The organism is Vagococcus allomyrinae, from assembly GCF_017829975.1.
GTDB classification, from domain to species: domain Bacteria; phylum Bacillota; class Bacilli; order Lactobacillales; family Vagococcaceae; genus Vagococcus_D; species Vagococcus_D allomyrinae.
On sequence record NZ_JAEEGA010000007.1, the window covers coordinates 198,256 to 255,926 of the forward strand.

General features: G+C 38.8%; 56 protein-coding genes, 3 riboswitches and 1 other annotated feature (1 of these 60 running past the window's edge). Of the genes, 12 read left to right on the plus strand and 44 right to left on the minus strand.

Annotation, left to right across the window (positions count from 1 at the left end; all coding sequences use genetic code 11):
* Nucleotides 1-60: 60 nt before the first annotated feature.
* Nucleotides 61-507, minus strand: a complete 447-nt coding sequence (locus I6N95_RS12350) for a universal stress protein (protein ID WP_209528331.1) — start codon at nucleotides 505-507, stop codon at nucleotides 61-63.
* A 131-nt stretch (nucleotides 508-638) separates the two neighbouring features.
* Here I6N95_RS12350 and I6N95_RS12355 point away from each other — a divergent pair, with 131 nt between their 5' ends.
* Nucleotides 639-1,088, plus strand: a complete 450-nt coding sequence (locus tag I6N95_RS12355; RefSeq protein ID WP_209528506.1) for a MarR family winged helix-turn-helix transcriptional regulator — start codon at nucleotides 639-641, stop codon at nucleotides 1,086-1,088.
* 23 nt (nucleotides 1,089-1,111) lie between these two features.
* Nucleotides 1,112-1,630 (plus strand): GNAT family N-acetyltransferase, encoded by a 519-nt coding sequence (locus I6N95_RS12360; RefSeq protein ID WP_209528333.1) that lies wholly within the window; start codon nucleotides 1,112-1,114, stop codon nucleotides 1,628-1,630.
* A gap of 118 nt (nucleotides 1,631-1,748) precedes the next feature.
* On the opposite strand, the gene I6N95_RS12365 is transcribed toward I6N95_RS12360, so the two are convergent.
* Nucleotides 1,749-2,087, minus strand: a complete 339-nt coding sequence (locus I6N95_RS12365) for a hypothetical protein (protein ID WP_209528336.1) — start codon at nucleotides 2,085-2,087, stop codon at nucleotides 1,749-1,751.
* Nucleotides 2,088-2,323: 236 nt separating this feature from the next.
* Between I6N95_RS12365 and I6N95_RS12370 the strand changes: the two genes are divergently transcribed.
* Nucleotides 2,324-2,596, plus strand: coding sequence for a hypothetical protein (locus tag I6N95_RS12370; protein ID WP_209528339.1), 273 nt, complete (start codon nucleotides 2,324-2,326; stop codon nucleotides 2,594-2,596).
* 10 nt (nucleotides 2,597-2,606) lie between these two features.
* Nucleotides 2,607-2,948, plus strand: a complete 342-nt coding sequence (locus I6N95_RS12375; protein ID WP_209528342.1) for a hypothetical protein — start codon at nucleotides 2,607-2,609, stop codon at nucleotides 2,946-2,948.
* A gap of 321 nt (nucleotides 2,949-3,269) precedes the next feature.
* Here I6N95_RS12375 and I6N95_RS12380 read toward each other — a convergent pair whose 3' ends face one another.
* The 19 genes from I6N95_RS12380 to I6N95_RS12470 all read right to left on the minus strand — a co-directional run bounded on the left by I6N95_RS12380 (nucleotide 3,270) and on the right by I6N95_RS12470 (nucleotide 22,634).
* Complete coding sequence (locus I6N95_RS12380; RefSeq protein WP_209528345.1) at nucleotides 3,270-3,488, minus strand: hypothetical protein; 219 nt, start codon at nucleotides 3,486-3,488, stop codon at nucleotides 3,270-3,272.
* 358 nt (nucleotides 3,489-3,846) lie between these two features.
* Complete coding sequence (locus tag I6N95_RS12385; protein ID WP_209528348.1) at nucleotides 3,847-4,539, minus strand: fructose-6-phosphate aldolase; 693 nt, start codon at nucleotides 4,537-4,539, stop codon at nucleotides 3,847-3,849.
* A 310-nt stretch (nucleotides 4,540-4,849) separates the two neighbouring features.
* A complete protein-coding gene (locus I6N95_RS12390; protein WP_209528351.1) occupies nucleotides 4,850-5,410 on the minus strand; it encodes a YdeI/OmpD-associated family protein in 561 nt (186 codons plus the stop codon).
* A 26-nt stretch (nucleotides 5,411-5,436) separates the two neighbouring features.
* Entirely contained in the window at nucleotides 5,437-6,420 is a 984-nt protein-coding gene (locus tag I6N95_RS12395) for a sugar-binding transcriptional regulator (protein WP_209528354.1), read from the minus strand.
* A gap of 171 nt (nucleotides 6,421-6,591) precedes the next feature.
* Nucleotides 6,592-7,332, minus strand: coding sequence for a class I SAM-dependent methyltransferase (locus I6N95_RS12400; RefSeq protein WP_209528358.1), 741 nt, complete (start codon nucleotides 7,330-7,332; stop codon nucleotides 6,592-6,594).
* A gap of 131 nt (nucleotides 7,333-7,463) precedes the next feature.
* On the minus strand, nucleotides 7,464-9,251 hold the full coding sequence (locus tag I6N95_RS12405) for an aminopeptidase P family protein (RefSeq protein WP_209528361.1): 1,788 nt from the start codon (nucleotides 9,249-9,251) through the stop codon (nucleotides 7,464-7,466).
* 34 nt (nucleotides 9,252-9,285) lie between these two features.
* Entirely contained in the window at nucleotides 9,286-10,653 is a 1,368-nt protein-coding gene (locus I6N95_RS12410; protein ID WP_209528366.1) for a peptide MFS transporter, read from the minus strand.
* 27 nt (nucleotides 10,654-10,680) lie between these two features.
* Nucleotides 10,681-11,562 (minus strand): proline iminopeptidase, encoded by an 882-nt coding sequence (pepI, locus tag I6N95_RS12415; protein WP_209528370.1) that lies wholly within the window; start codon nucleotides 11,560-11,562, stop codon nucleotides 10,681-10,683.
* A 223-nt stretch (nucleotides 11,563-11,785) separates the two neighbouring features.
* The gene (locus I6N95_RS12420) at nucleotides 11,786-13,534 is read right to left on the minus strand and encodes an ABC transporter ATP-binding protein (protein WP_209528373.1); all 1,749 of its coding nucleotides are present in this window, start codon (nucleotides 13,532-13,534) and stop codon (nucleotides 11,786-11,788) included.
* A gap of 182 nt (nucleotides 13,535-13,716) precedes the next feature.
* Nucleotides 13,717-15,666 (minus strand): Na+/H+ antiporter, encoded by a 1,950-nt coding sequence (locus I6N95_RS12425; protein WP_209528376.1) that lies wholly within the window; start codon nucleotides 15,664-15,666, stop codon nucleotides 13,717-13,719.
* 222 nt (nucleotides 15,667-15,888) lie between these two features.
* A complete protein-coding gene (locus tag I6N95_RS12430) occupies nucleotides 15,889-16,833 on the minus strand; it encodes a sugar kinase (protein ID WP_209528381.1) in 945 nt (314 codons plus the stop codon).
* Nucleotides 16,834-16,918: 85 nt separating this feature from the next.
* The gene (locus I6N95_RS12435) at nucleotides 16,919-17,938 is read right to left on the minus strand and encodes a LacI family DNA-binding transcriptional regulator (RefSeq protein WP_209528383.1); all 1,020 of its coding nucleotides are present in this window, start codon (nucleotides 17,936-17,938) and stop codon (nucleotides 16,919-16,921) included.
* A 101-nt stretch (nucleotides 17,939-18,039) separates the two neighbouring features.
* Nucleotides 18,040-18,684 carry a bifunctional 2-keto-4-hydroxyglutarate aldolase/2-keto-3-deoxy-6-phosphogluconate aldolase gene (locus I6N95_RS12440; RefSeq protein ID WP_245249463.1) on the minus strand — a complete coding sequence of 215 codons (645 nt, stop codon included), beginning with the start codon at nucleotides 18,682-18,684 and terminating at the stop codon, nucleotides 18,040-18,042.
* 35 nt (nucleotides 18,685-18,719) lie between these two features.
* Nucleotides 18,720-19,580, minus strand: coding sequence for an aminoglycoside 6-adenylyltransferase (locus I6N95_RS12445; RefSeq protein WP_209528385.1), 861 nt, complete (start codon nucleotides 19,578-19,580; stop codon nucleotides 18,720-18,722).
* 18 nt (nucleotides 19,581-19,598) lie between these two features.
* Nucleotides 19,599-19,979 carry a cytidine deaminase family protein gene (locus I6N95_RS12450; RefSeq protein ID WP_209528387.1) on the minus strand — a complete coding sequence of 127 codons (381 nt, stop codon included), beginning with the start codon at nucleotides 19,977-19,979 and terminating at the stop codon, nucleotides 19,599-19,601.
* Between the two features lie 135 nt (nucleotides 19,980-20,114).
* A complete protein-coding gene (locus I6N95_RS12455; protein WP_209528389.1) occupies nucleotides 20,115-20,531 on the minus strand; it encodes an Hsp20/alpha crystallin family protein in 417 nt (138 codons plus the stop codon).
* A gap of 252 nt (nucleotides 20,532-20,783) precedes the next feature.
* The gene (locus I6N95_RS12460; protein WP_209528390.1) at nucleotides 20,784-21,671 is read right to left on the minus strand and encodes a hypothetical protein; all 888 of its coding nucleotides are present in this window, start codon (nucleotides 21,669-21,671) and stop codon (nucleotides 20,784-20,786) included.
* A 349-nt stretch (nucleotides 21,672-22,020) separates the two neighbouring features.
* A complete protein-coding gene (locus I6N95_RS12465) occupies nucleotides 22,021-22,371 on the minus strand; it encodes a type II toxin-antitoxin system PemK/MazF family toxin (protein WP_209528393.1) in 351 nt (116 codons plus the stop codon).
* Complete coding sequence (locus I6N95_RS12470; protein ID WP_209528396.1) at nucleotides 22,368-22,634, minus strand: AbrB/MazE/SpoVT family DNA-binding domain-containing protein; 267 nt, start codon at nucleotides 22,632-22,634, stop codon at nucleotides 22,368-22,370. The genes I6N95_RS12465 and I6N95_RS12470 overlap by 4 nt, the downstream gene beginning before the upstream one ends.
* Nucleotides 22,635-22,805: 171 nt before the next feature.
* Here I6N95_RS12470 and I6N95_RS12475 point away from each other — a divergent pair, with 171 nt between their 5' ends.
* Nucleotides 22,806-23,273, plus strand: coding sequence for a glutathione peroxidase (locus I6N95_RS12475; protein ID WP_209528398.1), 468 nt, complete (start codon nucleotides 22,806-22,808; stop codon nucleotides 23,271-23,273).
* Nucleotides 23,274-23,339: 66 nt separating this feature from the next.
* On the opposite strand, the gene I6N95_RS12480 is transcribed toward I6N95_RS12475, so the two are convergent.
* From I6N95_RS12480 to gcvT, 10 genes are all read right to left on the minus strand, one after another.
* On the minus strand, nucleotides 23,340-24,539 hold the full coding sequence (locus tag I6N95_RS12480; RefSeq protein ID WP_209528401.1) for an ABC transporter permease: 1,200 nt from the start codon (nucleotides 24,537-24,539) through the stop codon (nucleotides 23,340-23,342).
* Entirely contained in the window at nucleotides 24,536-25,219 is a 684-nt protein-coding gene (locus I6N95_RS12485; RefSeq protein WP_209528407.1) for an ABC transporter ATP-binding protein, read from the minus strand. Before I6N95_RS12485 ends, I6N95_RS12480 begins: the two co-directional genes overlap by 4 nt.
* On the minus strand, nucleotides 25,216-26,409 hold the full coding sequence (locus tag I6N95_RS12490; protein WP_209528411.1) for an efflux RND transporter periplasmic adaptor subunit: 1,194 nt from the start codon (nucleotides 26,407-26,409) through the stop codon (nucleotides 25,216-25,218). Before I6N95_RS12490 ends, I6N95_RS12485 begins: the two co-directional genes overlap by 4 nt.
* Before the next feature lie 21 nt (nucleotides 26,410-26,430).
* Nucleotides 26,431-26,913: a hypothetical protein gene (locus tag I6N95_RS12495; protein ID WP_209528414.1), complete on the minus strand. Its 483-nt coding sequence runs from the start codon at nucleotides 26,911-26,913 to the stop codon at nucleotides 26,431-26,433.
* Between the two features lie 258 nt (nucleotides 26,914-27,171).
* Nucleotides 27,172-27,534 (minus strand): hypothetical protein, encoded by a 363-nt coding sequence (locus I6N95_RS12500; RefSeq protein WP_209528416.1) that lies wholly within the window; start codon nucleotides 27,532-27,534, stop codon nucleotides 27,172-27,174.
* 270 nt (nucleotides 27,535-27,804) lie between these two features.
* Nucleotides 27,805-29,481, minus strand: a complete 1,677-nt coding sequence (locus I6N95_RS12505) for a formate--tetrahydrofolate ligase (RefSeq protein WP_209528418.1) — start codon at nucleotides 29,479-29,481, stop codon at nucleotides 27,805-27,807.
* 134 nt (nucleotides 29,482-29,615) lie between these two features.
* Nucleotides 29,616-31,052, minus strand: coding sequence for an aminomethyl-transferring glycine dehydrogenase subunit GcvPB (gcvPB, locus tag I6N95_RS12510; RefSeq protein WP_209528420.1), 1,437 nt, complete (start codon nucleotides 31,050-31,052; stop codon nucleotides 29,616-29,618).
* Entirely contained in the window at nucleotides 31,049-32,371 is a 1,323-nt protein-coding gene (gene gcvPA / locus I6N95_RS12515; protein ID WP_209528422.1) for an aminomethyl-transferring glycine dehydrogenase subunit GcvPA, read from the minus strand. Before gcvPA ends, gcvPB begins: the two co-directional genes overlap by 4 nt.
* A 3-nt stretch (nucleotides 32,372-32,374) precedes the next feature.
* Nucleotides 32,375-32,761 (minus strand): glycine cleavage system protein GcvH, encoded by a 387-nt coding sequence (gcvH, locus tag I6N95_RS12520; RefSeq protein ID WP_209528423.1) that lies wholly within the window; start codon nucleotides 32,759-32,761, stop codon nucleotides 32,375-32,377.
* A gap of 59 nt (nucleotides 32,762-32,820) precedes the next feature.
* Nucleotides 32,821-33,918, minus strand: a complete 1,098-nt coding sequence (gene gcvT / locus I6N95_RS12525) for a glycine cleavage system aminomethyltransferase GcvT (RefSeq protein ID WP_209528425.1) — start codon at nucleotides 33,916-33,918, stop codon at nucleotides 32,821-32,823.
* A gap of 228 nt (nucleotides 33,919-34,146) precedes the next feature.
* Nucleotides 34,147-34,221, minus strand: a riboswitch (glycine riboswitch).
* 3 nt (nucleotides 34,222-34,224) lie between these two features.
* Nucleotides 34,225-34,329: riboswitch (glycine riboswitch) on the minus strand.
* 509 nt (nucleotides 34,330-34,838) lie between these two features.
* Between gcvT and I6N95_RS12530 the strand changes: the two genes are divergently transcribed.
* The gene (locus I6N95_RS12530; RefSeq protein WP_209528427.1) at nucleotides 34,839-35,042 is read left to right on the plus strand and encodes a hypothetical protein; all 204 of its coding nucleotides are present in this window, start codon (nucleotides 34,839-34,841) and stop codon (nucleotides 35,040-35,042) included.
* A 79-nt stretch (nucleotides 35,043-35,121) separates the two neighbouring features.
* Here I6N95_RS12530 and I6N95_RS12535 read toward each other — a convergent pair whose 3' ends face one another.
* The 10 genes from I6N95_RS12535 to I6N95_RS12580 all read right to left on the minus strand — a co-directional run bounded on the left by I6N95_RS12535 (nucleotide 35,122) and on the right by I6N95_RS12580 (nucleotide 48,386).
* Nucleotides 35,122-35,664 (minus strand): HAAS signaling domain-containing protein, encoded by a 543-nt coding sequence (locus I6N95_RS12535; protein ID WP_209528430.1) that lies wholly within the window; start codon nucleotides 35,662-35,664, stop codon nucleotides 35,122-35,124.
* Nucleotides 35,664-36,005: a PadR family transcriptional regulator gene (locus I6N95_RS12540; RefSeq protein ID WP_209528432.1), complete on the minus strand. Its 342-nt coding sequence runs from the start codon at nucleotides 36,003-36,005 to the stop codon at nucleotides 35,664-35,666. Before I6N95_RS12540 ends, I6N95_RS12535 begins: the two co-directional genes overlap by 1 nt.
* A gap of 126 nt (nucleotides 36,006-36,131) precedes the next feature.
* Nucleotides 36,132-39,002 carry a MucBP domain-containing protein gene (locus tag I6N95_RS12545; protein WP_209528434.1) on the minus strand — a complete coding sequence of 957 codons (2,871 nt, stop codon included), beginning with the start codon at nucleotides 39,000-39,002 and terminating at the stop codon, nucleotides 36,132-36,134.
* Nucleotides 39,003-39,981: 979 nt separating this feature from the next.
* Nucleotides 39,982-40,536 carry a DUF2179 domain-containing protein gene (locus tag I6N95_RS12550; RefSeq protein WP_209528436.1) on the minus strand — a complete coding sequence of 185 codons (555 nt, stop codon included), beginning with the start codon at nucleotides 40,534-40,536 and terminating at the stop codon, nucleotides 39,982-39,984.
* Nucleotides 40,537-40,908: 372 nt separating this feature from the next.
* Nucleotides 40,909-42,228, minus strand: a complete 1,320-nt coding sequence (locus I6N95_RS12555; protein WP_209528438.1) for an APC family permease — start codon at nucleotides 42,226-42,228, stop codon at nucleotides 40,909-40,911.
* A gap of 321 nt (nucleotides 42,229-42,549) precedes the next feature.
* The gene (pheT, locus tag I6N95_RS12560; RefSeq protein WP_209528440.1) at nucleotides 42,550-44,964 is read right to left on the minus strand and encodes a phenylalanine--tRNA ligase subunit beta; all 2,415 of its coding nucleotides are present in this window, start codon (nucleotides 44,962-44,964) and stop codon (nucleotides 42,550-42,552) included.
* Between the two features lie 4 nt (nucleotides 44,965-44,968).
* On the minus strand, nucleotides 44,969-46,015 hold the full coding sequence (gene pheS, locus I6N95_RS12565; protein ID WP_209528442.1) for a phenylalanine--tRNA ligase subunit alpha: 1,047 nt from the start codon (nucleotides 46,013-46,015) through the stop codon (nucleotides 44,969-44,971).
* A gap of 225 nt (nucleotides 46,016-46,240) precedes the next feature.
* Nucleotides 46,241-46,447, minus strand: a binding site (T-box leader).
* Between the two features lie 39 nt (nucleotides 46,448-46,486).
* The gene (locus I6N95_RS12570) at nucleotides 46,487-46,849 is read right to left on the minus strand and encodes a winged helix-turn-helix transcriptional regulator (RefSeq protein ID WP_209528443.1); all 363 of its coding nucleotides are present in this window, start codon (nucleotides 46,847-46,849) and stop codon (nucleotides 46,487-46,489) included.
* A 127-nt stretch (nucleotides 46,850-46,976) separates the two neighbouring features.
* Nucleotides 46,977-47,441 (minus strand): HD domain-containing protein, encoded by a 465-nt coding sequence (locus I6N95_RS12575; protein ID WP_430727538.1) that lies wholly within the window; start codon nucleotides 47,439-47,441, stop codon nucleotides 46,977-46,979.
* Between the two features lie 177 nt (nucleotides 47,442-47,618).
* On the minus strand, nucleotides 47,619-48,386 hold the full coding sequence (locus I6N95_RS12580; RefSeq protein ID WP_209528446.1) for a TrmH family RNA methyltransferase: 768 nt from the start codon (nucleotides 48,384-48,386) through the stop codon (nucleotides 47,619-47,621).
* 192 nt (nucleotides 48,387-48,578) lie between these two features.
* Between I6N95_RS12580 and I6N95_RS12585 the strand changes: the two genes are divergently transcribed.
* The 6 genes from I6N95_RS12585 (at nucleotide 48,579) to I6N95_RS12610 (ending at nucleotide 54,683) form a co-directional block, all read left to right on the plus strand.
* A complete protein-coding gene (locus I6N95_RS12585) occupies nucleotides 48,579-48,854 on the plus strand; it encodes an acylphosphatase (protein WP_209528448.1) in 276 nt (91 codons plus the stop codon).
* A gap of 108 nt (nucleotides 48,855-48,962) precedes the next feature.
* On the plus strand, nucleotides 48,963-49,922 hold the full coding sequence (gene yidC / locus I6N95_RS12590) for a membrane protein insertase YidC (protein WP_209528450.1): 960 nt from the start codon (nucleotides 48,963-48,965) through the stop codon (nucleotides 49,920-49,922).
* 223 nt (nucleotides 49,923-50,145) lie between these two features.
* Nucleotides 50,146-51,486: an MATE family efflux transporter gene (locus I6N95_RS12595; RefSeq protein WP_209528451.1), complete on the plus strand. Its 1,341-nt coding sequence runs from the start codon at nucleotides 50,146-50,148 to the stop codon at nucleotides 51,484-51,486.
* A 221-nt stretch (nucleotides 51,487-51,707) separates the two neighbouring features.
* Nucleotides 51,708-52,328: a DUF47 domain-containing protein gene (locus tag I6N95_RS12600; RefSeq protein WP_209528454.1), complete on the plus strand. Its 621-nt coding sequence runs from the start codon at nucleotides 51,708-51,710 to the stop codon at nucleotides 52,326-52,328.
* A gap of 13 nt (nucleotides 52,329-52,341) precedes the next feature.
* Entirely contained in the window at nucleotides 52,342-53,340 is a 999-nt protein-coding gene (locus I6N95_RS12605; protein ID WP_209528457.1) for an inorganic phosphate transporter, read from the plus strand.
* 238 nt (nucleotides 53,341-53,578) lie between these two features.
* Nucleotides 53,579-53,752: riboswitch (M-box (ykoK) riboswitch) on the plus strand.
* 409 nt (nucleotides 53,753-54,161) lie between these two features.
* Nucleotides 54,162-54,683 (plus strand): GNAT family N-acetyltransferase, encoded by a 522-nt coding sequence (locus I6N95_RS12610; RefSeq protein WP_209528459.1) that lies wholly within the window; start codon nucleotides 54,162-54,164, stop codon nucleotides 54,681-54,683.
* Between the two features lie 33 nt (nucleotides 54,684-54,716).
* Here I6N95_RS12610 and I6N95_RS12615 read toward each other — a convergent pair whose 3' ends face one another.
* The 3 genes from I6N95_RS12615 to gndA form a co-directional block, all read right to left on the minus strand.
* On the minus strand, nucleotides 54,717-56,228 hold the full coding sequence (locus I6N95_RS12615; protein WP_209528461.1) for a sensor histidine kinase: 1,512 nt from the start codon (nucleotides 56,226-56,228) through the stop codon (nucleotides 54,717-54,719).
* Nucleotides 56,228-56,914: a response regulator transcription factor gene (locus I6N95_RS12620; protein ID WP_209528463.1), complete on the minus strand. Its 687-nt coding sequence runs from the start codon at nucleotides 56,912-56,914 to the stop codon at nucleotides 56,228-56,230. Before I6N95_RS12620 ends, I6N95_RS12615 begins: the two co-directional genes overlap by 1 nt.
* Nucleotides 56,915-57,181: 267 nt before the next feature.
* Nucleotides 57,182-57,671: the 3' end of an NADP-dependent phosphogluconate dehydrogenase gene (gene gndA, locus I6N95_RS12625; RefSeq protein WP_209528464.1), read on the minus strand. Its footprint extends 929 nt past the window's final position; only the last 490 of its 1,419 coding nucleotides appear in the window; the start codon falls outside the window, past its right edge; its stop codon occupies nucleotides 57,182-57,184.

Sequence of the window (57,671 nt, forward strand, 5' to 3'; positions counted from 1 at the left end):
CCATTGAACTTGTCAAATAAAAACCCAAAAAGCTTGCTGTACACGCCAGCAAGCTAAAAACTATTTCACCACTACTACGGTGCAAGGCGCATGATTTACGACGTAAGCCGCAGTTGAGCCAACTAAAACTCGAGTCAGTGCCCCTTTTCCGGTAGCTCCAACGATTATCAAGTCAATTTTCCGTTCCTCAGGAATCGTTTTTGTTAAATACTCCTTAACACTTCCCAATTCAACAATCGGAGTAATGTCATCTATACCGAATTCTCGGGCATCGTAGATCTTCTTCAGAATTTCTTTCTCAACTTCTTCTTTTTGTTTTTCAATGATTTCATGATAACTATACGGAAAGTCATAAACACTGTAAGCTATTTCTACATCATTAATGATACACGCAACAAAGAGGTGAGCCTGATGCTCTTTTGACATATTTAAGGCTTCAACAAATGCTTTTTCAGATTGATCTGATCCATCAACTGCAACAAGAATATTCTTGTATCTCTTTTCCATTGTAACCGCCTCCTTTTTATTTATTATAACACGAAGACCAGATACCTAACAAATAAGACGATATTGCAAAAGGGTTTTATTGCAAATGCAATAAAAATATCGTAATATTGAAGAAAAGGTGGTGACACAACATCAAAATTTTAAGAGAAATAGGCACTATTGCCAGGGCATTAGATTCCATTAGTAATATTGAATTCAAAGAATATGACTTAACTAAAGGACAGTATCTCTATCTAGTTAGAATTTGTGAGAATCCAGGTATTATTCAAGACAAACTAGCTGATTATTTGAAAGTCGATTCTTCAACTGCGGCTCGTGCCATAAAAAAACTGGAAGATAATGGCTTCATAAACAGAGTTCTGCCTATCGACAATAAAAAAAATAAAGAACTCTTCTCTACAAGCAAAGGCCACTTAATCTATCAACAAATTATCAAAGAACATCTGTATTCTGAATCTATCGCCTTAACTGGTTTTTCAACAGCTGAAGTAGCCCAACTTTTAAACCTGTTGCAAAGAGTTCAAAATAACATTGAATCTGATTGGCACTCAGTAAAAAAGGGCAATAAAAGAGACTATTAAAACAGAATGATAGGAGTAGTTACATGACCATCACAATAAAGCGTTGTATTTTAGAAGATTTAATCCCCCTCCAGCAAATAAGCATTGAAACTTATAAAGAAACATTTGAGGCCTATAATACGGTGGAAAATATGCATCTCTATCTTAACGACGCTTACAATTCGGAAAAATTGACAGCAGAATTGATAAACACTGATTCTGAATTTTATTTCATCTACGATCATCATCAGTTAGCCGGCTACCTTAAAATCAATACTGGCAAGGCTCAAACGGAAACCATATCTAAAAGCTCGCTTGAAATTGAACGAATTTATGTACGCTCGGCTTTTAAACGCCATGGTTTAGGTCACCATTTAATCGCGAAAGCAATCCAACTGGCTAAAGAAAAAAGAAAAGCAACTATTTGGCTAGGTGTTTGGGAGCACAATGAATCCGCCAAACTTTTTTATTACAAAATGGGATTTACTCAAACAGGTAGCCACTCTTTCTTTATGGGAAAAGACGAACAAACTGACTACATTTTGACAAAAAAAATAACCTAATATGGTCAGAAAATCAAAGCATTGGCAGATTGCTTTAAGTTAGCTGCTTTTCACTCACTATTTTTTTAATGCTACACAGGATTTTCCACTTGAAAAATCCTGTGTAGCATTAAATTAATTAGCGGCTAATTACCATTTTGCGCCATTTGAATTCAAATATTAGCGAGATAACTACCAGATAACTGAGATACCCCATCATTAAACTAACCGAAGACACAACAAAAGGAGATATTAATGACACAACCAGCATTACAATTGACACACACGCCAGGAAAAATAAACGTTTTCCTAAAAAACGATTCAACTGATAATTGTAAGTTTTATCTTTTAAATGCAACAGAGTTAACGGGTTATTCCAAATAACGTTAGGGAATTTGTACATGAGACTGCCAACCAAACTAACAATAGTAAAACCCAAGAATGGCCACCAAATCGTTATCACTTTCTTTCTTTTCATAATTCACATTCATCATACATTGCTTTCTATACTCTGTCAACTTAGTCGAAATGACTTAAAATAGCTTGGATTTTTTCACTAGTTCATTCTATTGACAAAAAGAACATACGTTCGTAGAATTAGGACAGATTCAATATTTATCTATATGTTTAGTAAACTAGCCACCTATGGCTCGACCAGTCATTTCACTTAATGTGGCAAGCGACAATAAATCATAAAAAATGAGGAAGTGACAAATGAAAACAAATCAAATTGGGATTGTCCATAGAATTAATCTCGTCAAAACCTTTCCCAACATGAAGGTAACATTTAATCTCGTTACCACAAAAGAAGTGATTCACTGTGTGGTCTCAAACAATGAGTTAGCACAACAATTCCTATTTCTCGATAATGGTACAACTGAAATTGCTTGTTTTGGTTTTGTTAACCATCACAACCAATTAGACATTCAAAAAATGACCATTCGCAATCCCACTTCTTATATTCTGACATTTGCAATGAAAGTCTAGGTGAATCAGCATGAAGTTTATCAAAAAAATCTATTTAGATGCCCACTTTTTTGCTCCGCGATATTTATCTCTACACACATCAAAATTTCGTCGATTATCTGCTGACGCCAAAATTATTGATAACATCACTTATCATTCTTGGCAATTCAAAAGTCCTCAAATTTCTATTGGCTGTGCTATGATCCCACCAACGAACGCTAGCCATCTACTACTTTTCAGTCTGGAAAAAACTGAAAATATTCAGTCTGTTGCCTACCAAGTAAGCAATTATTTGAGAATTAATCAAAAGACTATTGAACAGTTAATACCTGGTCAATCCCTTTACGTTCGGCTTGATGATTGGGGAAAATAAATTGCGATCTCAGCAAAACTATCTGAAGCGAAGGACCTTTATCCCAACCTCTAAGCGTTCTCCCTTTTGCATCGCAGGAAAAACATTTCAGAGATCCTTTACGGAACGAAGAACTATTTTTCGACAGGCCCAATAAGTTGTTAAAAAATAGATAAAATATCTCGATAGCTTTTTCACGTTTTTAATGGCAAGTAAGATCATAAGGCAAAAACTGTGACTCCTCCATCAATTGCCCTTACATTTCCGCTAACAAACTAACAATTTTTTAACTCTATCAAAAAAAAAGCCCATTACGTTAATCGTAATGAGCCGCACGCTATGTTAAAAGGGAGCTGAAACATCTGGCTCTTCCCCTTCGTCTATCTCAAAGACTAGATCCATTTTAAGGGAATTGTGACCACCAACATTTTCTGTCGGAATAGCTGTGACAAAGCGATAACCTAATGAAGCATAATGAAAGATTGCCTCTCGATGATCGATCATCACCGCTTTAGTCATTTTATAATCTGGCGTAACAGGAACTATCATGTACTTTTTCAACTACTCACCTACTTTCTTATTCCATTATAACGCTGACTTAAGAAATTAAACAAGACAGTTATCAAGTAAAGAGCCATCCTAACGCTTAACACTGATTACATCATTACTTCATATTCCCTTTACATTGCCCTGCTATAATAACGCTAGACAAAAGATAATTGATAGGAGGGTTCAATATGGTTTTAACCTTACTTAAATTATTATCCACCTTAATTTTCTGTGGCTATTTAATTCAAATAATTGATCGATTTTTCACACCCTTTAACAACCAGTCGTCGCGCCAGCTAAAAGAGTCCCTTCATAACAAAAAAAGTCAGCTTGACCGTTAGCCTGACTTTTTTTAACTTGCGCTATTACCTTAATTAATACTCTCGAGTAAGGTTGCAATTGTTGTATCTCCATTAACTGCTTGCCAATCTGTTGAAAAATCAGTCACGGCTTTTTGAATAGATGGATTTGCAAATGCCTGATTAATAATATCAACCCCCATCGTCGCCGCATGAGCGCCACATTCAAGCGCCGAGTTAACTTGCTTTACATTTTTAAAACTAGCTGCAAGTATTTTGGTCTGACTATTGGTTCGCTCAATTTCTCGACTCATTTCAGTAATGGCTTCACACGCATCACTGTTTAGATTTTCCATGCGATTAAAATAAGGTGCAATATAATCCGCCTTTGCCGCAATTGCCAAGTAGGCTTGAAACTTCGTATAAATGGCCGTCGCCGTCACATTAACGCCTTGCTTTTTTAACTCCTTTATCGCACGCAAGCCTACTTGACTGACTGGTACTTTAATATAAACCTGATCGTCAATTTGAGATAAAATCATTTTAGCGTCAGCTAACATTCCCCCATAAGTTTCAGCAACTACTTGAACATGAAGAGAACTTTCAAAACCAATTATTTGACGAATTGATTTCATGTGTTCAAAAAAATTGATTTCACCTTCTTTTTTAATTATTGATGGGTTTGACGTTACCCCAGCAACTGGTACAATTTTAACAAAAGTGCTAATCTCTTCTAAATTGGCTGTATCTAGCATAAATTCCATGTTTATCCCCTTTTCTCGAAAGTCCTCAACTCTCTTTTTAAATGATGTAATACATACTCCTATTCTAACAAGCTTATTGACAAAAGTGGTCACTAGAAACGTAAAATTTTAACAACGTCACCAATCATAGGGAAAGCTATGATATCTTTTTCAATTTCGCACAATTGTGCATATCATATAAAAAAACGACAAGATACACATCCTGTCGTTATTACACATCAATTAAGTTGATTTCTTACTCTTACTTGCCGATGACCAATCTGGATAATCACTAAAACCAAGCACATCGACAAATAGAGGGAACAACAACTTACATCGGTTTTAAGTTTCTTTCTAAACGGTCAATCATCCAAGCCAAACGCCTCGTCTGTCCGGCAGTCGTTTTAGCCTCAAGGTATGCTCTCGCATAAGTTTTTTTTACAGAAGGAGACATCTTTTGGAAATTATCATAGGCTCCTTGATTAACAGTCAGCAACTTTGCGACAGCCCCAATCTCCTCTGCTGTAATAGCAGGTGGTTTACTAGCCTTGTCCCACTGACCATTTGCTTTAGCCTCGGCAATTTTGTCCTTACCATACTCAGTCAACTGACCTTGTTTCTCAAGACGTTGAACAAGAGCCTTGTTTTTCTCAGACCATTTACTATTTTTCCGACGAAGAGAAAAATATTTGAGATAATGCTCCTCATCAATCCGTTTCATAACTCCATCAATCCAACCAAAACAAAGAGCTTCTTCCAGCGCCTCATCGGCTTGAATAGTTCTTCCTTTGATTTTGGAAAACTGCAACCACACACCTTTACTTGAGACACAATTGGTTACTAACCATGTTCTAAAAGCTGATCGTGTCTTGAAACACAATGGTTCACTCATAAAATGCCCTCCTAAGATAATAACGGCTATTTCCGATTTAAATACTCCTGATAAAAAGGGTCTTTAGCTAACCTCAAAACTTCCAAAGCTGTTTCTTCATCTGTGATTAACGTATTAATAAACTGTTTTTTTATCATCGCCAAAATCCCTCGAGCTTTTGTTTTGGAGCGAGCAATCCCCACAGCAATTGGCACTTCACTTAGCTGTTCTAATTCCACTCCAATAGTTCTTCCATCTAAACTCCCCTTAAGAACTTTCCCTTCACCATCAAAAAATCGACAGCAACAATCACCAACAGCTTCTCGAAGTGTTAGCTCCTCATAATCAGCCGATGATAATAAGTCTCGCCACTGACTTTCCTTAGCGTGTAATGGTCCACCAATTCCCACAACCGCCACATCTAGCTGCCGCCAATAATGACGCAATTCAGAAAAGTAGTTAGAGCCAAGAATGCCTTCCTTAAGCTCTCGACTTTCTTGAACAACTGTCGCATTGACAAACAGACTCTTACCCTCAAATTTTCGGGACATTTCGTACACAAGTGTGTTAACATGATAGCGAGAATTTATGTGACTTGGCCCCCCTACAATGGGCACAAAGGTCGCCTGAACATTTTTGCGATTCTCTAACTTAGCTATCGTTTCCCCAATCGTTGCCCCCCAAGCTAGACCAACGATATTCTTCGATTCGATTTTGGATTTTAGAAAAGCAGCTGCCTCTACTGCTAGTAACTCATCTCTGGTTGCTTCTGTATCCTCTATCCGGCTGGCAACAATACTAATATATTTCAACCCATAAATTTCTTTAAGATGACGTTCTAACGAATAAAGGGCTTGATCAAAGTGGTGGATTTTAATCTCCACAATCCCTTCGTTTCGCGCTTGTTTAACCATGCGACTGATGGTGGTACGATAAATTCCCAATTCTTTCGCTATATCACTTTGACTTTTCCCTTCAACAAAATGCATATAAGCCACTTGAGCAAGTAACTTTACTTTTTCTTCTTTCATTCAAGGCCTCCTTCACTGATACGTTCACCATTTCACTATTAGTCTACCACAGAACTAAGGAGAGCGTCATTAGTTTGGGCCAAATTGATGACATCACAAAATCACTACATCACCATGATTCGTTGCTCACTGCCAACACGTCGAGGATAAAAAGGCTGATCATTCAATTTATTAAAATAGCCCAACTTCACATTTCTTCTCAATGATTAAATGACGGTAAAAAGCCATCTCAGCAAAGGGTGATTTCTGAGCGATAACAGCCTCTAAGCGTAACATCCCTTGATACCAGTCATTTGTTTGTTTAGCCTCTTCATTCTGGCTAAGTCCGTACATACTTCGAATGCCAAAACGCTCCACAATTTCAGCCTTAAATGGCTGACACCAGCTTACTAATTGACTTTCCTCATAAAATTGAATGGCGCCAAAATAGCTGCTCTTCACTCCTTGCTTCTCTAATAAAGCCATAGCGTCTTGAGGCGCATCCATTAAGACAGCTTGTTGAATAATGGCACCAGGTAAATGATGCTTAATTAAAGAAAGCCGTCCACCTGGTTTCAGTAAATTAAGCAAAGAAGTCAACACCGCTTCCTGATTATCAACATATTCCAACACGTTATGGCAGATAATCCAATCAAATGTCGCTCTCGGCAATTGTCCTAACAGCTCTTCACCCCCTACCAGCTGCTGAAAATTAGCACACTTTCCCCACTTGATCATTTCCAAGCTAGGTTCAATCGCCACTAACTCATTTTCACCTCCATAATGCGCCGCTGTAAAACCAAAACCACTGCCAAAGTCCAACACTTTAAGGTTTGGGCCTATTTTTAATTGCTGAAATACAACATCATAAAATAATTTCCCCCAAGGGGTTTCGGTTGCTTGCTGATAATAATTCTGAATTTGTTTTTTCATTACGTTCCTCTCTTCGCTTTTTTAAGCTATATCTCAAAAATGACAATTATTCACTAGTTTTCATTATAGCAGGAATCAAATAATTAAAAGACGTTTTGGAGGAAAATTCCCCAAAACGTCTTTTTGACCGATTAAATTTCCTTCGTGTATTCCTTCAACCATTCTTTTTCTTCTTGAGTAAGTCCTGGAGCAATCAAGTCGTAAACTTGCTGATGATAGGCATTTAACCATGTCTTTTCATCCGCTGTTAACATTTCAGATACAATGCCATCCAGATCAAAAGGAACAAAGGTGATGACTTCAAAATACATAAACTGGCCATACTCATTTTCAACCCCATTGCGAACCAAAAGCTCATTTTCCAGGCGAACCCCATGAGAACCAGCAATGTATACACCTGGTTCATTGGTAATAACCATCCCATCTTCGAAAGGATAGGAATCACTCGGACGATACTGCCAACGAATGCCAGTCGGTGCCTCATGAATATTCAAAAGGTATCCAACACCATGACCAGTGCCGTGATTATAATTTAAATGGTGATTCCAAAAAGGGGCTCTAGCTAAGATGTCCAAGTTAACTCCATTAGCGCCATATAAAAATTTTGCCTGACTCAATTGGATATTACTCTTTAAAGTTAAGGTAAAATGCTCTTTCATAAAAGCGGGGATCTCACCTAGGGCGATCGTCCGTGTGATATCTGTGGACCCTTCAAGAAAACCAGCACCAGTATCACTTAAAAATAGATTTCCTTCAGCTAACTCAAGGTTAGTTTCAGACGTTGCACTGTAATGAACAATCGCGCCATGTTCCCCAAAAGCCGTAATCGGTGCAAAACTTTGACGAATAAAATCGCCTTGAGCAATTCTTAGTTCTTCTAATTTAGCAGCAGCACTCATTTCAGTAATTCGCTCTTTACCAACTTGTGATTTTAGCCAAAACATGTATTTAGTATGGGCAATTCCATCTTTAATTTGCGCTTGTTTAATATTTTCTATTTCGATTGAATTTTTCATGGCTTTAAATACCACAGAAGGATTCATTTTTTCAATGACAGCAACATCTGCTGGGATGCTTTGTAATAACGCATAATTAACTCGATCTGGATCAACTAATACCGTATCAGTCGCTGGCAACTCCGTCACCACCTCATAAACGTCATTGTAGTTACGCAAGTTAACCCCAGCTTGTTTTAAGGAGGCCTGAACATTTTCTGTTAACTTGGCTTGATTAATAAACAAGTCTACTTGATCCAGTGTAATAATGCAGTAACATAAAACCAAAGGAAAAAATTCAATATCATTCCCACGAATATTTAACAACCAGCAGCAATCATCTAACGACGTGATAATATGCTTAGTAGTCCCAACTTCCAACATTTTTTCTCTGATTCGTTGTAATTTCGATGCAACAGTTTCCCCAGCATATTTAATGTCTAACATAAACGCTGGCTCTTCTGAAAGTGGTGGTCGCTCTTTCCAAATACTATCGATCAAATCTTGCTGATAAGCAATCCGTCCTCTCTTTCGACTGACAACTCGCTCATAAAGTTGACCTTCGCCCATTGATACTGAACGACCATCAAACCCTAAAGAGCCTCCCTCTGGTAGAGAAGTTTCGATAAACTGCTCAATCGTCGGTACACCTGATTCACCCATTTTAAACAAATCAACCGTGCTACCTACTAACTGCTTTTCAGCCGCTAAAAAATAGCGACCGTCAGTCCAAAGACCTGCCTGCTCTTGTGTCACAACGGCGGTTCCGGCTGAGCCTGTAAATCCTGTTAACCACTGCCTTGCTTTAAAATGCTCACCAACATATTCACTTTGATGAAAATCAGCCGTTGGTACGACATAAACATCAATATTCCCTTCTTTCATTAATTGACGTAAAGCGTTAATTCTTTCTGGAACTATCATCAATATTTCCTCCTCTATGCAAAATAATGACCTTTTAAAATTTCTCTTCATCTTCTATAATAAGTGTTTTTAAATTTTTATCAAACATAAATAACAAAACTGCGGCAATAAACGTAATAATAGGAATAACCGTATAAACAATCATCATGTCGAACTGAAGGACAATCGCGTATAAACGACCATAACTAAAACCAGCAATGAATGTCGCAAATGTCCACACGCCCATTAGAATGCTAAGAATCTTACGCGGCGCATATTTACTAACAAATGAATTGCCTAAAGGTGAGAAAAACATCTCCCCGAGGCTTAACAATAAACCAAAGAGAATAATCCAAATCAAACTAGCCTTGTGATCACTGCTAGCCCCCACTCCCCGAGATAATTCAGCGCCAACTAACATCAGAAAAGAAGCCCCTAATAGCGCCAAACCGATCCCAGTTTTCTTAAATAGACTCATATCACCTTGTGGCCGCCTGGCTAATTTGAGCCAAACCGCCGCAAGCACAGGTCCTAAAATAATGCAGGTTAAAGCGTTCAGAGAATCAAACCACGACGTTGGTACGACAATTTTCCCAATATCGAGTTTAACAAACTCTGTCATGTAATCATACACAGATAAGTAAGACATGTACCAAAATAACCAAAAAATGATTGAAAAGAATGACACCAATATAATAGCAAAAACCCGCTTCTTTTCAATAGTTGTTAAAGGTTGTTTGTCGACACTCGCTTTCGCATCGGAAGCCTTGTCGCTCCCCTTGGCAAAAGGTTGCTTTCCAGCCTCACCTAGGAAACGCCAAGCAAAGATAAACCAAAGCCCACCTACCACACACAAAACAGCCGCTAGAAAGAAACATTGAGAAAAACCTTGAATACCATTTTTCATAAAAGTCGTCGCAACTAATACGCCAACTGCCGTCGTCCCAATAAAGGACCCAATATTAACAAAAGAATATTGAACCGAATAAGCAGAATCCAGTTCCTTTTGATTGGTAAAAAGTTCACCAGTTATGGCTGATACATTGCCTTTAAAAAGACCTGTTCCAATTGAAACCAAAATAACCATTGCCCAAATCAATGATTTTGACGTCGCAATGGAAGCGAGATAATAACCTCCCCCCATTAAAAACATGCCAACTGGAATCAAGTATCTGGCACCTATCCAGCGATCAGCTATCACTCCGAAAAGAACAGGTGCTGCGTAAGTAAATGCCACCAAGTAGGACTGCATTATAGCTGCTTCTCCTTTACTGATCTCTAAGCCACCAGCCACGATAGTCGTCGTCAAAAATGCGTAAATCAGCCATTTTGAAGCATAATAAGCCGCCCGTTCAAATGTAAACGTAATCGAACAAAAATAAAACCCTATCGGAAATTTTGTTTTTTCAACTGTTTCGTTCATCTGTGATTCCTCCGTTCTAATAAATTATTAATCATGTTGATTTAACCAATCTATCAAGATCTGTTTATAGACTTCTTTCTCATCAAGAAATGGCATGTGCCTACTTTTCGCAAATAATTCCCAACTAACATTTGGCAAGCGATCAAACATCGTTTTATTAATTAAAGGAGTGGATAAGTCGTCTGTACCACTTGTCAATAGAACTGGAATCTCAATTTCACTTAAACGTTCCACATAATCAAACTCCCTAAGGGTCCCAGTGGGAGAATATTCATTTGGTCCCCAAGCTGTTAAATAAGCTTCTGCGCCAGATCCTTTTGGTCGGCGCAATGGTTCTGGTGAGTGCTCACTCACTTCATCAGCGGCATGTAACCTCATATATGTGGCATTTACAGCTAAATATTCCGGATTATCGTAATCTTCCTTTTCCTCAGTCACTTGAATAATTTTTTGTTCTTGCTCAGACATTAACTTGATCATTCGTCGTTGTTCCTGCTTCCACAATTGGGCAGAAGGTAATGTACTTGAAAAAATGGCACTAAGAATCCCGTTGGGCTGATCGTCACATAGATAGGCAATCAATAACATTCCCCCCCAAGATTGTCCTAATAAGTGCACTTGATCCAATCCCAAATGCGTTCTTAATGCCATTAACTCTTCAATCCATGTTCGGGCATGCCATAAATCAGTTCGATTTGTCACCAGTGAATTGCCACATCCTATTTGATCATACATCACAATCATTCGACCATCTTCAGCATAGTCATCCAGCAATTCAAAATAATTATGAGCGGAACCTGGTCCACCATGAATCAAGACCAATGGCTTTTTCCCCTCCTTAGACTCTCCAACCGTTCGATAGTATGTCTTATGCCCGAGATAACTCATATAGCCTTCGGATATTTTCATACGGTATCACCCTTTCTGTATATTAACCACTTGTTTATTATATCACAATAGCAAGTAAGCGCTGTCTTTTATGAGAAAATGGCAAGAATTACCTAATAAAACGCAAAAAAAGAACGCTTCCTTACAGATTTTGCGTTCTTCTTCCTTTCGAACCATAAGATAAATGATAAACGTCTTTTGTTTATTCTAAACATTGACCAATCCTCTTTATCTAAAAATACTATTAAGATGTTAATTGATGGGATGCGAAGGTGCGATACAATGAATGGTGTTCAAGTAACTCCTGATGAGTCCCTTGTCCAGTAATTCTACCATCTTCAACAAAAATAATTTTATCAGCATTTACCACTGTCGACAAACGGTGAGCAATTACCAAGGTTGTCCGTCCCTCCATTAAGTTACGTAATGCTTCCTGAACAACTTCCTCTGATTGACTGTCAAGACTAGCGGTTGCTTCATCCAATAAGAGAATTTTAGGATCTCGTAAAAAAGCTCGAGCAATGGCTACTCGTTGACGTTCGCCACCTGATAACATCGCCCCTCGTTCCCCCACCTCTGATTGATAACCTAAAGGTAATTTCTGCATAATTTCCGTTCCGCAAGCTAAAGCCATAACATGATCCAGCTCCCCATCCGTCACCTCACGATTTAAACCATAGGTCAGATTGTCGCGAATACTTCCTGACAACAACATGCTTTCTTGTTGGACATACCCAATTTGCCGACGCCACGAACTTAAAGAATAGTCGGCGATAGGGTGATCGCCAATTAAAATTTGGCCTTGCTCTGGCTGATAAAATTCTTCAATTAAAGTGAATAATGTGCTCTTGCCACTGCCGCTAGGTCCTACAAATGCAGTGGTTTGATTGGCCATTGCGGTAAAGTTTATATCTTCTAACGCAACCTTATCCTCATTGTAGCGAAAGGATACCTGACGAAATTCTAAAGACTCACCATTAACTGTAATGGTTTCGCCTTGAAATAAGTCTTCAATTGGCTCTCGAAGTAATACCGTAATACGTTCAGTTGCCCCTTTTACTTTTTGCATATCTGTAAAAAACGTTCCAAACGAAACAATCGGTCCCATCACTTGAAACAGATACATAATAAAGGCGATTAAAGTGCCTGCTGATAAGGTCCCATTAGCAACCCGGTAACCGCCATAAGCGATAATTCCCATGACCAACCCCATAATCACTAAAGAAACAATTGGTTGAATAACGGCCTGAATCTTTGCTTCTCGTTTTCCATAAGAAAACAGGCGGTTAACGCCGTCATTGATTTCCTGAACAGCATTAGCCTCAGCATTAGAGGCCTTCACTAAAGCAGAAGACGCTAACACTTGACCAAACTCTGCCGAAAAATCAGCCGTCTCATCTTGCGTTTTTTTGGACAGTTCAAAGATCTTTTTACCAACTGGGATAATCACCACTGCGCCAATCGGAACAGCCAGGAAAATCAGCAAGGTCATTTTCCAATCCATATACAATAAAATCGCAATTGCGACAACTAACGTCACCACACCTGAAACAAAAGACGGTAAACTGTCACTGACGAAAGACTTAACTAGCAACGTATCATTTAAAGTACGACTAACTAATTCTCCTGGCCGTTCAATTTGGAAATAATTTAAGGGAAAATGAATGCTTTGAGTCGTCAATTTCTCGCGAATAATTTTCACCATATGATGCCCAATATAGGATAGTAAATAAATCGTTAGAGCACTAAATAGAGCTTGCAAAATAAATAACCCGATGACTAAGACTCCTTGACCTAAGCTGATACCTGAAAAACTTCTGTCAATTAAATTTTGAGTAAACAAAGGCACCCCAAGACCTGCTAAAGAAGATAAAATACTCGCTCCAAAAGCAATCACCAGCCAACTCTTTTTCGGCTGTGTTAGCCTAAAAAGCTCCTTTAGCCCTTTGGTTTCCGCCGATCTTGGTTCTTTCTCATTTTTAATAGCTGACATCCAACTCACCTGAACTTTCCTCTCTAATACATTGTTGCTATTTAACCGATTGTACTTGACTTAATGTGAACAACTGCTCTTTACCTCTTCCATCATACGTGATAATGATTAGCAATTCAATCATTCTTAAGGCTTAAAAAAACCTGAAAGTCCTATAAAGGTGAGCTTTCAGGTTTTTATAACTAATCGATAAACTGAACAGTATTTTCGATAGCTAATAAGTTTTCACGATAGGTTTTTAATTCTGAGCGATTAATGTCTCCCATTTCAAATGCTTGTTGGATACCATCTCGTTCCAACTGAATGGCATACTCCAACCACTCATCAACGGTCCCAGTGGAGACAGCACCTTTAATTTTTCGTCGCTGTAAATAACGAGTTAAATAAAACTCAACTAACTCTTGTGGAAATGCTCCTGGCTCCAAATCTTGCAAGTGAGCAACGACGTACTCTCGATTGCTTTCAGCCAAAAGATTTCGTTGAGCTTGCCGCTGATCAAAACTCATTGGACGAAATTGGACGTAACGCAATTTTTGGCGTAGCACTTTGGCGTAAAACATATTATTTCGATAAGTCTGTTCTTTAGTCAAACGGAATAAACGTCGGTTAATGCGACGAAGATGCATAAACGCGGTCTGTAAACTAACGTTCCGATTGCTAACTTGTTCTAACGTATCTTTAAATTGCCACTTCAATACCAGCTCCATCAACTTAGACTGACTGTCATCCAACTCATCAGAATTAATCAATGTCATAATTCGCTCGTTGTACATCTTAATAACCTTGGCAACCGCTCGTTGATTTTCAGGTACTTCTTGATCTTTTAGTTGCAAAGTCACATTTCGTAAAATAGCAATCTCCTGCTCATGATTAACCACTTCTACATTCATTTCACGTGTTTCAGCAAACAGTGGCATGGCGAAGTTCGCTAATAGCAACGTAGTTAAAATAACCCCTCCGGCAATACTAATCATCAACTCACGTTCAAGAAAAATGGTGCCGTCTGCCAAAATCACAGGAAGACTTAAAGCACTGACCAAGGTAATAGTTCCCCGAACACCAGAGATCGTATATAAAAGGGCCTGCTCCATTCGTTCTTTACTAGTTAGCTCACGTGATTTTTCAAAGTTTTTAAATAAAATGAAACAAACCAAACGAATCCCTAATAAAATCGCAGTCGTTCCTAAAACATAAATAATCAAGGTTAGATTGTTAATATTATTGTTTTTCCAAACCACTTGAATCACTCGAGGCAATTGGGAACCTAAGAGCACAAACACTAGCCCATTTAAACTAAAGGTGAAAATTGACCAAGTATTCTTAGATAACAGATTTAGCTGGGCGACTTCCGGGTTGACCTTTTGATAGCTAAGTGAATAAACCAAACCGCCACTAACGACAGCTAAGATCCCATTAACTTCCAACTTTTCAGCTAACAAAAAAATGCCGAAAGGCAACAATAACTCTAACAACATAAAAGAAACTGTATTTTCAATACCTAAGCTCCTTAGCCAACGAACAAAACGCATGGTTAACAAACTGACAATAATCCCTACCGTCACACCACCGAGGGAAATCAGGACAAAACTAAGGCTCGCATTAGCAAAAGAAAAAGCGCCTGTTAACAGAGCGGCAACAGCAAACTGGAAAGAAACTAACCCAGAAGCATCGTTAATCAATGACTCCCCTTCCAAAGTATGTAACATCTTATGGGGAATCTTAACCTTCTCGGCTAAAGCTGAAACAGCTACTGCATCAGTAGGTGCTAAAGCGGCTGCCAGGGCAAAACTTCCCGCCCAAGGCATACTTGGAATCAGCCAGTGAAGAAAGCTACCTAAGATTGCAACCGTGACAAATACCAAACCAATTGATAAAGTCAAGACCGCCTTCCGCTCTTGCCACAACGCTCGCTTATCCACATTAGCACCATCATTAAACAACAAAGGAGCTAAAAATAGCAACATAAACAATTCCGAGCTCAATTCAAATGAATGGAGAGAAGAAGGAATAGCCAACAACATCCCTAATGCCACTTGGATCAAAGGAATCGCGATGTTTGGTAAAAATCGATTCAAAATATTTGATGCCAAGACCATCGCCAGCATCAATAACACAGTTTCAAAAATTTCCATGGTTCACCTCATTTTACGAGTTTGATTAACTAACCATCAAACTACTCTATCTTAAAGAATTTACCATTTTTTGAAGATAAAGTAAAATAACGTCGACTTTTTTGAGAATGAAACCTATGATACATCATACCACTACTAGTAGCTCTGCCTAATTCATGGGTATCTTTCCTGTATCCTCTACGTCGAGATCCCCCTAAAAATAAAGAACAATCCCTTTTACGGTTAACTATTTTGAGCAATAAAGGTCGCCAGTTCACTTCGATTTGGCAAGGCATCATTATCACTAGCATTTTGAATTTGAATCGCCCCGATCGCATTTGCCTGTCTGACAGATTCAGCTAAAGTTAACCCATCTAACTGCCCATTAATAATTCCCACAGCAAAACCGTCGCCTGCACCAACAGTATCAACAATTCTCTTAACCTTAAAACCAGGAATTGAGTAACTGGCTTGCCCTTTTTCTTTGACATAAGCTCCGTCACCGCCCAATTTCATAACAACAGCATCTGTTCCTTGGTTCAGATAAAAATCAGCAATGGCCTCAATCGAATCCTCTCCCGTTAATAATTGCCCTTCTGCAACGCCTGGCAAAACGAGATGAGCGTGTCGGGCTAACTGATTCAACGTCTCGATCATCACTTGCTGACTTTCCCAAAGTGCTGGACGTAAATTCGGATCAAACGTAATAAAACAACCAGCCTCCCGTGCTGTCTTCATCATGTAAAAACAGGCTTCCCGCATTTCTTGGCTAAGGGCAGGTGGAATGCCAGTAACATGTAACACCTTAATCGACTTAAAATCTATTTTTTTGATGTCATCCACACATAAAGTTGAAGCCGCACTTCCCTTACGATAATACAACGTCTTAGGGTCACCATTAGTCACTTTATTTTTAAACATAACACCTACTTGCTTTGTATCATCAAACGTGATCATTTCGGAAGCTAACTTTTCTTTCTTTAAACACTGGTAGATATAAGTCCCAAGTTCATCCGTACTTAACTTTGTCATATAAGCTGTCCTATGACCTAAACGTGATAACCCTATCCCTACATTTACTTCTGCTCCAGCCAATCCTTTTGAAAATGAATTTGCTTCAACCAAAGAGCCCTCTTCGTTGGCATAAAAAATCACCATTGGCTCACCAATTAACATCACTTCCACCATCTAATCCCCCTCTTTCTTTTATAATTTAAGACTGCTATATCACCACGTGTATCGATACACATAACGATCAAAGATCACGCCTTATCTAGTTAAGATAAGACGTTGATTCACGTATGATTAATCTACTAGGCAACTGAGATCCAGACGTTGATAAGCTTTGCTTCTCAGCGGTCCCTTCAACCTTATGAACTAATAAACGACAAGCTTCTACTCCTAATCCATAAGACGATTGATCAATGGTTGTAATACTAGGGCTAACCACTCTTGCCCAAGTTGATTCATCAAATGTTAATAGACCAAAATCTTCGATGATTTGCAGCTGCTCTTCTTTCATAGCCTCAAGTAGTCCCAAAGCTGTTAAACCATTTGCGGAAAAAATCGCTCGTGGTTCAGGTAACTTTTTGAAAGACATCATTGATTCTATTAAGTTCTCATGATTATCAGGGTCTACGACATAGACATCACCCAGCACCTCTGTCTGTCCTGCTAGCCCATTTTTGAAGGCACGCAACCGCTCTGATCTTACTGTATTTGTCACTTCATTAACAAAAAAACCGATTGACTTAAAACCACTGTCTATGAGATACTTCATGGCTTTCAGTCCTATCCCATAATTATCATTGGTAACCACATCAATTTGACTTTCCGGCACGCCACGATCTAATAGAACCACAGGTACTGATCCTTCCCTTAATTGAGTTAAATAATCTTGATTAAATCCTGTCGTATTAATGATGAGTCCCTCAACTTGATTATCAAGAAATTTTTCAATTTGGATTTGTTCGTTCTCTGTCGATTCATCAGAAATGGCAATCATTAACGTATAACCTAAGGCCTCGCATGTATCACTCAATCCCTTAATAATATCAGAGGCAAATTGATTGCCGATATCTGCAATAACAGCTCCTATCAATTTGCTTTTTTGAGATTTTAACGAACGAGCCACATTACTTGGTCGGTAATCTAGCGTTAAAACCACTTCTTCAATTTTCCGACGAGTTTTTTCCGACATATACTCGTATTTTTTGTTCAAATAGCGAGAGATAGTTGTCTCACTGACACCGGCGGCCTTTGCGATATCTTTAATTGTCAGTCCTTTATTCATTGTCAACTACCTCCTCACTTATTTTTAGAAATCGATTTAGTTTATCGGTTTCGTAAAACCGTTACAATAACAACTATAGATGACAAATCCTTGGCTGTCAACTACTTTTGTAACTCTTTTAAACGGCTTACAAATTTTTCAGCCTCAGTGACAACACTTTGATAACCAGCTGTTGCAACGCCTTTTGTTAACGCACTGCCAACACCGACTCCCCATGCACCATTTTCTAACCAACGATCTAAGTTATCCAAACTAACACCACCAGAAGGCATCATTTCAACATGTGGTATGGGCCCGTGAACATCTTTAATAAAACTTGCTCCTAATAACCCACCAGGAAATAACTTAACCACATCAACACCTGATTCTAGCGCTTGCAGAATTTCAGTGACTGATCCACACCCAGGTAAATAAGGAATGGCATACCGATTACAAACTTTTGCAATCTTCAAATCAAAATGAGGGCTTACCACAAACTGAGCGCCTGATAAAATAGCAGCACGAGCGGTTATATCATCTAATATGGTACCGGCCCCGATCACAACCTTCTGGTCTGTTAAAACTTCACGTAAATCCTGTATCACTTTCCCAGCTTCAGGTGTTGTGTAGGTGACTTCAAGATTCTTAATCCCACCTTGACTACAAGCTTCTGAAATCTTAAAGCCATCCTGACGATCTTTGCCTCGAACGACAGCAAATAAATAATTGGTCGCTAACTGTGTTAAAATTTGATGTTTTTGAGTCATTATTCTTCCTCCTTCTTGAATGACCCTATCATAACTTATTTCATTTTTAGATTCAATAGATAGTTTCTAATCGCTAACTCATCTGTCATCTTATAAGTCCAGCCAAAGCTTGCGGCAACTGACTGTGCTTCCTGACTAAATAAATCCATTAATATCGCCACACTTTGCCACATATCTTCTTGATTAGCACGGGGATAAGTCGCTAAAACAAGTTGCCATTTAGTTGCACTGATAAAATGTGGCAGAAACTTCCCCGCCTTACCAATGCTCACTGTGAATTGATGCTCACTCCCAACTTGCCAACCAAGCACTTGAAACAACCATGGCCTAACGATGGTTTCTAACATATCAATTGCATAAGTAAATTCCTGACGAGCTATTCCTTTCCCAACATTTTGTAGACACCACCAAAAATCATTACAAGCTAATATAAATTCACCTTCAGAAGGTGCTTGAACCCAAAACTGCCGGTCGCTAGACTCACTCGGAATACTTGCGAGACATCCATCTTTATCCAACAACTTCACAACTAAATCATCTTCCGCAATTTCAGCTTCCACTATTGACTGATGACATATTTTGATATCCATTCGGTTACCATCTTCAAATAACAGCAAAAACATGTAATAATCAGCATGTTTAACTTCCCGTCCTGCTAGACTGTCCAAGTTATCAGGCTCTTCTTTGATCGCAAGGTTGCCAAAAAATGATATCCATGTTTTGTCCTCAACAAAGGACCTAACATTCGTCACGACATAAACAATATCATAATCCTGATATCGGTCACGAGGTGCTTTTTTATTAGCTCGAGACCCAATTAAATACGCACCTCGAATCATACCATTTCCCTCTGCAAACCTAATAATTAGGTCCATCATTGTCTGCTCATCACGCATAATTTCTCTCCTAACTAATTAATTTTTCCAATCACTTGGCAACAATTCACGCAAGGTTTTAACCTCGCCTGACGGCAATAGAACATCTGTTAAATAGTTGTCTCGATGCAGCTGGGAAATAAATTCGCGACACCGTCCACAAGGAGCCAGTATCTCCGTCTCACTTCTAACAGCAACCATTTTAACGACCCGATTCTCACCTGCCTTTAACATTTCAGCCGCAGCAGCATGCTCAGCACAAAATCCTAATGAACAGGTAGCATCAATACAAATACCACTGTAGACCCGTCCACTTTCTGTTAAAAGAGCCGCGCCAACACTGCCACCGTTAGCGTACACCGAATAATCTTTGGGATTGACAACTGAGGCAGCAATCTTAATCATCTCACTAAATTCCATCTCACACTCTCCTCTTATCGACTTACTATCTATTGTAACAATAAACTTAGATCTTGTTAAGTTTCCAAAAAAATAGACAAGCCCCTTTTTGGACTTGTCTATGATCGGGAGATACCTTGTCGCTCCCTTGATATGTTAGTTGATCTCAATATATTTTTTATCCTTGTTACTATTAGCAGTTTTAGGTAATATTAGGTGCAAAACACCTTCTTCAAATTTAGCATTGATATTAGCTTCGTCAATGTCCTTTAATACAAATTGACGTTGGTAAGAGCTTGAACTTCTTTCGCGACGGATATATTTCCCCGTCTCATCTTTGTCTTCAATTTGGTTTTCTCTGTGAGCAGTAATCGTTAGCACATCACGGTCATACTCGACTTTTAAATTGTCTTTTGAAAAACCAGGTAAATCAGCCTTAATTTCGAAATTATCCTGATTCTCTTTGACATCAACATTGAAATTATCATTTTGCACTAAATTTCCAAAGAAATCGTCAAAAAAGCGATTTCCGCCGATCATAAAATCACTATTTTTAGATATTAAGTTAGCCATTTTCCATTACCTCTTTCCTGATTTTTTTACATCTATAAAGAATGGCCATTTCTTTATAAGTTAGGAAGTTATGTTTTATTTGCTTCCTTATACTTAAATAATAATACCGATTTTATTTTTTGTCAAAAGAAATACTCTGTAAAAAAACAAAAAATTCACAGGTTTTCGCTACTAAAAAAAGAGGTAAATCACGTTTTTTTATTCCCCTCAAATTGAAAAGGAGTGTTTAACATGTCAAACACTCCTAAGTAATTATTGATTAAGATGATCGTTTTTTTCAATAAAATTGTAACAGGATTCCAAACTAGCTAAGTCACCACGAAGTAACTTAAACTGATGGGCAACCCTCCGGCCAATCCGCCAATCAAAATAGGTAGTCACCACCCCATAATGATTACGGGGTAACTGTGAACTCGGATGATCTTTATCTTTAATATGAGGAAGTGATTTAGCAACAGGCATCACTTGCTGATAAAGGGCATACTTACTCTGAGTTCGCGTAATAAAATAGTACTGATCATTATGAGTGAATAACATCGGGCCTTGAGACGTCGTCAAATTATAAGTCTTTTGTGGTTCATCGGTAATAGTTTGAGCCAATAATTGATCTTCGTAAAGTTGTAAGACATGTTTCCCAGCAGACGTTAGGATCAGCACCTCTTTTTTGTCTAATTCCTCTATCCCAACAAGACCTTTCGCTATAAGTTGTTTGACTTTTCGACAGTATTTACCAGTAATAAGTTTTGTCATAGGAGCTGTTTCTGGCGTATCTAAAAAACAATCTTGATTCGTACTAAAGCGCCGAAAATCAAAGTAAATAACCCTTCGATCTAAATACTCATTTAATTCTTTTAACAAATTAAACGTTGATAATGTCAATTTAAAAAAATGCCCAATTTGTAACTCAAAGTTGATCATTCTTAGTAATTGAGTCAAATTATGAGAATCATATTGAATCGTATGAAGAGAATCTAATGTCGAATGCCTCGTTTTAACTAAACGAAATAAATAAAAATACTCTTTAGCCAACTTCTGATACAATATCTCAAAATTTTCATTGTCATCTGTGTCTACAGCAATTAACTTACTTTCTGTCGTGTTCGTCTCCAATAACAGCTCATACATTTCTTTTTCATCCATTTTGCTCACTCTCTTTCTTTAGAAATAAAAGGACAGCTTTATTCTCAAAATAGCGATATCAGACAATGTCCAATACCGCTACTAATAAGCTATAAAAAACCGACCAGAGAACACGCTCTAACTTTTATCCACTAGAAAAAAACGGTAGATAAAAAGTGGAAAATTAAGTACAATGAAAGAGCTAGAGCTTCGGCACTAGCTTATTGGCAACTTGTTTAGACAGAGTTGACTGTTTAATCAAGACTTCCCCGCGAGGTTGCGACTCAAAGGGAAGTGCCAATTTTTTATTTAGTTGGATTGACAACGGTCACCTGACGCCACTAAAAACACCCTTCCGAATTTAAACAAATTAATCATCATTCTTTTGAAAGATAGTTTTGACTTTAAGTAATACTTCCTCAATCAATTCATCAGGAACTCTTTCTAAATAAAGCCATTCTTGCGTTTCATAATCAATCGTCGTCACTTGATCTAACAAAATCTTTCCACTGGTTTTCATATTGTTTTTAGTATGAATTTCAATGTAAAGAGGATAAGTCCTTTTAGTTTGACATATCGGTACCACTGTCACGACTTTACTACAATGAACTACTAGCTGATGGCTAAGAACTAAATAAGGCGTTTTAGCTGTTGATTCATGTTCCGATTTTTCTGATTGAGCGAATAAAATAATATCTCCTTGTACTGGGAGCCTTATCATCGGTCATTCGCCTCCAAATCGTCCAGCTCTACCAACTCACTTGCCGCACCCTTTGTATCGTATTCAGCAAATAGTTCTTGAATGGTCATTTCCTTAAAGAATGGTTTATTTTTTGCCTCCATGATTAAGCGTCGTTTACCACTATCTTCATCTTTTTTAATCTGAATAATATCATTTGTCCCAACATGTAAGTACTCCATGATACTTTTTGGAATACGGATGCCATTACTATTGCCCCATTTTGTGATTCTTACCTCATCCATCACAATTCCCCCTTCATTTGACATCTTAATTATAGCATACATCGCTTTTAAAGTATATACATAATTATCCCTTTTGGTAAAAATTGAGCTGACTGATAAGTAGCGCATAAGTCATTTCACTTCCTAAAAAAGCAGCTATTTGATACCATAAAACTGAAGAGGTGAATCATTATGACAATATACGATATAGCGGTAAATAGAATAGATGGCACAAGTCAATCCCTTAGCGAGTTTCAAAATAAAGTTATGTTAATCGTTAACACCGCCAGTAAATGCGGCTTTACTCCCCAATTCACTGGATTAGAAGCGCTCTATGACAAGTTTCAAACAGACGATCTCATTATTTTAGGCTTTCCATGCAACCAATTTAAGCAACAAGATCCAGATAGCAACCAAGAAATTTTAACATTTTGTCAACTAAACTACGGTGTTACCTTTCCGATGTTCGCTAAAATACAAGTTAATGGACCAGAACAAGCTCCTCTCTATGAGTACTTAATCAATGAAACAAATGGAGAAGACATCGAATGGAATTTCGCTAAATTTCTAATCGGAAAGGATGGTCAGGTCATTCAGCGATTTGCTCCGAATGTGACACCAGAAGAACTAGAAACAGAGATCGTTAAACTATTAAACTAACGATTCAAAAAACCTTCAGTCCCCTAAAGGATTGAAGGTTTTTGATTACTTATTTGACGAATACCATTACCTTAGAATGTCAATCAAATCTTTCTTAGCAGCAGCGGAAGCTGGCATGACACTAAAAATTAAGCCAATAGCCGTTGAGACTCCTAAAGCCAATGCGATTGTAAAAAAATCGACAGCGATTGGGATGTCCATTAAACTCCCAATAATCGTGGCTAAAATAAAACCTAAAATATAACCGAAAATGCCACCTATCATGGTTAAGGTCACTCCTTCCAGCAGGAATTGCAACTGGATTGATTTTTCTGTTGCCCCCATCGCCCGTCGGATGCCAATTTCTTGTGTTCGCTCTGACACAGAGATATACATCATATTCATAACGCCAACCCCTGCAATAAAAAGAGAAATGCCAGCAATCGCTGAAATAAAGTAAGTTAAGGTACTAAGAACCGTGCCAATACCATCTGTTAAAAATGCCATATCAAACACTTGGTATTCTCCTGAATCACGCATCGTACCACTTTCTTCCAACGTATTAATCACCGTTGTCGTAACTTTATTTGGCGTGGCACCTTCTTCCAAGATCACCTCGATACTACTTGTGACTTCATCTTTAGTAAAATAATCTTGATAGCTGGCTTTTGGAACATAGATATTTGATTCGGGCATCGAGAACATGCTAACCAGTTCAACCGCTGGAAAGACGCCAACGATCGTAAATAACTGACCATCTAATTCAAGTCCCCGCCCCAAGGCGTTTTCTTCGGTATTGTACAGTTGTTCAGCTGTATTACTGTCAACTAACACCACTTTATTATGGGTCTGATTGTCCCCTAATTCTAAATCACGACCGACTGTTGGTTTTTTATTTGATGATTTCACTAAGCGCAATTGTTTGTTTTCTTTTTTACCTCGAATCAACAGTTCTTTATAGGCTGAACTATCATCTCCTTTAGGGTAGCGAACATCCTTAACCCCTCCAACGGTTTTCAAACGCTGCATATCTGCTTCCTGAAAAAGGGATACATTACTTTGATATAAATTGTTGTCATCAGGCACAAAATCTACTTGAACGGTTACTTCTTCACCTTCGTTAGCGGTTAAACTCTTGATTGTTTCTTTTTCAAATCCTCGTCCAAGCGACATGATCGTAATAACTGAGGCAATCCCTATCACAATCCCTATCATTGTCAAAATACTCCGTTTACGATTTTTTAATATTGCTTTTAAAGAGGTTCGCCATGTGACGTAGAAGTTCATTTAACCAACTCCTTATCTTGTATAACAGTCCCATCGCGAATTTCAATCAAACGGCTACAATAATCAATCATTTCTGGATTATGGGTCACTAAGATAATAGTCACCCCTTCTTGTTGATTGAGTTCTTGGAATAATTCCATGATCTCCACACTTGTTACAGTATCTAAAGCACCCGTTGGCTCATCAGCAATGATGAACTTTGGTTCATTCACTAATGCTCGTGCAATAGCCACACGTTGCTGCTGCCCACCTGATAGTTGCTTGGGATGCTTCTCTGCTTTATCAGCTAATCCTACTTTCGCTAGGACTGTGCTGACACGCTCTTTAGTCTGACTAAAACTATAACCATTGTAGAGTAAGGGCAGTTCAACATTTTCGTACACGGTGTTATTGGCAATTAAACTAAAATTCTGAAAAACAAACCCAACGCTACGATTGCGAATGGCTGATAATTTGGCATCATTACTTTCGACTAAGGACTCACCTTCAAATAAATAAGCTCCTTCAAACTTCCGATCAATAAAGCCAATTAAATTAATTAGCGTTGACTTCCCAGATCCTGATGGTCCCATAATCGCCACAAATTCACCTTTTTTGATGTGAAGATTGATTTCATTTAAGACATGTAGACTTTCTTCGTCTGTTTTATAGTACTTATTCACATGTTCCAACCGAATCATTGCTTCACCGCCACTTCTTCCCCATCTTTCAATGTATCTGTAGGATCATTAATCACAGTGTCTCCAACTGCAAGACCTTCCTGAACAACTATAAAACCATCTTGATTAACGGTCTTAACCACTTGCTTAATCGCTTTTCCTTTACGATAGACAAAAACCTTTTCTACCTCGCCTTCTTTAATTACCGCTTTCTCCGGAATGCGTAGTTCTTTTTGATTTAACGCAATTTGTACATTATAGCCATACTGCAACTCTTTTTCTGGCACAACTTTAAATTCAAAATTGATCATTGACGAGGTATCTCCTGCAGTTTTTGTTAAAGGCAACTTGTCAACATAAGTGATGTTCCCTTTAACCACATCATTTGAACTAACCGGTCGAATTTCAACATCTTGATTAACCGATATTTTTTGATAATCATACTCCGATACCACGCCATTAATAACAACTTTTGGGCTGACAATTTTAACCACTGGTGTCGTCATGTCTGTTTTGCCTTTTTCATCCACATAAGCTATTCCATCAGTTGGTGCTTTCACAGTGACGGTTACTTTCCCCTTCGCATCATCCAACGCACCTGCACTATCATTTAAATCCAAATTAGCGGCTTCTAAGGCTTGATTCGCCTGACGAATAACATCTTCCTGGGCTTCCAAAGCTTGTTTATTTTGTTCATAAGTCGCTTTATCTTCTTGGGCTTGAGCAGCACCTTCTGCCGTCGCTTCATCACGCTTATTGTAATCACTTGCAGCTTGGTTTACTTTTGCGGTTAACTCATTCTTTTTAGCAATTGCACTGTTCAAGTTTTCTTGCGCCGTTGATACCGCCAAAGAACTTTTGTTTAACAAACGCTCTTGTTGAGAAACATCTGTTTGAACCACATCATTTTGATAAGATAAGAGCACGTCATCTTTTTTAACCTCTTTACCATCAGTCACCGCAATACTAGAAATTTTCCCTAAACTTTGATCATAATAGATGCTCTCAACGTTCTCCGCATCAACAGTTCCCTTAAATAATAACGGCTCAGACTCTTTTAATTTATAGATCGAATAACGATCAGCAGATTCCTCTGTTCCCTGACTCCCAATAATTGCCGCAACAGCGATAGCAATAAGTGCAATAACTCCGCCAACGATACTCAGACGAATCTTTTGTTTTTTAGTTAGTTTCTTTTTTTGCTTCGCCATCTTCTCAACTCTTTCTTATAATTATTCTTCGTCACTATCCAATTTAAATAAGTTTACCAACACCAGAATAACCGGTATCGCACCAATCAACGTAATCGCAATTGCTCCAATAGCAAAATTTCCTTGGGCAAAGCTGATAATGAGTGATAGGACAACCGTCCCCAAATAAACATAGTAAGGAATCTTACTGACATTGATTTGTTGTTTCAATTTCTGATTTGCTAAAATATAGCAAACTAATAACACAGTACTTAAGACAATTGTTGCCAATGAATAAATCCGATAAACTGGGCTCAACGTCAGTTGAATAGATTGTTCCATAGATGCTATTAAGTTAGGATCATTCGTCAACTCCAAACTCTTCTCAAGCATCGCCACTGATTTCGAGGGATTAATTAACGTCGGTATCGTAAGCAAACTAAAAACCGTCCCAATAGCACTGAGCACCAACTGAACCATATTCCACGTTTTAGCTTTTTTAAAAATTTTTGCCTGCTGTTCCATTTTTACATCTCCTTTTTTTCTCTCCTTTTACGTACAAAAAAACAACTCAAACACAACATCCAGTTTCTAAACTCTTTTCCATTATATCGCTAACACAAACCTAACTCAAATCTTTTTGTGACTTCCCAACTCAAATCACCATTTTTTTTAACGTAAAAAACCACAGTTAGGCACCTCTGTGGTTAACTCTATCTTACAAAAATGGCATCATTAATAGGATCTTGCAATCACTTGTCGGACCAGCACTATCCAATACACTTATGCTCTGAGAGCAGTTAATTCACGAGCTAGTGAATTAAATTCTGTTTGGTTGAGAGCGTGGATCTCTTCCAAATCAATCCGCTCAGGTTGATTGTTTTCAAAAATTTCTTGAATACGATAAACACTCGCTTGATAAAAACTTCGTGATTTAATTCGCAAAATGTAAGGAAATTCTGAGCGGTATTTTTCTGATTTCATCTGATTTTCTGATTCCCAAGTACGAACAAAATTTTTTAAAATAGCCGGTAATGAAGCGATTTGATCACTATTTCCTGGTATCTTCACACTAAATTCAGATAGCTTATCAAGGTTTACAATATAGCCATCTTCCGTCGGATTAAATTCCAATAACAGTTTCATACAATCTTCCTTCTCTCTTTTTTAATTGATCGTTCTACTAGCAGTTGAATACGATCCATTTGTTTGTTAATTTTATCACAATCTTTAACAAAGAGCAAATGGTAAATCCGTTTATTGTCTACAACATCACCTTAAACCAAAAATAAGTTTATCGTTTCATTCACAATAAACTCGATGTCCCCCACATTCAACCTACAAAATCAATCGAAAAAGCAGTTGAAGAGAATCAGGATCACCTGACTCCTCCAACTGCAAAGAATCGTCTTCATTTTAGAAAAGCCCTGTGATAACCCCTTCAGCTGTCACATCTATGTTATTGGCTGCTGGCACTTTTGGTAAACCAGGCATCGTCATGACAGCTCCTGTATAAACCACCACGAAGCCAGCTCCCGCAGAAACTTTAACATTACTTACTTCAATATCAAACCCACTAGGTCGGCCCAGTAACGTCGGATCATCAGAAAACGAGTACTGCGTTTTGGCCATACAAACAGGTAAATTGCCAAATCCCAAGCGAGCTAATTTGGCTAATTCCCGCTTAGCTACTTTTGAATAACTCACCCCGCTTCCCCCATAAATTTTTTGAACCACTGCTTCAATTTTCTCCTCAAGACTCAAGGTTGCATCATAAGCATATCGAAAATCAGCTTCAGCAGTCTCAGCTAAACGAACCACTTCTTTGGCTAGTTCTTCACCACCAGCACTTCCACTGCCCCAAACGTCTGATAAAACCACATTAACTCCTAACTCCTGACATTTTACTTTGACTAACTCAAGTTCTAACGCATCGTCAGTAGGGAACTTGTTGATAGCCACAACCGATGGCAAACCAAACACATCATTAATATTTTCGATGTGTTTTAACAAATTAGGTAAGCCTTTTTCGAGAGCCGCCAAATTAATGTCATTCAAATCACTTTTAGCTAAGCCACCATGCATTTTTAAAGCTCTAACCGTTGCTACAATCACAACGGCTGCCGGTTCGATTCCAGCTTTACGACATTTAATATCCAAGAATTTTTCTGCACCTAGATCAGCGCCAAAGCCAGCTTCTGTAATGACATAATCCGCTAAGTTCATCGCTGTTTTTGTCGCAACAACTGAATTACAGCCATGAGCGATATTGGCGAAGGGCCCACCATGAATAATCGCTGGATTATGTTCAAGAGTTTGCACTAAATTAGGTTTCATCGCATCTTTCAGTAATGCTGCCATCGCCCCTTCTGCCTGCAAGTCATGAGCTGTTACCGGCTCATCTAAGCGAGTATACCCGATAATAATGCGACCTAAATTAGCCTTGAGATCAGCTAAATCAGTTGACAAACATAACACTGCCATAATTTCAGAAGCAACTGTAATCTCAAAACCATCTTCTCGCGGCACACCATTGGCTTTCGCTCCTAAGCCGTCAACAATATTCCGTAGTTGTCGGTCATTCATATCCACACAGCGTTTCCACGTGATTCGATTAACATCTATGTCAAGGTTATTTCCTTGATGAATATGATTATCCAAGAGAGCTGCCAATAAATTATTTGCAGCACCAATCGCATGAAAATCACCAGTAAAATGTAAATTGATGTCTTCCATTGGCACGACTTGCGCATAACCACCTCCTGCAGCGCCTCCCTTGACTCCGAAGACTGGTCCTAAAGACGGTTCACGTAGCGCAACAATGGTATTTTTACCGATTTTGTTCATCGCATCACCTAACCCCACAACCGTCGTGGTTTTCCCCTCGCCTGCAGGTGTCGGAGTGATCGCTGTCACAAGTATAACCTTGCCTTTTTCTTTTTTATCTATCAAGTGAGATGGGTCTATTTTCGCTTTAAAATTCCCGTATAACTCTAAAGTATCACGGTTTAATCCTAGCTTCTCCCCAATTACTTCAATATTTTCCAATTTGGTTTGTTGTGCGATGACAATATCGCTTAAATATGTTCCCATTTAACGTCTCCTCCATTTTATCTAGATCGTAAAAAAGTCATAGGTAAAATCGGCTGGATAATAGATTGACCTCATCTCTGACCACCTTCTTTACGTATGACTTAAGTTTAATCGACTTTCATTCTTTTTTCTACCTAATCTTCAAATTGATAAGATAAGATCGGTTGTCTTGCAGCTTTTACCTCATCAACCCGTCGAATAAAAGTATGGTAAGGAGCGGCCTTCAAATACTCTGGGTCGCTATAAGCCTTTTGATAAATCTCGCGATAGGCCTTTACTGCCGCATCAATTGTTTCTTTTGACTCAGTTTCAGTAGGTTCCACCATTAAAGCTTCATGAACAACATTTGGGAAATACATGGTTGGCGGATGCATCCCATTATCTAAAATGCCTTTGGCAACGTCCAAAGCAGTCACGCCTGTCTCCTTTTTCATTCGCTCCAAAGTCATCACAAACTCATGCATACAAGGACCTTCATATTTCATATCAAATAAATCAGAAAGTTGACTCATCATGTAGTTAGCATTTAAGACCGCATTAGTCGCTGCCTCAGGTATCCCTTCCTGACCAAGAGTTAAGATGTAAGTCAAGGCTCTCACAACAATGCCAAAATGACCATAAAACCCTTTGACACTACCTATTGTTTTTCCTGGTGTTGTAAAAACAAAGGCATCTTCTTTTCTTTCTGGGTAGTACATCGGCATAAATTCTTTCAATATTTCCTTGCAACCGATCGGGCCACTTCCTGGGCCACCACCACCATGTGGTGTAGAGAACGTTTTATGGATATTCAGATGAACCACATCAAAGCCCATATCACCCGGACGAACGATCCCCATAATCGGATTCAAATTAGCCCCATCATAATAATTCAAACCACCAGCATCGTGAATGATTTGGGTAATTTCAGCGATATTTTCTTCAAAAAGCCCAACAGTGCTGGGATTTGTCAACATCAAACCAGCGGTATCTTCGCCAACAGCAGCTCTTAAGGCTTCCACATCCACCAAACCATTTTCTTTAGACTTAATATTAACAGTTTGGTATCCTACCATAGAAGCACTGGCAGGATTCGTTCCGTGAGCCGCATCTGGTACGATAATCTTATTACGTTTAACATCATTATTAGCTTTATGATACGCTTTGAACATCAAGAGGGCAGTCAATTCACCATGAGCTCCTGCCGCTGGTTGAAAGGTCATATAATCCATGCCCGTGATTTCCGTCAGCAAAGCCTCAGCTGTTTTAAAAACTTCCAATGCACCTTGGACAGTGTGTACGGGTTGTAACGGATGAATTCCCGCAAAACCAGGTAAACCAGCCATTTCATCATTAATTTTGGGATTGTACTTCATCGTACAGGACCCAAGAGGATAAAAACCATCATTTACACCGAAGGTTTGTTTGGCTAATTCAGTATAGTGGCGACTCACATCAGGTTGAGAAACTTCTGGCAATCGCAATTCCTGTTCTCGCTCTAACTCTTTTGGAATCTCATATTTTGGCACATCTAGTTCAGGTAACATCGCATTATAACGTCCTGGTTGACTTCTTTCAAATACTAATTTCATTTGACTGTTACCTCCTTAACTACTGCTACAAGCTGATCAATTTGTTCTTTCGTGTTCATCTCTGTCGCACACCATAATATATCTTCGCCAATTGGATACCCGCCCAAGATACCATGTTCTTCCAATTTCGCCATTAACAGATGAGGGGCAATCGGAGATGTTGCCAAAAATTCGTGGAAATAAGGGCCTGAATGCTTCAATTCAAATCCAGCGATTTTAGTTAGTTCTTGTGCTAGATAATGGGTTTTAGAATAACTTTGACGAGCAGCTTCTTTGACCCCATGAGGTCCCATAGTTGTCAGATAAATAGAAGCTGTTAGTGCACAATGAGCTTGATTGGAACAGATGTTTGAGGCGGCTTTTTCTCGACGAATATGCTGCTCCCTCGCCTGTAGAGTTAAAACAAAGGCACGTTCGCCATTGGCATCAACGGTTTCCCCTGCAATCCGTCCAGGTAAAGAACGGGTTAGTTTTTCAGTCGTCGCCATAAAACCTAAGTAGGGACCACCATATGCTAGCGGCAAGCCTAAAGGTTGAGCTTCCCCTGTCACAATATCAGCACCTGACTCAGCCGGTGATTTTAAGACTGTTACAGCAAGTGGGTTAACCCCCATGATGTATTTACTTTGGCGTTCATGAACCAACTCTCCAATGGCTTCCGCTGGTTCAATTTGCCCAAAATAGTTTGGTTGCTGGATAAAAAGACAAGCCGTCTCCTTATCTAAAAGAGTTGCTAAAGCCGCTAAATCTGTTAGGCCATCTTTAGCGGGAACGATCGTCATCTCAACATCCGCCCCCTCACAATAGGTTTTTACCGTTTGAATTGTCATCGGATTAACAGTAGCCCCGATTAAAACTTTTTTCCGTTTACGATCAATGGTCATATTAACTGCTTCAGCAGCCGCGGTTGCCCCATCATAAACTGAGGCATTAGCGGATGCCATTCCAGTTAATTCGGTAATCATCGTTTGAAACTCAAAAATAGCTTGCAAAACGCCTTGACTGATCTCTGCTTGATAAGGAGTATAAGCCGTTAAAAATTCCTCTTTTGCGGCAATTTGCTTCACTAGCGCTGGAATATAATGATGATACGCGCCAGCTCCTCTGAAAATACTGGTAAATACGTTATTTTTTGCCGCAATATCTGTCATAACTTTTCTAACTTCAAATTCTGATTTTGCTTTAGGGATGTTTAACTCATCAATACGTAACTCTTTCGGTACACTCACATACAATTCTTCCACGCTTTTCATGCCCATGCTCGCCAACATCAATTGCTGTTCAGCCGTTGTAGCTGGTACGTACTTCCCTAAACTCATCTACTACGCCTCCTCTGCTACTAACTTTTCATATTCTTCTGCACTCAGTGTGTTCTCTTGCACTTCCGTAATCTCGCTTACTTCAAACAACCAAGCACTGTATGAATCTGCATTAACTAATTCAGGTGCCTCTTCCAGCTGCTCATTAATCCGTGAAACAACCCCTGTCACTGGTGAAAAAATATCAGAAACAGATTTCACTGACTCAATATCCGCCACTGAATCCTCAGCACTCACTTCATCCTCTATTTCTGGAAGACCAATATAAACAATGTCTCCCAATTGGTCTTGGGCAAAGTCCGTAATGCCAATTAACGCTGTTTTGCCATCCTCTGATAATTTGATCCATTCATGATCCTCTGTGTAAAGTAATTCTTTTGGATATGCCATATTTTTTTCCTCCTAATTATTTAAGGCTCTTTGACAAGTCAAAAAGCTGTTTATTTAGCTTATTTTTTTTCGCGTTTATAAAACATATTGGAAACCACTTCTACAGGAATACGTCGACCTCTCACCTCTGCCTCTAAAGCTGTTCCTAACTCAGCGTATTCTTTGTCAATCAGTGCCATCGCTATCGGATAACCCAACGTTGGTGAATGAGTCCCAGAGGTGCTATAGCCAATTTCATCACCACCAGCAAAAATAGTGGCGTTTTCCCGCACGATACCTTTACCAGTCACTTTTAAACCAACTCGTTTAATCGTGGGTTCTCCTCGATCTTCGAGGGCCTTTTTACCAATAAAATCCGCTTTTTGCATCTTAACAGCAAATTTCAAACCTGTTTCTAATGGGGAAATATCGTCTGTCATTTCATGGCCATAAAGTGGCATGCCCGCCTCTAGCCTCAGTGTATCTCTTGCCCCCAGTGCCGCTGGTATCACCCCTAAATCAGCGCCGACCTCTAATAATGTCTCCCAAACTTTCACCGCATTTTCTGATGACATGTAAAGCTCATATCCCATTTCACCTGTATAGCCAGTTTGCGAAATGTCCACTCTCATCCCTTGAAAATCAACCTGCTCATTAAAGCGATAATATTTCATGGGAATATCTTCTTCCTTCAGGACTTTTTTTAGTATTTCCGTTGAATTTGGGCCTTGAAGGGCTAAAATGGCTGTTTCATCCGAACGATCTGCCATTTGACAGTCACCGAACAGATGAGCCTTAATCCATTCCCCATCTTTGTGTCGATTAGCAGCATTCACCACCAACATGTATTTTTCCTCAGAATATTTATAGACAATAAAATCATCAATTACGCCACCAGTATCATTTAACATTAGGGTATATCGAACCTGACCAATTTCCATTTTTGTAAAATCATTGGACAGTAAATAATTAACATTGAGTAACGCGTCTTTTCCGAGTATAAAAATAGCACCCATATGAGAAACATCAAAAAGTCCTGCTTGTTGTCTAACTGCCTGATGTTCAATAATCAAACTACTAGGTTTATAGGTTACTGGCAACAAATAGCCAGCAAATGGCACCATTTTACCTCCTCTTTTAATATGCGACTCATAAAGCGGTGTTTTTAATTCTGACATCTTATTCCATCCTTTCATCCAAAGAAGTTAAGAAACGATCTTCAACACTCTGACACCATTCTACCAATATTCGTTATTTAATGGAAGACCAAACGTAAAACTTCTTTACTTTTTCTTTTTTAGCAGCAAAACACGAACGTTAACTAATTAAAAATAAAAATAATTAACATTTAAAAGTGTGAGAAAAACAACAAAAAACAGAGGAACGCACCTAAATAAAGTGCATTCCTCTGTTGTGATACCTGAGAGATTCCTCCCCAACAATTAAGGGAATTGCTCCTTCGGTGACTATGCTTTCCAGAGAGTCGTCCTACTGCGGTCTCTTTACCTGAGATCTTCACCTAGCGCTTGCAACGCTAAATTTATTCCTTCGGTGTTATTGTTTCCAATAATCTCTCCCACAATAATCATTCGTATTGTTATCGCTTACAGCCTCTACTACTCTATTATATGTTTAACTGAAAAAAATACAAGCTTTTCACTCAAATTTCACAAATTTTTTACTCATTTCCTCACCTGAGAGCATTAACAAACAAAACAAAGTGTCGCTAGCTAACTTACTAGCTACTTCCTTACTCAAAATAACTAAATGGTCATATTTCACTTAGCCGACAATTATTTATTGGTTATTAAATAAAAAAAATATTAGCATAAAAGCTGTTATTATCGCCTTTATTGATAAACGCCTGTAAATTGCTAAAATTTATATATGCATAATAGTTGTTATTTTAGCTATTATTTAATAGAATGACATTAAATTTAGAAAGATTATGTTATTTAAATCAGAAATCCGTTTTTAACCCTCAGTTAGCAATGGATAAAAGACGGCCTACTCTAAAACTGAAAATGGCGTCTCAATGTTGGTGAATGTGTGAAAACATTCTGGAACAAATTCAAATAAAAAGATGGTTGGTGACGCAATGCAGAAAAATGATGTTTCAATTGGAAAAAAATGTCAATGTCAAAGTGTTTTACTAGGTGATGTTTTCGTCGGTGATGTTGTTGCCTTATACGAAAACACATGTATCGTTGAACTAAAAAAATGTGCCCCACAAGATACTGCAAAAGCCCTTGAGTTTAATAATCGATTTGTTGTTCGATTTGAAGACATGGTCGCCACATAATAATTGTCGTCAAAGATTCGCTAATAGCGACAGCGCTTTGGTATCATCTTGGCGCTGTCGCGAAATATTAGCTTAATTGTTAATACTTGAGAGAGATATTACGCAAAAAACGCTGTAAGTACTGCCATAACTTGCGACTGGTCACATATAACAGACCAGCTACTAAAAAAGAAACGATGAGCGCTAACCAATATGGTGCTTGCCAGAAGCCAAAATCTAATATCGCAATCGGTAGTTCGATCCCTAGAAGGCTTGCTACACCTTTCACAATCGTTGCTATAATGATGATAATCGCGCTAGCATAAAAGGTAATGGATGTAATGGCAACAATTGGAATGATGAACATCCCTTTCATACCAGTAATAAAGTAAAATTTTATCATGGTTATTAAACTTTTAAAATTAAATGCGGCGTTTTTTGCAATCACCTCACCACCATATGACTGAGCCAGCTCTTTCGGCTGTCCGAAAGCAGCTAAAACTTCCTCTACTGAGCTTCCCGCTGCCACTTTTTCATAAATATGACTACTCACTTCTTCCATGATATCTCGTCGCTCCATCTCATTAAGGTAGCTAAGGTGACCACCTAATTCTCTCAAATAGTTCTTGATTTGTTCACTCATTACTTGTCCTCCTCAAAAGTTTGAATATCTTCAATTGCCTTAACTAAATGTTGCCAGGAAATTGTCATCTCCACTAAATACTTAATCCCCAAGTCAGTTATCCGATAATATTTGCGACGTGGAAACTCAGCATTTTCTTGCCAATACCCTTCTAAAAATCCCTCTTTAGTTAAACGTCTTAAAAGAGGATAGATGGTATTTTCATTAGCTGATACAATTTGCCAGTTCGCTAACACACTGATTAATTCATAGCCGTAATAGTCATTTTCTTTTAGCAAGGTTAAGATACACAACTCCAAGGTGCCTCGTTTAGCTTGAGTCTTCCATTCTTCAATCATCATAATATCACCTCTTCCATACAGTGTACTACACAGTACTGTGTCATGCAACTATCCTAAAAAAAAAGACTTAACCAAAAAAAAAGAAGTGCTAACGGCCTCCCGTTAACGCTTCTTCAATTAGCATTGTTAAATTTTTCGACGTTTTAAGTAATTTAAGACTACAAGGCCCAATAACGCCAAGCCTGAGCCAATTGTCCCTGACGGGTTAACTTCACCTGTTTTCGGGAGAGAGCTATTTACAGTTGCCGTCTTGTTTGTTGCGGACTTGTTAGTAGTCGCCCCATTACTGCTTGACGTTTCAGTATTTTTCGGTAGAGGGAGTACCTTTCCATTCCCTTTTTCTGACTTAAAACCAGTCTCTGGATCATAAGAGATCGCCGAATTAATTTGACCTTCTTTTAAGTAAACATTTTTAGGTACATCTACTGACCATTTACCATCTTCGCCAACATTTCCAGTGACAGTTGTACCATCAGGGAAAGTAATAATCACTTGAGTTCCTGGTGTTCCAGTTCCGCTTAAATGTGTTGCTCCTTCGTAAACCGTGTCAACAGTTGGTGGGACAATTTTAGCATAGACATATGTGACTTCTTGGGTTACCACTTTATGTTGGCCGTTTTGCGGAGCCCCTTTAACCAATAAGTAAATATAGCCAGAAATTGGCAATTTCGTTGTACGATAGTCGTCATTAAAAAATCCATTAATCGTACTATCATCCGCTAATTTATTGCCTGCTTGATCCACATGGTGAACAATAACTTCCGTGGCTTTTTTCTTGTAGACATAGGTGACGGTCGTATCAGACTCACTATAAAGGCCATTTTGATTGGCTGGCACTTCGATCAGCTCATATCCTTCAATTTCTGCTTCTTTAGTAATATATGATTCACCATACTCACCTGCAATTATTTTTGTACTAGATAACTCTTTTCCTTGTTCATCAAGATGTTTAATCACCAGATTAGATGGAATTTTCTCGTAGATGTAGGTAACATCAGGAGTCATCATTGAGTAATTACCTTGAGCATTTTCCGGAACCGCCACCAAACGATACCCTTCAAATTCTTTTTGAGTTGTCACATAAGCATCGGAGAATTTACCAGGTAGTAGTTCAGGCGCTGTTAAGACCATCCCATTTTTTGTTTCATGGTGGACAATCACCTGAGTGTCTTTTTTACGATAAATGTAAGTAACCGTTGTGTCTACTTCTCCATATTCTCCTGTAGGATTAGCAGGTGTCACAACTAGCTCATACCCCTCAAGGTCTTTGACAGTTGTCGTATAACCGTCCCCATACTCACCTGGTGTCTCTTTGTCAGGAACCAGTTTCGTACCATCTTCCAAAATATGTTGCTCAATTAGTGTAGACGGGATTTTTTCATATAAGAATATTACGGTCTTATCATTGATATCATATAAACCTGATTCAGGAGCGCTAGCATCATCAAGTTTGACATAACGATACCCTTTAATAGCAGCTATTTTAGCCTCATAGGCATCTTTATAAGAACCAACCGTTTGTGTCGTATTAGCAGCTACGTCTGGTATAGGTAAACCTTGAATATCTAAATGTTTAACGATTAAATTTGTTTGAACTCGTTTATAAACGTAGGTTACCGTACTATTTTCAGGACCATGAAAACCTTCTGCTGGCGAGCCAGTAGGATCAACTTGTACAAATTCGTAGCCAACAGTGCTCTTTTTCTCAGTTGTATACCTTGATTCAAATTCTCCTGTAATGATTTCTGACACCATGCCTTCAATCGGTTGCCGTGTGACTTCATCAATATACTGAACATTGACAGTTGTCAGCTTCTTTTTGTAGTAGTAATCCACTGTTTGAGGGGTCTTAGTATAGACTCCTGAAACCGTTGGTTGCGATTTAGCTGCATCTAGCTCATAGCCTGGTTTTAACGTCTTTAATTCTTCTGCGCTTAATGCTTCTGTTTCAAAACCAGAGCCTAATTTTCCACTTTGACTTGAAGTTGAAAACGGCACAGCTTCACCATTAATGTAATGATTAACGACTACATCACCTGCTTCAATTTTAAAATTAACGGAGGCACTATCGGTTGCCGAAATCTCAACTCCTGGACGAGTGCCCCGACTAACAGTTGAATTATTAGTAATACGATAATCCCCTGTATCTAACTTGTCTAATTCACTTTGTAGATTTTCCAATGTTATATCTTCAATAGATATACCAGTGCTTAAGTCCGTCAAAGTCAAGGTGATGGTTGCATTTTTATCTTCCCGATTATTACCAAAAGCAAAATCTGACGCTTCTGGATTAATTGGTTTCATTACCACGGCATTGGCTTTAATAGTTAATACATAAAAATACACATTTCCATTATCTGGTCCATCATGTTCATCGGCATTGTCTCTCAATGCCAACATTTGAACGCGGTATTCACCATCACCCAAAGTAACGTACGAGGTCGCATCAAACGTATAGCCATTTGGTTGAAACCCATTGTAATCAACTATTAAATCACCATCTTTTATAAGTCGAGCTGAGTTTGTTCCATTAAAATCTACGTTCACATGGCCATTCATCGTAACTTTTATACCATCATTTGCATAATAGGATAAATTTTGCCCAGCATCACGGCCTAGCATATCTCCGCCTTCAACTGACAAATAAAACTGTTCTGGAGATCTTGGCATCGGTCGTAAAACTTCTGCTCCCTCAGTAGCTTCAACGATTTCTTTTGGAACTATTTCTTCCACAACAGGTTCTTCAGCCACCTCAGCCACTACTGGTTCCGGCTCAACAACTACCGGTTGCTCTTCAGTAACAGGCTCCTGATTTACAGGAACTACTTCGGAGTCACTCGATACCGTTGTACTTTCACTAGCAGTTCTTCCGATTGTCTCCAACTCTTCTGTTGTTATCTCATTAGGTTCTTCAACCATTGAAGCATCTACAATATTATAAGGTAAACTGCTTAAAACGATCGAACAAACCGCTAACTTCTGCACCCATTTTTTCATTTCATTCCTTCTTTCCTTAAACGATCGTTTTTCGTACAACGTATAATAAAAAAACAAATCTACACTATTAAATATAATATAATATTTCAATGATTTTAGCAACTGTTATCTACACATGTGAAAATAATATTTATTTAGTCCTTATTTCCACTGGTTAACTGGACTAAATAAAAATATTAACATCTATAAATTGATTACTTTATAACTAAGAAAGAACAGTTTAAATAACTCCGTTCGTAATCACCTATATAAAAGTACGAATTTCAACACACCAATATAATAAAACATCAGAATTAAAAAAAGGTCCGTTAAACAGTAAAAACTAACTAGCCCAACAGCTAGAGTTAACCTGAAATTCGATCATCGCCCACAAAAACCACTTCCTTATCGAACGTTATTTATTCAAAAAAACCAAGTGACATCACTCGGCTTTTTCGAATATATAGATTGTAAGGTGAATAAAGCTTTTGATGCATCACAGGCTCATCTAATTTGCACGCTTATATTCTGAACAACCAACTTGGCTATAGGAGGCTAAAAAAAGTTGAATAAAGAGTATGACTCCTTCTATACTGCCTAACCTTTCATTTTATAGCCATTCATTGATGTATTCCTTTGGCAACCTGAAAACAGCATATCTTTCCTGGTTTAAGTTAACCCTAAAATTCTTATTGAAGCTACGATAACATATCCTAAATTGCTCACCAAAAAGAGCATCACTTATTGATGCCCTTTTTTCCTTTATAAGAAAGTATAAAACTTTTTCTATATCGTAGTTTGGATCTAGCTTTACGAGGCAACACTACGCTTCGATCGCAACACGTAGTAGCATTACTTAACTATTTTGCTACTTTTCTTTCAGGGCTGTCCCCGATGTCCCTGACTACTAATTGCTATCGTTATTTTGACGAATTTATTCGTTAGAGTTAGGGACAACGAAGTTTCGCAATAAAAGCAATGCCTCGTTCAGCTTTCTTATTTATTGTTTAAGTGACAAATGATCGCGGCGTTTCTTGACCTTTTTCGTCCAGAAACCTCCACTGATATATTTCGGCTCATGAGAAATTACAAAAGCACTCGGCTCTATTTCTTTGATTAATTTGTATAAGCTGCGCTCATTTTTACGGGAGCTCAATATTTCTAAAATCATCCGCTCACCTTCACGGCCAAAGCCAAAACTCACCGTCACACCATAACCTTCATCTCGTAAGTCATTAGCCATAGAACTTTCCTCTTTGACCGGGATAATCGCTGTCACCATGATATAACCCAGAGCCAGAAATTCTTCCAAACGAATCCCAATACCGACGCCTATCCCGTAACCTAAAGCATAGGCTGCTAAATTCCAAGGATTATCCAAACGGCTAAGCACCATATTTAACCCCAACACATAAACCGTTATCTCTACAATGCTGACTAATGGGGCGATATTTCGGTACCCTTTCATCGTTAACATAAATCTGATCGTATTCAACGTAATATAGCTCAGATTAATGATGAAAATCATTCCTAACATTTTAACATCTATCCCCATTGCACAACATCCTCTCACGAATTTTACCACCTATTTCATGGCTTTTCTTAATTATAGAGCAGAAAGAGAGGACATGCAAAGGAGCTCAGCCATCACTTAGCGAATTTTAACAATTGACAAAGTCGTTCTATTTCCTCGTAATTCTACTTACCATAAATAAACACACACCCTGAACAAGCTTGAGAAGCCCGAACAATCGGCTGTTTCGAGTGCTCGGACTTTGAAAAATTATCCAATCTTCTAGTCTTAATGCTTTAGCATTTAAAATTTGTTGAGATCGAAGACAGTAGACTTTAGAGCACGTCTATCCTACAATACTCGTGGAAATATTAAAAGCTGAGACTATTGTCCCAGCTCCTCTTTCACTAATTGTTACAGCTTAGTTTTCTCGTGCCAATAATATAAAGGTAACCCCAGAACCGTCAAGACGAGCCCTAAAGTGGCATTCAAAGGTTGTTCAAACAATGTGTTGATCACGATGAAGCCGCCACCGACAATCGCTACCAATGGCACAAAGGGATACAAAGGAACTTTGTAGCTACGAACTGTATCTGGCTGACGTTTTCTGAGTACAAACACACCCACAAACGTCAACGTATTAAACATCCAAATAACAAAAACCGATAAATCCGTTAGCTGATCAAATGAACCAGATAGAATCATCCCAATAATGATAACCAGTAACACGAGTCCGCCATTAATTGGCATATTGGTTTTAGGATGTAATTTAGCTAGCCACTGGCTTTTAGGTAACATATTTTTCAATCCCAAGGCGTAAGGAACACGCCACGCTGCCATAGAATAGCCATTAATACCGCCAAATACGGAGATCAATATCCCGACTGTCACCAATTTACTGCCAAAGCCTGGAAATAATAACGTGGCCACATCAGCGGCTGGTGTGACAGTATTTGCAAGTTCTTGGGCCGTCATCACATTCAGATAAGCCATATTAATCATCAGATAGAGTGCGATAACAATTGATAAGCCTCCGACAATCGCTCGCGGTAAATCTCGACTGGGGTTTTTCATCTCACCTGATAGAGCACTGACATTCATCCACCCGTCGTAAGCAAAAAGTGTGGCTACCAAACTCGCCCCAAAACTACTAGCAAAACTTCTGCTTCCCTGACTTAAAGGAAATAGTGTGACTGTTAAAGGGTCTTTATTCAACCATAAACCAGCAATAATCAGGACGACTAAAGGAATAATCTTCATAAACGTCGCAGTCGTCTGTAAGGCCCCCGTAGCTTTATTACCAATCCCATTGATAATAGTGATGATGATAATCGCTGTGATACTAACAGGAACAATCCAAAATTGAGTCAAGCCTAACAAATTAACCGCCTGAGTCCCAAAAATGATACTCAAGGCTGCAATATTAGCAGGAAAATATACGACCAATTGAGCCCAACCAACTAAAAAGCCTAGTGGTTTACCAAATATCTTTTCTAAAAATACCATCATGCCGCCTGTCTCAGGAATTAATGTGCCAATTTCTGCTACTGTCAGACCGCCACAAATGGCAATAACCCCGCCAACCAGCCAAGCCAGCATCCCTAATCCTGCACCGCCAGAAGCACCAAATACGGCCGTTGGCTTAAAGAAAACCCCTGCCCCGATGACGGTCCCTACAACAACCGTTAAAGCCGTCAAACCGGAAATTTCTTTCTTTAGCTTCGTTTCCTTCATTTATTCTCCTACTTTCCTTCACTTCTCCCGACACTTTTCTGTAAGTTTTCGTGATTTTTTGCACAAAAGTGATTTGTCTATTTTACCAATATTCAACGGAAATTACTAGCCTAAATTTTCCTCCTAGCAAAAATGATCCTTATCACTAAAAAAGAACATTCATTCGGCCTTTTTTCGCCAAACAAATGCTCTTTTTAGTCGATAGTAAACACACGTTCATTTCTCTAAAATCCAACCGATGCTAATTTTGCTCCCCATCAAAGAGTTAGCGATATCGACGAACAAATAGAACAATGCCAGCAATTCACAAGACGGTGCTTATTACCTTATTTCTACACTGTACTCATTTACTAATGCATTTTCGATTTTAGCCATCGCTGCGGTTACCTCATCATCGATAAGAGTTGCCTCAGGGTTTTGGAAACTCAATGAGTAAGCCATTGATTTCTTGCCAGCGCCTAGTTTTTCACCTTGGAAGATATCAAACAGTTGAACCGTTTGTAAGAACTTACCACCATGCCCTTTAATGACTGTGACTAACTCTTGATTGGAAACAGTTGTATCAACTAACAGAGCGATATCCCGTTTCATAGAAGGGAACTTTGAGACAACCTCATAATCTATACCGACTAGTTCTTGATCAAACAGGCAGTCTAAGTCAACTTCCAAAACATAGGTTTCATTAATACTATATTCCTTCGCTGTCAAAGGATGGATCTGACCAATAAAACCAATAGCTTGACCATCAATGATAATCTTAGCTGTCCGTCCTGGATGTAAAGCAGGTAAATCTGCCGTTGGTTCGAATGTGACTAAGCTATCTGCCCCAATTACCTCAAGTAGGTTTTCAAAGATGCCTTTTAGTAAATAAAAATCAACTGGTGTTTTAGCAACCTGCCACGTCTTGTCTGCCCAAGCACCAGTGATAGCCATTCCTAAATGACGTCCTTCAGTCGGCATTTGTCCTGAATCAGTGTTGCTGAAAACATTACCGATTTCGAATAACGCCACATCACTATTTTTCCGAGCCACATTGTATGCAAGATCTGTCAACAAACCACTTGTCAGATTTTGACGTAAAACAGCATGGTCTTCACTCATTGGTGACTGTAGTTTAACCACGGCCTGCTGTTCTAAAACAAACTCTATCGCTTTAGCTTCTGTTGTCAACGCGTAACTAATGGCTTCTGTTAAGCCACTACCTTCTAAAGTTGTTTGAGTCGTCCGTACTAATTGTTGTTTGCGTGTCAGGGCTCCAGGTAAAGCTTCACCACTTGGTAATGTAGAAGGCAAATTATCGTATCCATAAATTCGAGCGACTTCTTCGACCAGGTCAGCTTCAATCGTAATGTCCCAACGACGTGCAGGTATATTGACTGTAAAAGCACCCTCAACAACCGTAAACGGAAAACCTAAAGCTTCAAAAATTTCACCCACGATTTCCGCTGTTAAATCCGTTCCTAATGAACGATTTATTTTAGTTAAGGTAATATCAATTTCTACTTTCGGTGCCTTTGTTTCAGAGGCCACTATTTCACCAGAAACAACGGTCCCTTCGCCAAGTTCGGCTACCATTGCAGCAGCAAAATCACAGGCCTCTTGAACTGTCTCAAGATTAATCCCCTTTTCAAAACGACTGCTTGATTCACTACGTAAACCAAATTGTTTCGAGGTCAAACGAGTCGTAATCGGTTCAAAAGTCGCTGCTTCTAGTGCCACAGTTGTTGTCGTGCTAACGATTTCTGAATCATAGCCACCCATCACACCAGCCAAAGCAATTGGTTCTTGACCATTTGTAATCACAATATTAGCTGGCGTTAAGCGTCTTTCTTCACCATCTAAGGTTTTCAGAACTTCTTCGTCCCGCGCACGACGAACAACAATTTCTTTACTGCCAATTTTGTCATAGTCAAAGGCATGCATCGGTTGTCCAAAAAGCAATAGTACGTAATTCGTGACATCGACAACATTGCTGATTGGACGAATTCCTTCATTCATCAGACGAGTTTGTAACCACAAGGGACTCTCTTTAACTGTCACATCTTTCACAACACGCATTCGGTAATTAGGTGTATCCGTTACCTCTTCAACTTTGACGGTTAAATAATCAGCAATTTTTGCGCTATTGTCTTCTATCAATTCTTTAGTCGGAAAGACAGGTTTTTGACGATAAATAGCGCCTACTTCATGAGCCACGCCACGCATACTTAAAGCATCAGCCCGATTGGCTGTGATCGACAACTCAATTATCGCATCATCCATCTCCAAATACGGAAAGACAGGTTCGCCGGGAATCGCCTCATCCGGCATGAAATAGATACCATCTGCGTATTCTTTAGGAATTAAATTATCTGAGTAACCAAGCTCTTGTAAAGAACAGATCATGCCAAGGGATACCTGACCACGCATCTTGCCTTTTTTTATCTTCACATTACCGGTGATTCGCGAATTTGGCAATGCCACAATGACTTTTTTCCCAGCCTTAATATTAGGAGCCCCACAGACGATTTGCGACAACTCCTCTTCGCCCACATCAACTTGACAAATTGACAAATGATCACTGTCAGGATGTGGCTCACACTCTTTAACATCGCCGACAACAATTTTTTTCAAGCCCTCTTCCGGAACATTAACTTCCTCTACTTCAATTCCTGTACGTGACATTTTATCTGCTAATTCATCAGCTGTCACTGACAAATCAACTAATTCATTCAACCATTTATAAGATACTAACATAGTATTACTCCTTTACCTTGAATTGTTCTAAGAAACGAATATCATTTTGATAAAAATAACGAATATCGTTAACGCCGTGGCGCAACATAGCGATTCGATCAGGTCCCATGCCAAATGCGAATCCGCTGTAGACGGTTGAATCAATATTTGACATCTCTAAAACATTCGGATGAACAACCCCAGCACCTAAAATTTCTATCCAGCCTGTCTGTTTACAAACATTACATCCTTCACCACCACATTTAAAGCAGCTAACATCGACTTCAACAGACGGTTCTGTGAAAGGAAAATAACTAGGGCGCAGGCGAATTTCCCGCTCATCACCAAACATCTTTTTCATCACCACTTCAAGCGTTCCTTTTAGATCACCCATGGTAATATTTTTATCGATGACCAATCCTTCAATCTGATGAAATTGGTGACTGTGCGTTGCATCATCACTATCACGACGGAAGACTTTCCCTGGGCTGATCATCCGCAAAGGTCCTTTAGAAAAATCATGTTTTTCCATCGTCCGAGCTTGAACGGGCGACGTATGTGTTCTTAAAAGCAACTCCTCTGTAATATAAAAAGTATCTTGCATATCACGAGCGGGATGATTTTTTGGCAAATTCATCCGTTCAAAATTGTAATGATCTTGCTCAACTTCAAAACCTTCCACAACTTGGTAGCCCATTCCGATAAAAATATCTTCCATTTCTTGCATGGTCTGAGTTAGCACGTGAGCCGTCCCTTGAGGAACGTGTCTTCCTGGCAAGGTAACATCCAAGGTTTCACTTTCCAAAGCAGCATTCATCTCAGCCAATTCTAATGCTATTTTTTTCTCTTCAATCTTAGCTGCTAAATAATCGCGAATTTCATTGGCAAAACTGCCGACTAACGGGCGCTCCTCCGCAGTTAAATCCTTCATTCCTCGTAATACTTCTGTAATGGGTCCTTTTTTTCCAAGTGTTTCTACGCGAATCTGATTTAATTCATGTAACGCATCACTGTTGGCAATTTTATCAACAGTTTCAGCTTTTAGCATTTCTAATTGTTCTTTTAAAGACATGATATTAATTCCTTTCTATGGTTTTATCTACAATCTAATTGAATAGAAGAGTGGTTGAAGAATCAGCAAGCAGTATTTTTACGAGATAGAAAAAAGATATAACTATCTCGGCCCCCTTGTTTTAATCCCGCTTCACTTTAACAAAGTAGTAAGAAGAAACAGCCTCTTCCTTCAATTCGGCAATTGAACGCTCCTTTGCAAAACAGCAAAAAAGACTTCATTCCATAAAGGAACGAAGTCTCGCGGTACCATCCTAATTTACGACTATGTCGTACACTTTTCTTTGTTAACGGTGGACTCACCGACTTAGCTTAAACACCAAGTGACTCAGGAAGTGAACTTCATCTAGTTAAAGAGTGGTCGCTTTCAGTCTGCGGCAACCATCCCTGCTCTCTTTAATACCAAATTACTTTTTTCCCTCAACGTTTTTCTCTCTATTACTTTACAGTCTACAAGAAACTATTCAGAAGGTCAACTGCTTTCCTCGACAGACAGCCATTTTTCTGACCATTTTTGAATTTCAGTCATGGCGCTTTTCAAATCTCGTCCTTTTTCTGTTAGACGGTATTCAACCTTTTTACTATTATCCTTATCTTCAATTCGTTCAACTATCTCGTTAACTTCCAGCTCTTTTAAACGCTCCACTAAAACACGGTCGCTTAAATTGGGGATCTTTACAGCAAGCTCACCAAATCGTTGACAGCCTTCTTCTAACAAAACATCGATAATTAAACCATTCCAACGTTTCCCTAAAATAGAAAAACTTTTTTCGAATTTGGGGCATAAAGTAAATTGTCGCTCTTGGCATTCCGTACTTATTTGAATTTCGGCCATACCTCTCACCTCTCTTTTTATATAGTATAGCACCTTTCCTTACTAATTATAAGCTAGCTGTTTGTGCATTTCAACACAATAAAAATAAAAAGCAGTCAACCAACCGCTCGTTGACTACTTTTAACACTTATCCAGCCATTCCTAACATGGAATACACTTTATTTTTAGCTTGACGGAATGCAGGTACCAAGGCTTCATGGGTTGCACAATATTTATCTACCATGGTCACGATATAGCTTTCCTTGTATTTAGGTGGTGCAATAGTGGCTAGCCACATATGTTTGATGATGATGTCTTTTTCTAAATCAGATAATTCTGTTAGTTTTTCAGCATTTTTCACGGCAATTCTAGGATGAACATAAGCATGGGTTCCGCCATCGAATTTTTCCGTCCGCCAATCGTAATAAAATAAGTCATGCAATAAACCAGCACGAGCTGTTGCACGGGCGTTACCATTCCACTTTTTCGCCAAGCGATAGCTTAAATATGAAACAGAAATAGAATGTTCTAACCGTGTAGAGTAGTGATGTTGTTTGAACTCACTTAGACTTTGTACCTCATCTGTGTAAATTAAATCTTCAATGTAAGACATATACTCTTGATCTTCTTGCCAATTTTGTTTCAATGCACATAACTTCCTTCGTTTTTAGTGACGTTTAAGTTGATAAATCCCCGTAAAAACAATCGTAGAATTTACAATAAATCTATAATATCACCTACAACGAAATAATTCCACTTTATCGTGCAATATTAATGTTTTCGTAATATATTAAGATTGTAATGAAAACATTAAAATCCCTGCCGCGACTGCAACGTTTAAGGATTCCGCTTGACCTATTATCGGAATGTAAACATTTTTGTCAGTTAACTGTAACAGTTGGGATGAGACTCCTTGCCCTTCATTCCCCATGATGAGAGCAAAATCAGCTGCACACTTCAACAAACGATAATCAACTGCCTCAGGATTAAGTTCCGTGCCATAAATCCCCATCCCTTTTTCCTTTAACTCAAAAATAATTGCTGCTAAATTTGCTTCTACAATCGTTACATGAAAATGCGACCCTTGCATCGAGCGCAAAACTTTGGGATTGTAAATATCGGCGCACCCTTCTCCTAAAACAACTCCAGCATAACCTGCTGCATCTGCTGTCCTAATCATCGTTCCCACATTTCCAGGATCTTGAACATTGTCTAATAGTAAGAGCCTGCCAGAAAGATTTTTCAAAGAGTTGACCTGCTCTAATTTGACCAAAGCCATTATCCCTTGGGGGGCAGGAACATCGCTGACACTCTTAAAAACATCATCGCTTAACAAGTAATAAGCCCGCTTATCTGAAGTCAATGGTAGCTCCGTCAAAAGCTCTTGGCCTTGATGAGTCATGATAATCGTCGTAACATTGGCTTTGGACTTAAGCGCTTCTTCAATCAAATGAAGCCCTTCGATTAAATAATGGCCTTGCTCCTGACGGTATTTCTTTTTTGATAACTTTTTCAATTCTTTAACAAAATTATTTTTAGTTGAACTCACTTCAATCATTCGGATAAGTCTCCTTCTGGAATAGATTCCGCTACATTATATCACTGAATTATCATAAGGACTAGAATTCTTCGCAATTTAGATATTGAAAAAACTTTTTTTACAGGTAAAATTAAGATAATAATGACTATTTTTAGTGATGGCCAGTGAAAACGTCATCGTTAACATTATAAAATACAAGGAGGATTGACCATGAAAAAAGTTCGGATGCGCGTTAATGGACGGGTTCAAGGCGTGGGGTTTCGCTTTCTCACAAAAATGGCTGCCGATCGTTTAGGGATTTGTGGCATCGTTCGTAATGAACATGATGGCGCCGTTTACATTGAGGCAAATGGGCCTGAAGCAGCCTTAACTGATTTTATTAATCTGATAAAAGCATCTCCTTCGCCAAGCGGTCGAGTTGATCAATGTGAGATAAGCTACGATGATTCCATAAAAGAACGGACCAGTTTTAACGTGACCTACTAAATGCAGGGAGATAGCTGTTATATTATTTTTGACGATTTCAATTGAAAAAAGCGTTAAAATCTATTATAGTAGTCTTTACGAGTAAATTTTGAAAAAAGGAAGAAACTAATGAAGAAAAAATTTAAAAAATGGCTGTTAGCATCTGGGATGTTCAGCTTAGCATTAACCCTTTCAGGCTGTGTTCAGACGATCAAATCTGGGCCTAATGCTGGAAAACCAACTGGAGAAGGCTGGGTATACAATCTATTAGTCGAACCGTTCAGTAAACTCATTACTTTTTTCGTGGATATGTTTGGCGGTAACTACGGACTCGCGATCATCGTGTTCACTTTAATTGTCAGAGCCATTATCTTACCTTTGGGTTTGCACCAATCTAAAAAAGCCAGTTTACAATCAGAAAAAATGCAGTTTCTAAAACCATCAATTGATGCCTTACAACAAAAACAAAAAGCGGCTGTTACTCAAGAAGAACAAATGGCTGCCACACAAGAAATGCAAGCTTTCTACAAAGATAACAACATGAGTATGTTTGGCGGCATGGGGTGTTTACCACTCTTGATTCAAATGCCAGTCTTTACAGCACTGTTCTTTACCATTAAATATATGCCAGGGATCGACACTGCCACATTCCTAGGAATTAATCTCGGTAAACCAAACATGATTTTCACCGTCCTAGCTGCCTTGAGTTATCTCTTACAAAGCTATTTAGGAACCATCGGAATTCCTGAAGAACAGAAAAAACAAATGAAGACAATGATGTTTATGTCTCCATTGATGATCGGCTTTATCTCGTTAAGTTCCCCAGCAGGGGTCACTCTTTACTGGGTTATCGGTGGTATCTTCTCTTGTATTCAAACAATCATTAGTAACTTTTATCAAAAACCGCGGATCCGCGCTCAAATTGCCGAAGAATTCCGCAAGAATCCCCCAAAAGAAGTCAAGATCCCGGTTGTTAAACCAAAAGATGTAACGCCGTCACAACCAAAGTCAAAAGGTTACAATGCAACTAAATTGAATAAAAATGCTCAAGGTGGCCGAAACGCTGGTCGCCAGCAAAATCGTAAGTAACGATACAAGAGGATGGAACAATCGTTCCAACCTCTTTTTTGCGCTCAGCTCCATGGGCGAACAACCACTTAACGAGGAAAGTTTCCCGTTAAATCCCTAATAGTTGCCTCTTAACGATTGCAACCATATCAGATAATACATTCTTTTGAAAAAATAAACTATTGTTATTCCATTATTTTGTGATAATCTGAATAGATATTAGTGACACAGTAGGAGGCGTATTTTGAAAGATTTAACAAGTGGTAACCCGATTAAATTAATTTTACTTTTCACCATTCCATTGCTAATCGGCAATGTCTTTCAACAGTTTTACCATATGGCTGATATGATCATTGTTGGTCAAGTATTAGGCAAAAATGCGCTAGCTGCCGTAGGCTCGACTGGCAGCCTGACCTTTTTAATCATCGGTTTCGCTCAAGGCTTAACAGCAGGATTATCGATTATTTCCGCCCAACGATTCGGCGCTCGAGACTATCAAGGGATTAAACGCAGCTTCGCTATGAGCATTTTAATAAGCGCCGTAGTGACGGTGATCTTAACCATCCTTGGCTTGCTATTTATTCGGCCGATGTTAGTATTAATGCAAACACCAGCTGACATCATCGATGATGCCTATACATTTATTGCTATTATCATCATCGGCATCTTCGCTGCCATGGCCTTCAATTTGCTCTCAAATGTAATTCGAGCCTTGGGAGACAGCCGCACGCCTTTAGTCTTTTTAATTGTTGCGAGTGTCGTTAATGTCGCTTTAGATGTTTTATTAATTGTCTATCTTGATTTCGGAGTCTCAGGTGCTGGTATTGCAACTGTCTCAGCTCAAGCTGTTTCAGCTATTCTATGCGTCTTGTATATCAAGCGTAGCATTCCCCAACTCCAACTGTCTAAAAAAGATTTTACTTTTGTTTGGGAAGAATGCTACAGCCATATTCGGATTGCCTTACCAATGGCTTTTCAAGCTTCGATCATCGCGATCGGTGCCATCATTTTACAAACCGCTCTCAACGGGTTAGGCACTGATGTGGTGGCCGCTCAAGCTGCCGCAAGTAAAATTGATCAATTTGCTGTTTTGCCTATGGCATCCTTTGGCGTAACAATGGCAACCTATACTGCTCAAAACTACGGGGCCAAAGAATATCAGCGAATTCTTAAAGGGGTTCGCCAATGTTTAATATTGAGTGTTGGCTTTAGTATCGTTGCCGGCCTAATCGTTATTTTATTTGGCGGGCAATTAGTCACTCTCTTTGTCAGTCCGCAAGAAACGGCCGTTATCAGCTTGGCTCAAACATTTTTCAATATTAATGGTAGCTTATATTGGATTTTAGCCATTCTCTTTATCATCCGTTATACGCTACAAGGACTTGGGCAAAGTGTCATTCCGACAGTAGCTGGTATTGTCGAATTGATCATGCGTTCCTTTGCAGCCCTTGTCTTAACTGCCTTGTTCGGCTTTGTTGGTGCCGCTATCGCCGGCCCCTTAGCTTGGCTTGGCTCAGTCGTCGTATTGCTCTACTCTTACTTTAAAGCTGTTAAGAGACTTAAAACATTATCCCTCAGTCACTAAGGGGGAATTAACTCATTACAATGATTCCCCTTAAACCGTTTGGAGATTTTTCAAACGGTTTTTGTCTTTCTAAAACCTAGGATTGAGTCGTTTTTTTATTTAAAAATGAAATGTTTAATGTAATTTTCAAAAATACCCAAAATTATCATAGTTAAAAAACGCTTTATATGTTAACATTGAACTTGTGTTTTTAACTTCACTATAGTTAGGAGATTTTTACAATGTTCGCAAGAAACAAAAAAGATCAATTTGCTGAGCTACTACATGAAATGACAGTTAACCTAAAAGAGGCTGCTGATTATTTTTCTTCATTTTCTCTAGAAAAACCAGAAGATGTTACTGTTTTTTCTGAAACAATCAATAATTACGAGTCTAAAGGAGATCGCTTTGTCTATCAAATGATCGTCCAACTAAATGATACATTCATCACACCCATTGAACGGGAAGATATTTTAGAACTAACAAATCGAATTGATGATGTTTTGGATGCCATGGAGAAAGCCGCACTCTCTTTTGAAATTTGTCATCTGTCTAAATTTAATGACGTTATCACAAAAATGGCAGCGGAAATATCTGGTGCAACCGATGAAATCGCAACGGCAGTTGATCACATTTTTACTAAAAAACTGAAATTAATCAACGCTCACTCTAAAAAAATCAAACAGCACGAATCAGCTTGTGACACCCTTTATCGGGAAGCTCTTTTAACACTATTTCAAGAAGAGCAAGACCCCATTCGGTTAATCCGTTATAAAACAGTTTACGAAAACCTCGAAGAAATCGCGAATTTCTGTGAAGACGTCTCTAAGACACTCAACTCAATCGTGATGAAAAACGCGTAGGGGGCCGGCTTAAATGGATCACATGTTTTTCGTTACTGTGTTAATTGTCGCAGCTGCTCTCATCTTTGACTTAATCAACGGCTTTCACGACACAGCAAATGCCATCGCCACAAGTGTCTCCACCAAAGCGCTAAAACCAAAACACGCCATTATGATGGCTGCTATCATGAATTTTCTTGGTGCGATTTCATTCACTGGCGTGGCCAAAACTATCACCAAAGGAATCGTTGACCCAATCACCCTCCCTAAAGGAGAAGTTGTTATTTTGGCAGCCTTAATTTCAGCCATTATTTGGAACCTTGTCACGTGGTATTTTGGCATTCCAAGCAGCTCGTCTCATGCGCTTATCGGCGCAATTGCTGGAGCTGCAATTGCTTCAGCTGGCTTCAATGCAATAAAATATTCGGGGTTTGTGATGATTATCATCGGGTTGATCGCATCACCGATTATCGCCTTTATTGTTGGCTATCTCGTCTACACCTTGATTAAAACCATTTTCAAAAACGCCAATCTTTCGAAAGCCAATACTCGCTTTCGTTTATTTCAAATTTTAACTGCCGCCCTCCAGTCCTACACCCACGGTACCAATGATGCACAAAAGGCCATGGGGATTATCACCATGGCTTTAATTGCCAATGGCTATCAAACTGGCGATGATGTTCAACGCTGGGTTCAAGTCGCTTGTGCGACTGCTATGGCCATCGGAACCAGTGTAGGTGGTTGGCGAATTATCAAAACAGTTGGTGGGAAAATCATGAAAATTAAACCCGTCAGTGGCGTGGCAGCCGACGTCAGCTCTGTGATGATTATTTTCAGTGCCACCCTCTTTCATTTACCTGTCAGCACCACCCATGTCATTAGCTCCGCGATCATGGGAGTTGGCGCTTCTCATCGAATCAAAGGCGTTAAATGGGATACTGGTCAGCGAATGCTCTTCACTTGGGTGATCACCTTACCGATTTCCGCTGTCATTTCAGCAATTATTTTCACAATCTTAGGGATCTTTATTTAACACCTTAAGAACGGCTTACCTATTGATCGGTGAGCCGTTTTTTTGTCGCAAAAAGCGAGTTAAAAAAGCTTGGATAGACAAGCTTTTGACAACTTTCTCAACCAAATAAATTGTCGAAATAATCTGAAAATAACGGTCTAAACAACCCGTCGTTTGTGAACTTTTCACGACGGGAAAAAGATGGTTTTTTTAGCTTGCATTTTCTATTTTTCCATGTTATCTTTATGTCAAATACAAATAGTTGATTTGTTAGGTGAGGCTTCTATACAAACACAGGATGCTGCCCAGAAACATCGAGAGATGCCAATGGGTAAAACATGAATCGTCGATTAAGGCTTTTCTGAATGCATCTAAAGATTAGATATTAATCTTTTACGTTGTCTAGTGCTAAAGCTCAACGTAGAATCGCGACTTTTTTTGACTGTCTGCCCTACGCTGAGTGTGCTCAATGTAGGGCTTTTTTCATGACAAACAAATCAGATTGTATTCATACTACGTAATTATTTAGGAGGTGGTTGAAGATGGACGGGAGTATATCGATAACCAGGAAAGAACAAGAAAATAGCTCGACAGATTCAACCACAACTTCTTAACAATAAGCTGTGTTTTTCTCAGCGTTGTGGTGTAATGATCAGCCCATCCTTATTCTTTCCACTTATTTTGTTTGACCTATTATAAGTGAAAGAGGGTTTTTAGCCATGAAAAAATTTATATTATTATTGACAACCTTATTTAGAGACACGAGTCTGATTTATGCGCCAACGTCTGAGCATTCAACTGATTTTGATGTGTACTCCAGATTGTTATAGGGGGTTCTAACGATGAAGAATAAAATTAGACTCCTCAAAAAGCGCTTGCGAAAAGGACGCTTTAACAACGATTTAAAACTCAAGATAGTCTCTTGGCAAAGTCCAGAGTATCTTTCTGCAATCAAGCTGCGCAATGACAGTTTAAACCGGCCCAGTGGCTTAGATCTCATTACTCACCCACCAACTCATGAAGAACATGTCGTTCACATTGTTGCCATGATTAAGGGCGATGTTGTTGGAACGCTTTTCTTAGACCATACGGAACGAGATGGTGTGGGCCAAATTAAACAAGTGGCCGTTTCATCCGAATATCGCGGGCGTAAAATTGGCCAATATTTAATGACTTATGCGGAAAACGTGGCCATCCAAATGGGGTATCAAGAAGTCGTCTTATACGCTAGAGAATCAGCATGGGCATTTTACGAAAAGCTTCACTATGTTAACTTTGGTGAACAAGCCTCAAATGGTGCGAATATGATGCAATACTACCGCAAAGAACTAGGAATTACATCTGATATCGTGGAAGTAGCATGATCTGCACACAAAAAAAGAGCTAACGGGTCAAACTCACATCTGACCAGTCGGCTCTTTTTTGATTGGTAAAAATATTCTAAAAATCGTGCCAACTCCGATGGCACTCTCGACATAAATGCGCCCGCCATAACTTTCAACCAATTCCTTGGCAATTGACAAGCCGAGGCCATTGCCACCTTTATGACGGCTACGAGCTTTATCAACACGGTAAAAACGATTAAAAATTTGCCCAACTTCTTCCTCACTAATGCCTTCACCATAATCCTGAATAGCGATTTCCAATTCAGCTTGATTAGAAGAAACTGACATATGAATTTCCTTACGATCTTGAGAATACTTAACCGCATTATCTAAAATAATAATCAAGAGCTGTTCAAAATGATTGCGATAAATTCCCACCTTTAGTTCATGTGGCAAATCATCATCTAAAATAAACGTAAAATCTTCGTATAAAATTTTGAAGTTATTAAAAGTTTGATGAGTTACTTCCTGAGCCTGCGATACATCATTTTTATGTTGAAACTCCACTTGCTCGACTCTCGATAAATCCAACATCTCCTGCACCAGGCTTTTCATCCGCGTAATCTCCTGTAGCGAGGCTTCTAAAGACTCTTCTAGTATTTCTGGATCATCCTTACCCCAACGAGTTAAAAGCTTTAAATGCCCCTCTATAATCGCGACAGGAGTCCTTAGCTCATGAGAGACATCTTCAACAAACTGCTGTTGTTGGATAATAAATTTCTGCATTCGATCCATCATATCGTTAAACACTTCAGTTAAATCTGAAAACTCGTCTTTAGTCTGTAACGCCGGCAATCTAACATCAGATTGAGGTTCGCTTTTAATAATGGCAATCGTATCGGTAATCTTTTTTAATGGCCTTAGAAAGTACGATGATAGCAAGAAACCCAGAACCAGACTGACGACCATTCCTACAGAAACTAACAAGACCATTGTGCTTAACAACCGCGAGCGAATAGAATAGACTGAGGTTAGATCGTAAAACAACTGCACATAGCCGACTAATTCATTCGTTTTAGCTGAATAAACAGGCTGTGTTGCCAAATATCCCGTCTTATCTCCAAACTGCTCCTCACTAATTTTCTTCTTATCCCCACCTTGGTAAGCTAGTCCAGTTGTTCGCGTTTCAAAGACTTGTTTTTTGTCAGAGTTAAACACGGAAACCGAAAGATTCGGTTGAGATAGATCTGACAGAAAACTGTTTAACTGAATTAAATTAGCCTCAATTGTCTCTGCTGTCAGATCACCAGATGAATTTCGCGGCGAGTTTTTCAAAAAGAAGGTCGTGTTTCGAATGGTTAAATCGACTTCTGATTGCTCCAACCGTCCTATCAACTGAGACAAAGAATCTTTTAAGTTATCCTTCTCTTGTTTAACCATTAAGCCAGTACTAGTTTGATAAGTAATAAACGCGAAAATCATAAACAAAATAAAAATAAACGTAGATGTAAGAAGTGCCCACTTTACAGTGAGCACTAGATTAAAACTAAATTTTTCTTTGATTGCTTTAAGACGCTTAAACATCAGGACCTCATCACATAACCAGTACCACGAACAGTTTGAATATAACTTTCTTCGCCAGGTACGTCAATTTTATTTCTTAAATATCTGATATACACATCTACGACGTTTGTTTCTACTTCTGTTTCATAACCCCAGACTTTATTAAGTAAAACATCTCTTGCCAAGACGACATTGACATTTTCCATTAGAGTTAATAATAACTCGTATTCGCGTTTTGTTAATTCAATGATATCGGTATCTCGGCGGACAATTCTATTTTCTTTTTCGATGGTTAAATTACGATAAGAAATAGTCGTTTGTTTGGTGATATTTTTATCTCCTTCAATGTCAATACGACGAAGTAACGCACGTAAACGTGCTAATAATTCTTCGATTGCAAAAGGCTTCACGATATAGTCATCGGCGCCATGATCCAACCCTGATACACGATCAATCACAGAATCACGTGCCGTCATCATAATAATCGGCGTATTTTTTGTCTGACGGATACGGCGACAAACCTCTAACCCATTTAATTCTGGTAACATTAAATCCAAAAGAATAGCATCCCAGTCCCCACTTAAAGCAGCTTCCAGACCTGTTCTTCCATTATAGTGAACCTCAGCGTTATAACCTTCATGTTTTAACTCCAGTTCGACGAAGCGAGCTAAATTTTTCTCGTCCTCGATGATTAAAATATTACTCATTATGGTAAGTTCCTTTCTCTGTTGAAAAATTCTCAATCTCATTACCATTATAACGATATTGAGTGAAAAAATCCATTCTATCTTTGCTTGGATCTCCAATTAAACAAAAAATGAGCCTTAAATGTGCTAACCTTCTAAATTCAGCTCAAATTGCCATCTTCAAAGAAGCGCCCTCATCACAGATCATTTCCAACTCCAAAAGAAAAACTGGCTCTGAAATATGCTAAAAAGCACTGAGTTCTTAATCTACTCAGTGCTAAAATTTATCTATGCTTCTGTGTACCAGTCATAATGGAAAATTCCTGGTTTGTCTTTGCGCTCATAAGTATGAGCCCCAAAGTAATCGCGTTGGGCTTGAATGATGTTAGCTGGTAAATCGGCACTACGATAAGAATCGTAGTATGAAATAGCTGAGCTAAAGGTCGGCACAGGCACACCCGCTTGAATCGCAATCGATACGACGTCGCGCACCGCTTGTTGGTATTTTTGGGTAATCTCATTGAAGTACTCGTCTAACAGCAAGTTTTTTAAATCCGCTTGACGATCGTAGGCATCTGTTATTTTTTGCAAGAATTTTGCACGAATAATACAGCCTTCACGGAAGATTTTAGCAATCTCTCCGTATTGGAGATCCCAACCATATTCTTCGCTAGCAATCCGTAATTGTGCAAATCCTTGAGCATAACTCATGATTTTGCTGAAGTAGAGAGCTTCACGAACTTTTTCCACAAACTCAGCTTTATCTCCTGTAAAAGCA

What these genes read in the sequence shown, in the direction of transcription:
- I6N95_RS12350 (WP_209528331.1), bottom strand. Translation starts at nt 507, where the DNA reads ATGGAAAAGAGATACAAGAATATTCTTGTTGCAGTTGATGGATCAGAT.
- I6N95_RS12360 (WP_209528333.1), top strand. Translation starts at nt 1,112, where the DNA reads ATGACCATCACAATAAAGCGTTGTATTTTAGAAGATTTAATCCCCCTC.
- I6N95_RS12365 (WP_209528336.1), bottom strand. Translation starts at nt 2,087, where the DNA reads ATGAAAAGAAAGAAAGTGATAACGATTTGGTGGCCATTCTTGGGTTTT.
- I6N95_RS12370 (WP_209528339.1), top strand. Translation starts at nt 2,324, where the DNA reads ATGAAAACAAATCAAATTGGGATTGTCCATAGAATTAATCTCGTCAAA.
- I6N95_RS12375 (WP_209528342.1), top strand. Translation starts at nt 2,607, where the DNA reads ATGAAGTTTATCAAAAAAATCTATTTAGATGCCCACTTTTTTGCTCCG.
- I6N95_RS12385 (WP_209528348.1), bottom strand. Translation starts at nt 4,539, where the DNA reads ATGGAATTTATGCTAGATACAGCCAATTTAGAAGAGATTAGCACTTTT.
- I6N95_RS12390 (WP_209528351.1), bottom strand. Translation starts at nt 5,410, where the DNA reads ATGAGTGAACCATTGTGTTTCAAGACACGATCAGCTTTTAGAACATGG.
- I6N95_RS12395 (WP_209528354.1), bottom strand. Translation starts at nt 6,420, where the DNA reads ATGAAAGAAGAAAAAGTAAAGTTACTTGCTCAAGTGGCTTATATGCAT.
- I6N95_RS12400 (WP_209528358.1), bottom strand. Translation starts at nt 7,332, where the DNA reads ATGAAAAAACAAATTCAGAATTATTATCAGCAAGCAACCGAAACCCCT.
- I6N95_RS12405 (WP_209528361.1), bottom strand. Translation starts at nt 9,251, where the DNA reads ATGATAGTTCCAGAAAGAATTAACGCTTTACGTCAATTAATGAAAGAA.
- I6N95_RS12410 (WP_209528366.1), bottom strand. Translation starts at nt 10,653, where the DNA reads ATGAACGAAACAGTTGAAAAAACAAAATTTCCGATAGGGTTTTATTTT.
- pepI (WP_209528370.1), bottom strand. Translation starts at nt 11,562, where the DNA reads ATGAAAATATCCGAAGGCTATATGAGTTATCTCGGGCATAAGACATAC.
- I6N95_RS12420 (WP_209528373.1), bottom strand. Translation starts at nt 13,534, where the DNA reads ATGTCAGCTATTAAAAATGAGAAAGAACCAAGATCGGCGGAAACCAAA.
- I6N95_RS12425 (WP_209528376.1), bottom strand. Translation starts at nt 15,666, where the DNA reads ATGGAAATTTTTGAAACTGTGTTATTGATGCTGGCGATGGTCTTGGCA.
- I6N95_RS12430 (WP_209528381.1), bottom strand. Translation starts at nt 16,833, where the DNA reads ATGGTGGAAGTGATGTTAATTGGTGAGCCAATGGTGATTTTTTATGCC.
- I6N95_RS12435 (WP_209528383.1), bottom strand. Translation starts at nt 17,938, where the DNA reads ATGAATAAAGGACTGACAATTAAAGATATCGCAAAGGCCGCCGGTGTC.
- I6N95_RS12440 (WP_245249463.1), bottom strand. Translation starts at nt 18,684, where the DNA reads ATGACTCAAAAACATCAAATTTTAACACAGTTAGCGACCAATTATTTA.
- I6N95_RS12445 (WP_209528385.1), bottom strand. Translation starts at nt 19,580, where the DNA reads ATGCGTGATGAGCAGACAATGATGGACCTAATTATTAGGTTTGCAGAG.
- I6N95_RS12450 (WP_209528387.1), bottom strand. Translation starts at nt 19,979, where the DNA reads ATGGAATTTAGTGAGATGATTAAGATTGCTGCCTCAGTTGTCAATCCC.
- I6N95_RS12455 (WP_209528389.1), bottom strand. Translation starts at nt 20,531, where the DNA reads ATGGCTAACTTAATATCTAAAAATAGTGATTTTATGATCGGCGGAAAT.
- I6N95_RS12460 (WP_209528390.1), bottom strand. Translation starts at nt 21,671, where the DNA reads ATGGATGAAAAAGAAATGTATGAGCTGTTATTGGAGACGAACACGACA.
- I6N95_RS12465 (WP_209528393.1), bottom strand. Translation starts at nt 22,371, where the DNA reads ATGATAAGGCTCCCAGTACAAGGAGATATTATTTTATTCGCTCAATCA.
- I6N95_RS12470 (WP_209528396.1), bottom strand. Translation starts at nt 22,634, where the DNA reads ATGGATGAGGTAAGAATCACAAAATGGGGCAATAGTAATGGCATCCGT.
- I6N95_RS12475 (WP_209528398.1), top strand. Translation starts at nt 22,806, where the DNA reads ATGACAATATACGATATAGCGGTAAATAGAATAGATGGCACAAGTCAA.
- I6N95_RS12480 (WP_209528401.1), bottom strand. Translation starts at nt 24,539, where the DNA reads ATGAACTTCTACGTCACATGGCGAACCTCTTTAAAAGCAATATTAAAA.
- I6N95_RS12485 (WP_209528407.1), bottom strand. Translation starts at nt 25,219, where the DNA reads ATGATTCGGTTGGAACATGTGAATAAGTACTATAAAACAGACGAAGAA.
- I6N95_RS12490 (WP_209528411.1), bottom strand. Translation starts at nt 26,409, where the DNA reads ATGGCGAAGCAAAAAAAGAAACTAACTAAAAAACAAAAGATTCGTCTG.
- I6N95_RS12495 (WP_209528414.1), bottom strand. Translation starts at nt 26,913, where the DNA reads ATGGAACAGCAGGCAAAAATTTTTAAAAAAGCTAAAACGTGGAATATG.
- I6N95_RS12500 (WP_209528416.1), bottom strand. Translation starts at nt 27,534, where the DNA reads ATGAAACTGTTATTGGAATTTAATCCGACGGAAGATGGCTATATTGTA.
- I6N95_RS12505 (WP_209528418.1), bottom strand. Translation starts at nt 29,481, where the DNA reads ATGGGAACATATTTAAGCGATATTGTCATCGCACAACAAACCAAATTG.
- gcvPB (WP_209528420.1), bottom strand. Translation starts at nt 31,052, where the DNA reads ATGAAATTAGTATTTGAAAGAAGTCAACCAGGACGTTATAATGCGATG.
- gcvPA (WP_209528422.1), bottom strand. Translation starts at nt 32,371, where the DNA reads ATGAGTTTAGGGAAGTACGTACCAGCTACAACGGCTGAACAGCAATTG.
- gcvH (WP_209528423.1), bottom strand. Translation starts at nt 32,761, where the DNA reads ATGGCATATCCAAAAGAATTACTTTACACAGAGGATCATGAATGGATC.
- gcvT (WP_209528425.1), bottom strand. Translation starts at nt 33,918, where the DNA reads ATGTCAGAATTAAAAACACCGCTTTATGAGTCGCATATTAAAAGAGGA.
- I6N95_RS12530 (WP_209528427.1), top strand. Translation starts at nt 34,839, where the DNA reads ATGCAGAAAAATGATGTTTCAATTGGAAAAAAATGTCAATGTCAAAGT.
- I6N95_RS12535 (WP_209528430.1), bottom strand. Translation starts at nt 35,664, where the DNA reads ATGAGTGAACAAATCAAGAACTATTTGAGAGAATTAGGTGGTCACCTT.
- I6N95_RS12540 (WP_209528432.1), bottom strand. Translation starts at nt 36,005, where the DNA reads ATGATGATTGAAGAATGGAAGACTCAAGCTAAACGAGGCACCTTGGAG.
- I6N95_RS12545 (WP_209528434.1), bottom strand. Translation starts at nt 39,002, where the DNA reads ATGAAAAAATGGGTGCAGAAGTTAGCGGTTTGTTCGATCGTTTTAAGC.
- I6N95_RS12550 (WP_209528436.1), bottom strand. Translation starts at nt 40,536, where the DNA reads ATGGGGATAGATGTTAAAATGTTAGGAATGATTTTCATCATTAATCTG.
- I6N95_RS12555 (WP_209528438.1), bottom strand. Translation starts at nt 42,228, where the DNA reads ATGAAGGAAACGAAGCTAAAGAAAGAAATTTCCGGTTTGACGGCTTTA.
- pheT (WP_209528440.1), bottom strand. Translation starts at nt 44,964, where the DNA reads ATGTTAGTATCTTATAAATGGTTGAATGAATTAGTTGATTTGTCAGTG.
- pheS (WP_209528442.1), bottom strand. Translation starts at nt 46,015, where the DNA reads ATGTCTTTAAAAGAACAATTAGAAATGCTAAAAGCTGAAACTGTTGAT.
- I6N95_RS12570 (WP_209528443.1), bottom strand. Translation starts at nt 46,849, where the DNA reads ATGGCCGAAATTCAAATAAGTACGGAATGCCAAGAGCGACAATTTACT.
- I6N95_RS12575 (WP_430727538.1), bottom strand. Translation starts at nt 47,441, where the DNA reads ATGTCTTACATTGAAGATTTAATTTACACAGATGAGGTACAAAGTCTA.
- I6N95_RS12580 (WP_209528446.1), bottom strand. Translation starts at nt 48,386, where the DNA reads ATGATTGAAGTGAGTTCAACTAAAAATAATTTTGTTAAAGAATTGAAA.
- I6N95_RS12585 (WP_209528448.1), top strand. Translation starts at nt 48,579, where the DNA reads ATGAAAAAAGTTCGGATGCGCGTTAATGGACGGGTTCAAGGCGTGGGG.
- yidC (WP_209528450.1), top strand. Translation starts at nt 48,963, where the DNA reads ATGAAGAAAAAATTTAAAAAATGGCTGTTAGCATCTGGGATGTTCAGC.
- I6N95_RS12600 (WP_209528454.1), top strand. Translation starts at nt 51,708, where the DNA reads ATGTTCGCAAGAAACAAAAAAGATCAATTTGCTGAGCTACTACATGAA.
- I6N95_RS12605 (WP_209528457.1), top strand. Translation starts at nt 52,342, where the DNA reads ATGGATCACATGTTTTTCGTTACTGTGTTAATTGTCGCAGCTGCTCTC.
- I6N95_RS12610 (WP_209528459.1), top strand. Translation starts at nt 54,162, where the DNA reads ATGAAGAATAAAATTAGACTCCTCAAAAAGCGCTTGCGAAAAGGACGC.
- I6N95_RS12615 (WP_209528461.1), bottom strand. Translation starts at nt 56,228, where the DNA reads ATGTTTAAGCGTCTTAAAGCAATCAAAGAAAAATTTAGTTTTAATCTA.
- I6N95_RS12620 (WP_209528463.1), bottom strand. Translation starts at nt 56,914, where the DNA reads ATGAGTAATATTTTAATCATCGAGGACGAGAAAAATTTAGCTCGCTTC.